Source organism: Burkholderia sp. 28_3 (assembly GCF_003253915.1).
GTDB lineage: Bacteria > Pseudomonadota > Gammaproteobacteria > Burkholderiales > Burkholderiaceae > Burkholderia > Burkholderia cenocepacia.
Map to the genome: position 1 here is coordinate 1 of NZ_QKZF01000018.1, position 57,671 is coordinate 57,671.

46 protein-coding genes and 2 pseudogenes (1 of these 48 running past the window's edge) are annotated in these 57,671 nt (G+C 68.7%); 26 read left to right on the forward strand and 22 right to left on the reverse strand.

The genetic code is table 11. The annotated features are described in order from the left end of the window. Positions 1-75 precede the first annotated feature (75 nt). A complete protein-coding gene (locus DFS13_RS28690; RefSeq protein WP_249206027.1) occupies positions 76-750 on the forward strand; it encodes a transporter substrate-binding domain-containing protein in 675 nt (224 codons plus the stop codon). Between the two features lie 45 nt (positions 751-795). Here DFS13_RS28690 and DFS13_RS28695 read toward each other — a convergent pair whose 3' ends face one another. From DFS13_RS28695 to DFS13_RS28710, 4 genes are all read right to left on the reverse strand, one after another. Next, positions 796-942, reverse strand: a complete 147-nt coding sequence (locus tag DFS13_RS28695; RefSeq protein ID WP_240465891.1) for a hypothetical protein — start codon at positions 940-942, stop codon at positions 796-798. Positions 943-989: 47 nt separating this feature from the next. Beyond that, positions 990-2,438: an aldehyde dehydrogenase family protein gene (locus tag DFS13_RS28700; protein WP_058903887.1), complete on the reverse strand. Its 1,449-nt coding sequence runs from the start codon at positions 2,436-2,438 to the stop codon at positions 990-992. A gap of 3 nt (positions 2,439-2,441) precedes the next feature. Beyond that, on the reverse strand, positions 2,442-3,545 hold the full coding sequence (locus DFS13_RS28705; protein ID WP_006493819.1) for a tartrate dehydrogenase: 1,104 nt from the start codon (positions 3,543-3,545) through the stop codon (positions 2,442-2,444). Positions 3,546-3,841: 296 nt separating this feature from the next. Continuing rightward, positions 3,842-4,762: a LysR family transcriptional regulator gene (locus tag DFS13_RS28710; protein WP_006485547.1), complete on the reverse strand. Its 921-nt coding sequence runs from the start codon at positions 4,760-4,762 to the stop codon at positions 3,842-3,844. A 365-nt stretch (positions 4,763-5,127) separates the two neighbouring features. Between DFS13_RS28710 and DFS13_RS28720 the strand changes: the two genes are divergently transcribed. From DFS13_RS28720 to DFS13_RS28730, 3 genes are all read left to right on the forward strand, one after another. Further along, on the forward strand, positions 5,128-6,456 hold the full coding sequence (locus tag DFS13_RS28720; protein ID WP_048985967.1) for an MFS transporter: 1,329 nt from the start codon (positions 5,128-5,130) through the stop codon (positions 6,454-6,456). Positions 6,457-6,512: 56 nt separating this feature from the next. Then, positions 6,513-7,415, forward strand: a complete 903-nt coding sequence (locus DFS13_RS28725; RefSeq protein ID WP_111442405.1) for an NAD(P)-dependent oxidoreductase — start codon at positions 6,513-6,515, stop codon at positions 7,413-7,415. A gap of 108 nt (positions 7,416-7,523) precedes the next feature. After that, the gene (locus tag DFS13_RS28730; RefSeq protein WP_080322797.1) at positions 7,524-7,757 is read left to right on the forward strand and encodes a hypothetical protein; all 234 of its coding nucleotides are present in this window, start codon (positions 7,524-7,526) and stop codon (positions 7,755-7,757) included. A 150-nt stretch (positions 7,758-7,907) separates the two neighbouring features. Here DFS13_RS28730 and DFS13_RS28735 read toward each other — a convergent pair whose 3' ends face one another. Further along, positions 7,908-8,801, reverse strand: coding sequence for a LysR substrate-binding domain-containing protein (locus tag DFS13_RS28735; protein ID WP_080331527.1), 894 nt, complete (start codon positions 8,799-8,801; stop codon positions 7,908-7,910). Between the two features lie 95 nt (positions 8,802-8,896). Here DFS13_RS28735 and DFS13_RS28740 point away from each other — a divergent pair, with 95 nt between their 5' ends. Then, entirely contained in the window at positions 8,897-10,093 is a 1,197-nt protein-coding gene (locus DFS13_RS28740) for an MFS transporter (protein ID WP_111442406.1), read from the forward strand. Here the strand turns inward: DFS13_RS28740 and DFS13_RS28745 are convergent. Together DFS13_RS28745 and DFS13_RS28750 are read right to left on the reverse strand one after the other, a co-directional pair. Further along, the gene (locus DFS13_RS28745) at positions 10,077-11,285 is read right to left on the reverse strand and encodes an acetyl-CoA carboxylase biotin carboxylase subunit family protein (RefSeq protein WP_060214041.1); all 1,209 of its coding nucleotides are present in this window, start codon (positions 11,283-11,285) and stop codon (positions 10,077-10,079) included. The two genes, DFS13_RS28740 and DFS13_RS28745, sit on opposite strands and share 17 nt — an antisense overlap. 37 nt (positions 11,286-11,322) lie before the next feature. Further along, complete coding sequence (locus DFS13_RS28750) at positions 11,323-12,267, reverse strand: hypothetical protein (protein ID WP_059723835.1); 945 nt, start codon at positions 12,265-12,267, stop codon at positions 11,323-11,325. A gap of 166 nt (positions 12,268-12,433) precedes the next feature. On the opposite strand from DFS13_RS28750, the gene DFS13_RS28755 reads away from it, so the two are divergent. Further along, a complete protein-coding gene (locus DFS13_RS28755; protein WP_006491158.1) occupies positions 12,434-13,309 on the forward strand; it encodes a LysR family transcriptional regulator in 876 nt (291 codons plus the stop codon). Positions 13,310-13,326: 17 nt separating this feature from the next. Here the strand turns inward: DFS13_RS28755 and DFS13_RS28760 are convergent, their stop codons facing one another. Beyond that, positions 13,327-14,595 (reverse strand): ATP-grasp domain-containing protein, encoded by a 1,269-nt coding sequence (locus tag DFS13_RS28760; RefSeq protein WP_048985972.1) that lies wholly within the window; start codon positions 14,593-14,595, stop codon positions 13,327-13,329. 51 nt (positions 14,596-14,646) lie between these two features. After that, positions 14,647-16,089, reverse strand: coding sequence for an MFS transporter (locus tag DFS13_RS28765; protein WP_111442407.1), 1,443 nt, complete (start codon positions 16,087-16,089; stop codon positions 14,647-14,649). A 405-nt stretch (positions 16,090-16,494) separates the two neighbouring features. Between DFS13_RS28765 and DFS13_RS28775 the strand changes: the two genes are divergently transcribed. Both DFS13_RS28775 and DFS13_RS28780 read left to right on the forward strand, forming a co-directional pair. Beyond that, positions 16,495-17,616, forward strand: a complete 1,122-nt coding sequence (locus tag DFS13_RS28775; protein WP_111442408.1) for a TauD/TfdA family dioxygenase — start codon at positions 16,495-16,497, stop codon at positions 17,614-17,616. 96 nt (positions 17,617-17,712) lie between these two features. Then, complete coding sequence (locus tag DFS13_RS28780) at positions 17,713-18,654, forward strand: ABC transporter substrate-binding protein (RefSeq protein ID WP_058903895.1); 942 nt, start codon at positions 17,713-17,715, stop codon at positions 18,652-18,654. Positions 18,655-18,726: 72 nt separating this feature from the next. On the opposite strand, the gene DFS13_RS28785 is transcribed toward DFS13_RS28780, so the two are convergent. From DFS13_RS28785 to DFS13_RS28810, 6 genes are all read right to left on the reverse strand, one after another. Next, on the reverse strand, positions 18,727-19,266 hold the full coding sequence (locus tag DFS13_RS28785) for an AidA/PixA family protein (RefSeq protein WP_006483188.1): 540 nt from the start codon (positions 19,264-19,266) through the stop codon (positions 18,727-18,729). A 65-nt stretch (positions 19,267-19,331) separates the two neighbouring features. Further along, entirely contained in the window at positions 19,332-19,835 is a 504-nt protein-coding gene (locus DFS13_RS28790; RefSeq protein ID WP_006483191.1) for an inclusion body family protein, read from the reverse strand. 295 nt (positions 19,836-20,130) lie between these two features. Continuing rightward, the gene (locus tag DFS13_RS28795) at positions 20,131-20,514 is read right to left on the reverse strand and encodes a GtrA family protein (protein WP_006498083.1); all 384 of its coding nucleotides are present in this window, start codon (positions 20,512-20,514) and stop codon (positions 20,131-20,133) included. Positions 20,515-20,527: 13 nt separating this feature from the next. Beyond that, complete coding sequence (locus tag DFS13_RS28800; RefSeq protein WP_111442409.1) at positions 20,528-21,571, reverse strand: glycosyltransferase family 2 protein; 1,044 nt, start codon at positions 21,569-21,571, stop codon at positions 20,528-20,530. Between the two features lie 24 nt (positions 21,572-21,595). After that, on the reverse strand, positions 21,596-22,975 hold the full coding sequence (locus DFS13_RS28805; RefSeq protein WP_111442410.1) for a glycosyltransferase family 87 protein: 1,380 nt from the start codon (positions 22,973-22,975) through the stop codon (positions 21,596-21,598). Then, complete coding sequence (locus DFS13_RS28810) at positions 22,972-24,210, reverse strand: glycosyltransferase family 87 protein (RefSeq protein WP_060267121.1); 1,239 nt, start codon at positions 24,208-24,210, stop codon at positions 22,972-22,974. The genes DFS13_RS28805 and DFS13_RS28810 overlap by 4 nt, the downstream gene beginning before the upstream one ends. A 1,052-nt stretch (positions 24,211-25,262) precedes the next feature. On the opposite strand from DFS13_RS28810, the gene DFS13_RS28815 reads away from it, so the two are divergent. From DFS13_RS28815 to DFS13_RS28885, 16 genes and pseudogenes are all read left to right on the forward strand, one after another. After that, positions 25,263-25,454 (forward strand): Flp family type IVb pilin, encoded by a 192-nt coding sequence (locus tag DFS13_RS28815; protein WP_006483618.1) that lies wholly within the window; start codon positions 25,263-25,265, stop codon positions 25,452-25,454. Positions 25,455-25,594: 140 nt separating this feature from the next. Continuing rightward, a complete protein-coding gene (locus DFS13_RS28820) occupies positions 25,595-25,786 on the forward strand; it encodes a Flp family type IVb pilin (protein ID WP_006483622.1) in 192 nt (63 codons plus the stop codon). Positions 25,787-25,868: 82 nt separating this feature from the next. Beyond that, a complete protein-coding gene (locus DFS13_RS28825; RefSeq protein ID WP_006498088.1) occupies positions 25,869-26,087 on the forward strand; it encodes a Flp family type IVb pilin in 219 nt (72 codons plus the stop codon). A 28-nt stretch (positions 26,088-26,115) separates the two neighbouring features. Next, positions 26,116-26,655: a prepilin peptidase gene (locus DFS13_RS28830; protein ID WP_059723828.1), complete on the forward strand. Its 540-nt coding sequence runs from the start codon at positions 26,116-26,118 to the stop codon at positions 26,653-26,655. A 43-nt stretch (positions 26,656-26,698) separates the two neighbouring features. Then, complete coding sequence (locus tag DFS13_RS28835) at positions 26,699-28,099, forward strand: ATP-binding protein (RefSeq protein ID WP_111442411.1); 1,401 nt, start codon at positions 26,699-26,701, stop codon at positions 28,097-28,099. A gap of 35 nt (positions 28,100-28,134) precedes the next feature. Beyond that, positions 28,135-28,974, forward strand: a complete 840-nt coding sequence (cpaB, locus tag DFS13_RS28840) for a Flp pilus assembly protein CpaB (protein ID WP_034204006.1) — start codon at positions 28,135-28,137, stop codon at positions 28,972-28,974. Between the two features lie 104 nt (positions 28,975-29,078). Continuing rightward, positions 29,079-31,013, forward strand: coding sequence for a type II and III secretion system protein family protein (locus tag DFS13_RS28845; protein ID WP_043205887.1), 1,935 nt, complete (start codon positions 29,079-29,081; stop codon positions 31,011-31,013). A gap of 20 nt (positions 31,014-31,033) precedes the next feature. Next, positions 31,034-31,330 (forward strand): hypothetical protein, encoded by a 297-nt coding sequence (locus DFS13_RS28850; RefSeq protein WP_006486293.1) that lies wholly within the window; start codon positions 31,034-31,036, stop codon positions 31,328-31,330. 25 nt (positions 31,331-31,355) lie between these two features. Beyond that, on the forward strand, positions 31,356-32,627 hold the full coding sequence (locus tag DFS13_RS28855; RefSeq protein ID WP_006498092.1) for a pilus assembly protein TadG-related protein: 1,272 nt from the start codon (positions 31,356-31,358) through the stop codon (positions 32,625-32,627). Between the two features lie 13 nt (positions 32,628-32,640). Then, positions 32,641-33,177 carry a TadE/TadG family type IV pilus assembly protein gene (locus DFS13_RS28860; protein WP_034204008.1) on the forward strand — a complete coding sequence of 179 codons (537 nt, stop codon included), beginning with the start codon at positions 32,641-32,643 and terminating at the stop codon, positions 33,175-33,177. Beyond that, on the forward strand, positions 33,174-33,617 hold the full coding sequence (locus tag DFS13_RS28865) for a TadE/TadG family type IV pilus assembly protein (protein ID WP_006498094.1): 444 nt from the start codon (positions 33,174-33,176) through the stop codon (positions 33,615-33,617). The genes DFS13_RS28860 and DFS13_RS28865 overlap by 4 nt, the downstream gene beginning before the upstream one ends. A gap of 22 nt (positions 33,618-33,639) precedes the next feature. Beyond that, the gene (locus DFS13_RS28870; RefSeq protein WP_111442412.1) at positions 33,640-34,848 is read left to right on the forward strand and encodes an AAA family ATPase; all 1,209 of its coding nucleotides are present in this window, start codon (positions 33,640-33,642) and stop codon (positions 34,846-34,848) included. A gap of 18 nt (positions 34,849-34,866) precedes the next feature. Beyond that, the gene (locus tag DFS13_RS28875; RefSeq protein ID WP_006486287.1) at positions 34,867-36,234 is read left to right on the forward strand and encodes a CpaF family protein; all 1,368 of its coding nucleotides are present in this window, start codon (positions 34,867-34,869) and stop codon (positions 36,232-36,234) included. 35 nt (positions 36,235-36,269) lie between these two features. Continuing rightward, positions 36,270-36,567: pseudogene (locus DFS13_RS41235) on the forward strand (pilus assembly protein TadB); the annotation flags it as partial. 92 nt (positions 36,568-36,659) lie between these two features. Then, positions 36,660-37,247: pseudogene (locus DFS13_RS41240) on the forward strand (type II secretion system F family protein); the annotation flags it as partial. Positions 37,248-37,283: 36 nt separating this feature from the next. Beyond that, a complete protein-coding gene (locus DFS13_RS28885) occupies positions 37,284-38,258 on the forward strand; it encodes a type II secretion system F family protein (RefSeq protein ID WP_006486292.1) in 975 nt (324 codons plus the stop codon). Between the two features lie 279 nt (positions 38,259-38,537). On the opposite strand, the gene DFS13_RS28890 is transcribed toward DFS13_RS28885, so the two are convergent. The 5 genes from DFS13_RS28890 to DFS13_RS28910 all read right to left on the reverse strand — a co-directional run bounded on the left by DFS13_RS28890 (position 38,538) and on the right by DFS13_RS28910 (position 43,440). Beyond that, positions 38,538-39,488, reverse strand: coding sequence for a transporter (locus tag DFS13_RS28890; protein ID WP_059723888.1), 951 nt, complete (start codon positions 39,486-39,488; stop codon positions 38,538-38,540). 36 nt (positions 39,489-39,524) lie between these two features. Further along, complete coding sequence (locus tag DFS13_RS28895) at positions 39,525-40,052, reverse strand: flavin reductase family protein (RefSeq protein ID WP_006486282.1); 528 nt, start codon at positions 40,050-40,052, stop codon at positions 39,525-39,527. 5 nt (positions 40,053-40,057) lie between these two features. Beyond that, positions 40,058-41,296 carry a styrene monooxygenase/indole monooxygenase family protein gene (locus DFS13_RS28900; protein ID WP_111442413.1) on the reverse strand — a complete coding sequence of 413 codons (1,239 nt, stop codon included), beginning with the start codon at positions 41,294-41,296 and terminating at the stop codon, positions 40,058-40,060. A 67-nt stretch (positions 41,297-41,363) separates the two neighbouring features. Continuing rightward, positions 41,364-42,152, reverse strand: coding sequence for an SDR family oxidoreductase (locus tag DFS13_RS28905; protein WP_080322790.1), 789 nt, complete (start codon positions 42,150-42,152; stop codon positions 41,364-41,366). Between the two features lie 40 nt (positions 42,153-42,192). Beyond that, entirely contained in the window at positions 42,193-43,440 is a 1,248-nt protein-coding gene (locus DFS13_RS28910; protein WP_062885992.1) for a dienelactone hydrolase family protein, read from the reverse strand. Between the two features lie 350 nt (positions 43,441-43,790). On the opposite strand from DFS13_RS28910, the gene DFS13_RS28915 reads away from it, so the two are divergent. After that, positions 43,791-44,816: an AraC family transcriptional regulator gene (locus DFS13_RS28915; RefSeq protein ID WP_043205889.1), complete on the forward strand. Its 1,026-nt coding sequence runs from the start codon at positions 43,791-43,793 to the stop codon at positions 44,814-44,816. 126 nt (positions 44,817-44,942) lie between these two features. Here DFS13_RS28915 and DFS13_RS28920 read toward each other — a convergent pair whose 3' ends face one another. Both DFS13_RS28920 and DFS13_RS28925 read right to left on the reverse strand, forming a co-directional pair. Further along, the gene (locus DFS13_RS28920; protein WP_111442414.1) at positions 44,943-47,435 is read right to left on the reverse strand and encodes a xanthine dehydrogenase family protein molybdopterin-binding subunit; all 2,493 of its coding nucleotides are present in this window, start codon (positions 47,433-47,435) and stop codon (positions 44,943-44,945) included. A gap of 21 nt (positions 47,436-47,456) precedes the next feature. Further along, positions 47,457-47,915, reverse strand: a complete 459-nt coding sequence (locus DFS13_RS28925) for a (2Fe-2S)-binding protein (protein ID WP_006498103.1) — start codon at positions 47,913-47,915, stop codon at positions 47,457-47,459. Between the two features lie 737 nt (positions 47,916-48,652). Between DFS13_RS28925 and DFS13_RS28930 the strand changes: the two genes are divergently transcribed. Beyond that, positions 48,653-57,671, forward strand: partial view of an autotransporter-associated beta strand repeat-containing protein gene (locus DFS13_RS28930; RefSeq protein WP_111442415.1) — the 5' portion only. It continues 3,698 nt past the right edge of the window; the window shows 9,019 of its 12,717 coding nt (coding positions 1-9,019); the start codon lies at positions 48,653-48,655; its stop codon lies beyond the right edge, outside the window.

Here is a 57,671-nt window from a genome sequence, read left to right on the forward strand (position 1 = left end):
TGAATTGAGCGCCGATTCGCTTCGTCATCCAGAAAATTTGAAGCCATCTCGCCTGCAACTTCGGAAGTTGGTCCATTGATCAGCGTTTCCCTAGAGCTCGCGGCGACAATCCTCCGGCAGATAGGCGTGACCCGGATCGAGTATTGCCCGGCGACGTTCGGCGAATTGCTGCCCGGCGTTGCATCAGGTCACTGGGACATGAACGTGCCGCTCTTCGTGACGCCGCAGCGCGCCCACACCGTCGCGTTCAGCGTGCCGGTGTGGGGGATCGAAGACGGTTTTCTGGTTCGCCCGGGAAATCCGAAGGCACTCAGGCGTTATGCGTCGATTGCCGAACGTCCTGACGCGCGCCTCGGCATCATTGCCGGACAGGTCCAGCACGATTCCGCGATCGCGGCGGGCGTGAGCCGGCGGCAAATCGTCGTCTTCGAACAGCAGGCCGACGCGATCGCGGCCGTTCTTTCCGGCGTGGTCGATGCGTATGCGAGCACCGCGTTGGGGAATCGAATCGTGGCGGGCCGGATAGGCAGCGCGCTGATCGAGGCCGTCGCGCACGAGTCGGATGTCGACGGCAGCCCGCGGACGCCTCCGCTGGGCGCGTTTTCATTCAACCGGGAAAACGGGGATCTGCTGGCGGCGTTCAATCAGCGACTTCGCTCGTATCTTGGCTCGCCGGACCATCGCGCTCGCATGGCGAGATTCGGGCTGACGGCGCGCGAGATCGATCCGGCCGTCTTGCAGACGGGATAGGTCGGCACTCGGCCGGCAAGCGTCGCGCGACGGATGATGGAACGGTCAGCCGGCGTCGACGAATTCCGCGGCGGCAGCGCGCGCGATGTCGCGATCGTGGAGCTGCAACACGTCGACGACACGGTTCGCGACGATCAGGTTGCCGAAGCGCTTGCCGACGTGGCCGGCACCCACGATGGTCAGCCGAGACATGGTGATTCCCCGGCGACGGCCCGAAGGCCGTCGCGCCGTTGTGGCCGTCAATCGTGCCTGATCGCGATGGTCTTGAGCGCGGTAAAGCCGAGCAACGCTTCAAAGCCTTTCTCGCGGCCATATCCGCTTGCCTTCACGCCGCCGAACGGCAGTTCCACGCCGCCGCCCGCGCCATAGTTGTTGATGAAGACCTGTCCGGCCTGCAGCTTGCGCGCGAGGCGCAGCGCACGTGCGCCATCCCGCGTCCAGACGCCGGCGACGAGGCCGTACTGCGTGCCGTTCGCGAGCGCGACCGCCGCGTTCTCGTCGTCGAACGGCATGGCCGCGAGCACGGGGCCGAATACCTCTTCCTGCGCGAGTTCGCTGTCGGGCGGTACGTCGCGGAACAGCACCGCTTCCTGGTAGTACCCCGAACCCGATGCGCCGGCCGCGATGGTGCCGCGCGCCGCCACCCGAATGCCGTCGGCCTGCGCACGCTCGACGATGGCCCGGACCCGCGCATGCTGCCTGGCGTTGACGAGCGGCCCCATCTCCAGATTCATCGACGGCGGCCCGGAACGCAGCCGCGCGAACTGCTGCGCGAGACGATCGAGCACGCGCTCGTAGACGGTGCGCTGGACGAGCAGGCGGCTGCCGGCCGAGCAGGTCTGGCCCGCGTTCTGCACGATTGCATTGACGATGACGGGCAGCGCCTGGTCGAGGTCGGCATCGTCGAACAGCAATTGCGGCGACTTGCCGCCCAGCTCGAGCACCGCGGGGCAGTGACGCTCGGCCGCCGCGCGCCCGACCAGCGCGCCCGTTCCGGTCGACCCGGTAAACGAGATGTGACGAATGCCGGGATGGGCCGACAATGCCGCGCCGGCTTCGCCGCCCAACCCCGTGACGACGTTGACCGCGCCGGCCGGAAAGCCGACCTCCGCCGCGATTTCGGCCAGCCGCAGAATGGACAGGCTCGCATCCTCCGCCGGCTTGACCACGCACGCATTGCCGGCGGCGAGCGACGCACCGACCGAGCGGCCGTAGATCTGCATCGGGTAATTCCACGGAACGATGTGGCCCGTCACGCCGATCGGTTCGCGCACCGTCAATACCGTGAACCCGGCGGTGTAGGGCAGTGTGTCGCCGTGCAGCTTGTCGACGCATCCGGCGTAGTACTGGAGGTAGCGCGCGAGCACCGCCGCGTCGGTACGCGCGGTGTTCAGCGCCTTGCCCGTGTCGCGCGCTTCGAGCTGCGCGAGTTCGTCCGCATGCTGCGTGACGGCCGCGGCATACGCGAACAGCAGGTTGCTGCGCTCGACCGGCGACAGCTTCGCCCACGGGCCGTCGAGCGTGTCGCCCATCGCGCGCTGGGCGGCGGAAACGGCGCGCTGCACGTCGGTCGCATCGCCGCGCGCGATCGTCGCGAACGCTTCGCCGGTGCTCGGGTCGACGACGTCGATCCGCTCGCCGGTCGTCGGCGCGACGCGGACGTTGTCGATGTAGTGATCACATTGCATGGGTCATTCCTCGATCGATGCGGGATTCGCGATGGTGTGCGCTATCGCGGCGCCCAGTTCCGCGGTGCTGGCCGTGCCGCCCATGTCGCGGGTGCGCGGGCCGGCGACGAGCACGGATTCGATCGCCGCGACGATTTCGGCGGCCGCGGCTTCGTAGCGCGATTCGCCGCGACCGAGGTGCTGGAGCAGCAACGCGGCCGACCAGATCTGCCCGATCGGATTGGCGATGCCGCGGCCGGCGATGTCGGGCGCCGAGCCGTGCACCGGCTCGAACAGCGACGGGAAGCGGCGCTCGGGGTTCAGGTTCGCGGACGGCGCGATGCCGATCGTGCCGGTACAGGCGGGGCCGAGGTCGGACAGGATGTCGCCGAACAGGTTGGAGGCGACGACGACGTCGAAGCGATCGGGATTCTGGACGAAGTGTGCGCACAGTATGTCGATGTGATATTTGCGCGTTTCGATGTCCGGGAACGACCGCGCGATTTCCGCGAGGCGCTCGTCCCAGAACGGCATGGTGATCGAGATGCCGTTGGATTTCGTCGCGGCCGTCAGCTGCTTGCGCGGGCGCGAGCGGGCGAGCTCGAACGCGAACCGGAGCACGCGGTCGACGCCGACACGCGAGAAAACCGACTGCTGCACGGCGATTTCGCGGTCGGTCCCGGTGAACATCCGGCCGCCCACCGACGAATACTCGCCTTCCGTGTTCTCGCGCACGACGATGAAATCGATGTCGCCGGGCCGGCGTCCGGCGAGCGGCGCGGGCACGCCCGGCATCAGGCGCACCGGACGCAGGTTCACGTATTGATCGAACTCGCGCCGGATCTTGATCAGCGATTCCCATACCGCGACGTGATCCGGCACGATGTCGGGCGCGCCGACCGCGCCGAAGAAGATCGCGTCGTGCGCGCCGATCTGCCGCGCCCAGTCGGCCGGCATCATCGTGCCGTGGCGAACGTAGTGATCGGTACACCAGTCGCCGAACTCGTCGAACGCGAGCGGAATGTCGAAACGGTCGGCGGCAGCGCGCAACACGCGCATGCCTTCGGGCATCACTTCCTTGCCGATGCCGTCGCCGGCGATGACGGCGATGCGGTGCGGGTTCTTCATATGGCGGGAAGCCTCCATGACGAAGCTGGCGTCCCGCACGGGAGGGGCTGACACGGGGAGCGGCGTGAACCGCGCAGCGTCGAACGGCCGCGCGACCTGCGATACGCGACGCTGCACCGCTCACGTCGGATCGCGTCGCCGTGTCTCCTGCGTCTCTTCCGTTGCGGTAACCGGCGGACTGTTGAATCGGTCCGTCGAATCTACTTCGTCACAGGCGCGGGCGGGAAGTGCGGATCCGCGAACGGGACCTTCGAAAATCTGCAACACGCCGGCGAGCGCGGGCGCGGGGCGGCGTATCAGTCGCCCGCCTGCCCGGCTTCGCCGGACACGAGCGAAGGCGGCGCGAAGGACGCGAGGAACTCGAACAGCTTGCGCGTCGGCAGCGGCACGGCGCCCGCGCGGATGCCGACCGACATGACGCGGTTGGCCCACGGATCGTTCAGGCGAATGAAACGCAGGCGCATCGGTTCGCGAAACAGCGCGACCGCGCGCTCGGGCAGGATGCCGATGCCTTGCCCCGCGGCGATCAACCGGCACATCGCCTCGAAGCTCTGCACCTGCACGCGGAAGCGGACCGACTTGCCGAGCAGCGCCGCTTCCCTGACGAGCGAGCGCGTCAGTTCCGAGCGGTCGTCGAGTGCGACCAGATCGTGGTCGAGCAACGCGCTGAAATCGATCGACTCGCCGGTCAGCGGGTAGTCGTCGGGCACGACCACGCTGGCCCGGTCCATGCAGTAGGGCGCGAGATGGATCCCTTCGGTCGCGGTGCGCGACGTGACGATCCCGACGTCCGCGCGGCCTTCGCGCAGCGCCTGCAGGATGTCGGCGCTTCTCAGTTCGCTGATCTGCAGCTTGATGTCGCGATAGCGCTGCGAGAACGCGCGCAACTGATCGGGAAGATCCTGGCTGATCGCCGAGATGTTCGCGAAGACGCGGACGCGGCCGACCGCGCCTTTCGTATAGTCGGACAACTCGCTGTAGATCGCATCGGTGCGCAGCAGCAGGTCGGTCGCGTGACGCAACAGCGCTTCGCCGGCCGGCGTGAGTTCGACGCCCGCCACCGTGCGGTTCAGCAGCACCACGCGAAAGTGATGCTCGAGCAGCGCGATGCGGCGGCTCGCGGTGGAAAGCGACATGTGCGACTGCTGCGCGGCGCGCGACAGGCTGCCCAGCTCGGATGCACGGACGAACAGGGCGAGGGACGTGAGATCGAACAAGCGCGGACTCCGGTTGAAACTGCGGCCAGTATGTCATCCATCGATGCGCTCCATGGTGCCGGGCGAAGTGGTGCTAACCCTGAGCGGTCGCGAATGGTGCGCCGCACACCGCGACGCCGCGATCATCCCGCGGCTGCCCGTGTCGCGCGGGCAATCGGCGCTAGAATCCGTTTTTCCGGTGGCTTGTGCATTGCACCGTACGATGGCCGGCGCGGGCATGCGTTCGAGATATTCGAAGTGCCGCTTGAAGGATTTCGCATATCGGGCGGCCGGGGCAGCCGGTAGATTCGAACGGTCCCCTGTCGCACACACTTATCTCGACAGCGACTGCACGCGGGGCCATCCATGAACTTTCGGAGACAAACGTGGAAATCGACGCGACCTGCGATCCGGGCGACCTCGCCGCCCCGGCATCGGCGCACGACCTCGCGCAGGAGGACCGGATCTTTCGTCGGCTGGCCGTGCAGATCCTGCCCATCCTGATGTTCGCGTACGTCACTTCGTACATCGACCGCGTGAACGTCAGCTTCGCCAAGCTGCAGATGAGCCAGCACCTGGGCTTTTCGGATGCGGTGTTCGGCTTCGGCGCCGGAATATTCTTTCTGGGCTACGTGATCTTCGAGGTGCCGAGCAACATGCTGCTGGTGCGGGTCGGGCCGCGGCGCTGGATCACGCGGATCGTCGTGTCGTGGGGCATCGTGTCGGGATTGACCGCGTTCGTGTCCACGCCGATGCAGTTCTACGTGATGCGCTTCCTGCTCGGCGTCGCCGAGGCCGGCTTCATCCCGGCCATCGTGCTGTACATGGCGCGTTCGTTCCCGGGGCGGCGGCGCGCGCGGATCCTGTCGATGTTCTACGCGGCGCTGGCGCTGGCCGGCCTGATCGGATCGCCGTTGACCGGCTTCATCCTGCAGTATTTCGACGGGGCGATGCAGATACCGGGCTGGAAATGGATCTTCATTCTCGAGGCGCTGCCGGCATTCCTGGCCGCGCTGTACGTATGGAAAGGCCTCGACGACGACGTCACGCGCAGCGCGCGCTTCTCGCACGCGGAGCGCGCCGTCCTCGCACGCGTACTGGCGGAAGACCGCGCGACGACCGAGTCCGTCGCGCACCGCGGCCTGTTCTCGAGCTGGCTCGTGTGGGCGTTCTGCGTGATCTACTTTCTCGACGTCTTCGCGATTTACGGCTATACGTTCTGGGCGCCGACGATGATCAAGCAGATGGGCATCGGCAGCGATTTCGTGATCGGCCTGCTCGCCGCGCTGCCGAACGCGGTGGCCGTGGTCGTGATGGTCCTGTTCGGGCGCAGCGCGGACCGGCGCGGCGGACGGCGGCTGCACGTCGCCGCGCTTTTGCTGATGGGCGCGACGGGGCTCGGGCTGTCGGTCGTCTGGCACGATCGGCTGTGGCTCGGGATGTTCGCGCTTTGCATTGCGAACGCGGGGCTCATCTCGTTTCCGCCGCTGTTCTGGAGCATGCCGACCGCGGCGCTCGGCGCCGCATCGGTATCGATGGGCATCGCGGTGATCAGCTCGTTCGGCAACCTCGGCGGTTTCTTCGGCCCCTATGCGGTCGGCTACCTGAAGCAGCTGTCCGGCAATCTCGCCGTGCCGCTGTTCCTGATGGTCGGGTGCCTGTTGCTGGGCCTCGTCCTCACGATGCTGCTGCCGGCGCGGCTGGTCGAGCGGTAACGACAATCCGGTTCGCCGCGGCGCAGCGCCGCGGCGCCTTTTTTGACGGGAATGACATGAAACAGCAGATTGGCCTGATCGGCGTGGGTTTGATGGGGCATGGTATTGCGCGCAACGTGCTGAAGCACGGTTATCCGCTCACGGTCGTCGAGCATCCGGGCAACCAGCCGCTCGACGAACTGCTGCAGGGCGGCGTCCGGACCGTGCGGACCGCGCGCGAACTGGCCGCGCAAGCGGACGTCGTCATCCTCTGCGTGACGGGTTCCCCCGAAGTGGAAGCGGTGCTCACCGGCGAGGACGGTGTGTTGGCCGGCCTGAAGGACAACGCGATCGTCGTCGATTGTTCGACCGCGGTTCCCGAGTCGACCGTCCGGATGGCGCGGCTCGTCGAAGCGGCAGGCGGGCGCTTCGTCGATGCGCCGATGACGCGCGGCGCCAGGGAGGCTCACGAGGGCCGGCTGAACCTGCTGGTCGGCTCGACGCCCGGGTTGTTCGCGGAGATCCGGCCGGTGCTCGCGTGCTTCGCCGAGAACATCACGCGCGTCGGCGATGTCGGGGCCGGCCACAGCATGAAGCTTTTGCACAACTATGTTTCGCTCGGGACCATCGCGCTGCTGTCGGAAGCCGTCGCGTGCGCGAAGCGCGCGGGCGTGGACGTCGCGGTGCTCGCCGACGTGCTCGCCAACGGCGGTGGCGGCGGCGCCGCGCTGAACCGGCTGCGTCCGTTCCTGGAGTCCGGCGACACGTCCGCGCTGCCGTTCCATATGGCGAATGCGCTGAAGGATCTGTCGTACTACTCGGCGATGGCCGAAGGCGTCGATGCAGCCCATGCGATCGCGGCGGCCGTCACGGATACGTACCGCGATGCCGTTGCCGGGGCCGGCGCGCATTGTCCGGTGCTGAAACTGACCGATGTGCTGATGGCGGGGCCCACGCGCGACGACGGCGCGTCGCTTTGAGGAGGCGGGCGGTCGTGCGTGCGGGGCAGGATCGCCGGAAAAGATCCGGGAACCCGTTTGTAGCGGGTGCGACGACCGATGACAAAAAGAACGAAATCGATTGCTGCCGTGGTAGCCGTACTGATCTGCGTCGGCCTGTTCCTCATGACCAAGGTGCACCTCGGGTACTACTCGCATGACAAGGCCATTGCAGACGATGCCGAAAAGATCGCGATTCAGCGCTTCAACAGCAAGCAGTTCGATGCGATCTACGACAGCTTCGCCGAGAACGTGAAGCAGGCTATTCCGAGGAAACGGGCCCTGGAAGCCATGCACGCCACCTTTGATCGTTTCGGGACATAGCCCGGTCGATCCGGAAATCGTCCGTGCGCACGCATGCTCCGGCCGCGCGTATGGTGCACCGCTTAGTCGGGTCTCGTAGCGTATGCACATACGTACGACGTCAACGTATGCGTCTCGGATATCGTGGTACGTGCAGCAGGAGCGGGAAGCCTAGTCCGGCGCGACCGACCGGGCGAACTCGACGAATTGCTCGACGCAGGTCGACGAAAACGGTTCGGACCACGTGACGACCAGCTCGAGCACGTGCGGCCTCGCCAGCGGCACGTAAGCGACGCCCGGGCGGTGCAACGTCGACGTGAAGCCGGGCACGATGGCGACGCCGCGTTCCGCCGCCACCAGCGACACCAGTGTCGTGATCTGCGACGCGGTCGGTCCTATCCGCGGCGTCACGCCTTCATGCGCGCACAGATCCTCGAGCGCGGCGTTCAGCGCGGAACCGTACCCGGAAGGGAACGTGACGAAGTTCTCCATCGCGAGTTCGCGGAACGCGATCGTCGCGTTGCCTGCGTATCGGCTCCGGGCCGGCACCGCGGCGACGAGCGGTTCCCGCGACACGACGAGGGAGCGGATGCGCTCGCCGGACGTCGTCGCCGTTGACCAGCCGAAGCCGATGTCCAGCGTGCCGTCGGCGATCTGCTGGCGCTGACTGGCGGTCGATACCTCCCGAAACGCCAACTCGACTTCCGGCATGCTGCGGCTCACGTTGCGGATGATGTCCGAAAACGCGTCGGACATCGGGATGGAGCTTGCATAGCCGATCACGACACGGCCGACCATACCCTGCGCCATCTTGCGCGCGGTCGCCTCCGCCTCGTCGACCGCATGAACGACGGTTCTCGCCTGTTCGAGAAACAGCGCGCCGGCCGGCGTGAGCTGCACCGCGCGCGTGGACCGCTCGAACAGCCGGATGCCGAGGTCGGCTTCCAGCGCGGCGATATGGCGCGTCAAAGGCGGCTGGGCGATACGCAAACGCAACGCCGCGCGTCCGAAGTGCAATTCGTCGGCGACGGTCACGAAATAGCGGAGGCGGCGTAGGTCGAGCATTTTTGTCGTTTCGGTATCAGTGGCCACGAAAACAGTATTGGCACGCGTGCCGCCCGCTCGTCAGACTGTCACCCACATCAGAGAGGGCATCACCCGTGGGCAACAGAACCATCCGATTCGCATTTTTCCTGTGCGGGTTCGCGGCATTTATCAATCTTTATTCGACGCAGGGCATCCTGCACGAACTCGCCGCGGCCTTCAACGTGAGCGCCGAACAGGCCGGCCAGGGCATCAGCGCCACTACCTTGGCGGTTGCCATTATCGCTCCGTTCGTCGGTACGCTGGCCGCCCGTTTCGATCGCCGGACGGTCATTTCGTGCGCCGCCGTGGCGTGTGCGCTTCCCGTCCTGTGGTCGGGGCACGCGGCGCACTTTTCATCGTTTCTCGCCGCCCGCTTTGCCGCGGGCATGCTGATGCCGTTCATCTTCGCGATCTCGATCGCCTGTATCGGCGAGATCTTCAGCCACGACGCGGCGACGGAGGTCAGCGCACTGTTCGTCGCCGGTACGACGCTCGGCGGATTCGCCGGGCGCTTCGTGACCAATATCCTGACGTCCGCGTTCGGCTGGCGTCACGCGCTCGATTTCATCGCGTTCCTGTGTCTCGCGACGGGCCTCGCGATCCACGCGTGCCTGCCGAGGTCCGACGTCGCGCGTCCGGATGGCGATGGCGTGGCGACGCCGCGCCGGAAGCTCTTGACACGCGGCCCGCTGCTGGCGTCGTTTCTGGTCGGCGCATGCGTGCTCGCATCGCAGGTCGCGACGTTCACGTGTGTCGGACTGCGGCTGGCCGGTGCGCCATTTGGCTTCGATACGGTCGAGATCGGCGCGATCTATGCGGTATTTCTCGTCGCGGTGGTCGTCACACCGCTCGCGGGCCGCGTCGCGGCGCAACGCGGCCCGCGCGATCTCGCGCTTGCGGCGACCGGGCTCGCGATCGTCGGTGCATTGCTCACGCTGTCGAGCAGCGTCAGTGCGATCTTGACCGGTCTCGCGCTCAGTTCAACCGCGGTGTTCGTCGAGCAGGCGTCGGCCAATGCGTTCATCTCGCGGGTGGCACGCGGGGCACGATCGACGGCGATCGGCATCTACCTTTCCTTCTATTACCTTGGCGGAAGTCTCGGCTCGGTCCTGCCTGTTCCCGCATGGAATCGCTGGGGCTGGGCGGGCTGCGTCGCGTTCGTCGTCGGCGCACAGGCGATCGCGGGCGCGCTCGTGTTTTTCTTCTGGCGCGGGACGCCGCCTGCCGGCGCAAGCAAATCTCGCTCGCCCGAAGTCAGGCCGACTCGGTAGTCGATTTCAACTCGCCGCGCGCGCCCGCCGCCCCCACGCTGTCCGCCGGATCATACCCGGCCGGCAACGCCACCCGCACATAAAGAAACGCACGCCGTTCCCGATCGGGCAGCACTTGCGGTCCGTAGCTGATCCTGACCGCTCCGTCGTCGATCTCCCCGGCCTGCGCGAAGCGCCACGCGCCGGGATCGCTGTCGAGCAGGAATTCGGCGCGCGCATACGCGTGCGGCTCGAACAGCTCGGGAATCGTCACCGTCCTGCCGTCGAGCTTGTCGAGCAACGCTTCGACCACGTTGAAGCCGTACCCGTCGCGCACGATGTCGCAGATGAAGCTGCCCGCGATACGCGGGTTCAGTTCGATCACGTGCGGCACGCGATCATGCACGATGCAGTCGAGATGCACGGGCCCCCACGTGAGCCCGGCGGCGGCCGTCGCACGCGTGCCGACGTCGATCAGCGCGCGCAGCGTGTCGGCGTCGAGATCGAGTTCGGACGTATAGCCGCGTTCGAGAAAGCCGGCGCCATGCCGCTTCAGCTTGCGCAGCGCGCCGACATAGCGGCCGTCGAAATACTCGACGCAGTATTCGCTGCCGTCCAGGAACTCCTCGATGACGACGCGTTCGGTCGCAAGCGACGGGGCATCGGCCCGCACGGCAGCGAGTGCGTCGAGCTGCGCGCGCACGGCGGCGATGTCCTCGCAGCGGCGCACGCCGTCGCTCGCGGAGCCTTCCGCTGGCTTGACGACGACCGGAAAGCGCAACGGCGCGGCCGCGGCCGCGAGCGCCGCCGGCGCGGCCAGCGTGCCCGCGACGAACTGCGCGGCCGGGATGCCGTGCGCGGCGAGCAGCGCCTTCTGGTTGGACTTCGACACCGCGTGCGCGACGTGCCGTGCATCGGGGCCGGGCAGCCCGAGCGCATCGGCGACCCACGCGGCGGTGCGCGCATAGGTGTCGTGCGCGGTCGTCACGCGCAGCGTGTCGAGTTCGTCCGGATAGCGCGCGCGCAGCCAGCCGGCGAGCTGGCCGGCGTCGGGCGCGAGGTTGACCGTCTCGACGCCGTCCGGAAACACGCCGTCGAGACGATGGCCGGGCGCGGTGACGACGGTCACGGCCACCTGGCGTGCGAGGGCGCCGCGCACCAGCGCGATGCTGCTGCCGGTGGCGCGTGCGCCGATCACGATGAGTCGCTTCATGAGGAATCCTTGATCGAGGGCGAAAGAGGAAAGCCGGCTAGCGTGCGCGCCTGCGCAGGCGCTGGGCTTCGAGGCGCGGCAGCAGATGCTGGACGACGCGCGGCAGCGTATAGATCGGCAACTGCGCGCACGCGAACACGAGCGCCATGGTCGGCGTGGCGGCCAGCCCGAGCGCGGCCCACATCAGCCCGACGTTGCGGTTGGCGACGATCAGCGCGACGTTCAGGCGCGTGCGGACGTCGCCGGGCGTGAGCCCGTACGCGACGATCTGGAAACCCGCGTTGACGGCGAACGCAACGGCGATCGCGGCCAGTGCGCGGTGCGGTGCGTCGATGATCGACTGCTGCATGCCGGCCATCGTGCCGAGCGCGAATATCAGCAGCGCGACGACGACGATTGCGTCGATCGGCGTCGCATGGCGTGCGAGCCGCGCGCCGGCAAAGCGGCGCACGAGCAGCGCGACGCCCTCGGCGCTGCCGATCAGCAGCGCGAGCCGCAGCGCGAGGCTCGACGGCGAGATCGACACGGCCGCGTCGTGGCTGAACCACGCGGTCAACAGCGGTGCGGTCAGCGGCACGAACACCATCGACGCGAGGGTCGCGACGAGCGCGACGCTTGCGTCGAGCGACAGCATCCGTGCGATCGTCGACGTACCGCTCGACGGCGGCGCGCAGTATGCGATCACCAGCGCGACGACCCAGTCGTACGGCAGGCCGGCGAGCCGCGCGGCGATGCCGAGCGCGACCGGGCACGCGATCATCGTCACGGCGGGCAGCAGCAGCGACACGGCCGGCCGCCGCGCGACCGCGCGCACCGCGCTCGGCTCGACCCGCAGCAGCGTGCCGAGCACGAACAGGAACACGGTAACGGGCATCAACGGCCGCGCGAGCGCCGCGAGCGGCGGCACCAGCAGCCCGAGGCCGACGCCGCACGCGAGCACGGTCGGGCCACGCCGCACCAGCGCGGCGATCAGTGCGCGCACGGACGAACCTCGAGCCGGCGGCGAACGGGGGTAAAGCCGAAGCAGGCAGCGAATGGCATGCGGATTCCTTGAAAAGGGCCGGCCGGCAGGGAATACCCGCTAGGCTAATCCGGATGATTGGCGAAGTAAAATGATATAAACTGAATCGGTAACAAGAGAAACCGATATGAACATCCCTCTGCTCGAAACTTTCCGGGCCGTCGTGCAGGAAGGCAGCGCGCTGCGCGCGGCCGAACGGCTCGGCTGCACGCAATCGAACGTCACGGCGCGGCTGCGCCAGCTCGAAGAGTCGCTCGACGCGCCGCTGTTCGACCGGCACGGCAAGCGGCTGGTGCTGAACGACGCCGGGCGCCGGCTGATGCCGTATTGCGACCGCATCCTGCGCCTCGTCGACGAAGCGACGCAGGTGGTGCGCGAAACGCCGGTCGCCCGCAGCTTCCGGCTGGGATCGATGGAGAGCACCGCCGCCACGCGGCTGCCGGCGCTGGCCGCCGCGCTGAAGGAGCGCGACCCGGCGCTCGGCCTCGCGGTGCAGATCGGCAGCGAGCCCGATCTGGCCGAGGCGCTGTTGCGCGGCCGGATCGACGCGGCGTTGACCGCTCGCGCGGTTGTCCGGCCCGGGCTGCGTTACGAGCCCGCATTCGCGGAAGACATGGTGCTGGTGAGCGCGGCGACCGTCACGCGCCGGCAGTTGCTGGCCGACAACACGGTGCGCTTGCTCGCGTTTCACGACGGCTGTCCGTATCGCGCGGTCGCGGAACACTGGCTGAAGGCGCGCGGCGTCGCGATCGAGTCGGTGTCGTCGTTCGGCACGTTCGGCGCGATTCTCGGCTGCGTGGCGGCCGGGATGGGCGTCGCGATCCTGCCGAAACGGATCACGACCGAGCACGTGGCGCGCAAGGAACTGCGCACGCACGCGTTCGACGATCTCGACAGCGTGACGACCTATCTCGTCACGCCCGACGAAGCGCCCGCGCTGCCCGAACTCGACGCGTTGCGCGCGGTGCTCGGCCGGCAGGCGGGTGCGCTGCTCGCGCGCTGACGCGAGACGATCCGGCCCTAGGCCGGCGCGACCGCGCGTTCGTCCGCGAAGAAGTCGGCCTCGATTTCGCGAATCCGCCGGCAATCCTCGAGCAGCCGCTCGAAGGTCGGGCTGTACAGGCCGACCGTGCCGAGGGCGGTCTGCAGGTCGGTGGTCACGCGCAGCGTGTCGCCGACCTTGATCCACTGCTTGAGCCCGACGAACGACGGCAGCGCCTGGATCGCCTGCCACGTGAAATCCTGCCGCAGCACGCCGTTGCGCGACGACAGCAGCAGCACGTGCCCGCAGTAGCCGCGAAAATCCGTCGGTGCGGTGATCTCGCCGAACAGCCGTTCCGGATGCAGCACCGCTTCGACGGCGGCCGACACGTGATTCTCGCCGCTGACCGCGCTCGTCAGCCGTGGATCGAGACTGCCGTGCAGCCGCGCGTTCAGCTCGACGATCGTCGGACCGTCGGCCGTATCGAACAGCTCCAGATGGGTCGGCCCGAAGCGCACGTCCAGCGCGTCGAGCACGTCGGCCGCGTAGTCGAGCAGCGGTGCGTAGCGCGGGTCGGCATGGTTCAGCACCAGCATCTTGTCGAGCCGCGGCGCGTGCGTGCGGTCGCGATGCACCTCCCACAGGCTGACCACGCGATGGCGGCCCTCGAACGACACCGAGTCGACGATGTATTCCTGCCCTTCGGAATAGCTCTGGATCACGATGTCGTCGTTCGGCTGGTTGTACAGCGAACGGGTCGCCAGCACGTCGCGCGCGGCGGCCTCGACCTGCGCGAGCGTCCGGCAGATCTTCACGCCGGTCACGCCCGCGCTGCGCGCCGGCTTCACGACGAGCGGCAGCGTGCCCTGCGCGCGCGCCCAAGCGAGCGCTTCGTCGACCGACGTGCTGTGGAAGTGCGCCGGCGCACGCAACCCGGCCGCGCGAATGCGCTCGTTCATCGCGAACTTGTCGCGTCGTGCGGCGGAGGTCGCGAGCGGGTTGCGATAGGGCACGTCGAGCCGCTCGGCGAGCGTGTCGGCCAGCTCGAGCGCCGCGTCGAGGCCGTGCAGCACCGCGCCGATCCGCAGGTCGGCCAGTTGCGCGAGCGTCGCGTCGATGTCGCCGCGATGCTGGACCTGGCGGACGTAGTCGGACGGCACGAACTGGTTCCGGTAGATTGCGGGCAGATCGGGGTCGCTGATCACATGCGCGCAACGGATGCCGTATGCGCGAAACGCGGGGGCCAGATAGGCGGCGGTCGACGCGCCGTCGACGATCAGGACGGTATCGATGAAGCGATGCTGCATGGATTCCTCGCTCGGATGGGGGCGGTTGAAGGACGTCGTGCGGCAGCGCGCTCAGGCCCGCGTGCCGGTAACGGGAGTGTCGCGGGGCCAGCGCACGGCCAGCACGACACAGATCGCGACGAGCACGGCCGCGACGGCGAACGCATGCGCGGCGCCGGCCACGATGGCCGCGCCCTGGCCGGCGACCAGCGCGCCGAGTGCCGCGACGCCGATCGCGGCGCCGACCTGGCGCGCGGTATTGAGAATCGCGGACGCGGTGCCCGAGCGGCCGGCCTCGACGCTGCCGAGCAGCGTCGACGTCAGCGCGGGAATCGCGATGCCGCCGCCGACCGCCATCGCCGCGAGCCCGGGCGCCAGCAGCGCATACGGCGTGTGCGCGGCGAGCGTTTGCCACAGCCACACGTAGCCGGCGAGCGACACGGCGAGCCCGACGATCACGGTCGCGCGAAACCCGTAGCGGACCGCGAGCCGTGCGCTCGCGATATTGGCGAGCATGATGACCGTGAGCGGCGCGAGCGCGAGCCCCGATTCGGTCGCCGTGAAGCCGCGCGCGTTCTGGAAATAGAGGCTGAGCGAGAAGATCAGCCCGTAGAACGCCGCATTCGTGATCGCGCCGATCGCGAGCACGCCCGGCACGCGGGCGATCCGGAAGAACGCGAGCTGCAGCATCGGCGCGGCCACGCGCCGTTCGATCGCGACGAACAGCGCACCGAGTGCGACCGACGCGAGCAGCGCACCGGCCGCATACGGGTCGCTGATCCCGTGCGCACCGGCGCGGATGATCCCGCCCGTCAGCAACCCGAGCACGAGTACCGCAACGATCTGGCCGGCCGGATCGAACAGCCGGGTGCGCGCGGCGGCCGAATCCCGCACGTGGCGCAGCGTGAGCCACAGCCCGAGCGCGCAGATCGGCAGGTTGATGAAGAAGATCGCGCGCCAGCCGAGCGAATCGATCAGCAGGCCACCGAGCGTCGGCCCGGCCGCGCTGATCGCGCCGCCCGTCGCGCTCCACCACGCGACGGCTTTCACGCGCGCGGCGGCGTCGTTGGCGCACGCATGCGTGATGAGCGCGAGCGACGTGGGCAGGATCATCGCGGCGCCGACGCCTTGCGCGACCCGCGCGGCGACCAGCGCCGCCAGCGACGGCGCGAGCGCGCAGCCGAGCGACGCGAGCAGGAACAGCGCAAGACCGTACGCGAACAGCCGGCGGCTGCCGAAGCGGTCGGCCAGCGTGCCCGACGTCAGCAGCAGCGCGGCGAACGACAGCGTGTACGCATCGACGATCCACTGCAGCCCATGAACGCTCGATCCGAACGCCTGACCGAGGCTCGGAATCGCGACGTTGACGACGGTCACGTCGAGCTGGACGATCGCGAAGCCCAGGCTCGCGGCCGCGACGGTCGGGAAGATGGCGCGCAGCGACGTATGCGGCGCAGCCGCAGCGGCGGCCGGTGGATGGTCGACGCGGTCGAGCGCCGGGGCGTGATCGTTCATCGCGGCTCCCGGTGCGGGCCGGACGTGTGCGACGTCGGGTGCGGCAGGCGGTATCGATTCATCTGGCGGGTTCCCGTAGGGCGGATAGAGGAAGCCGGCTGCCCGTCGGACGCCGGCTGAATCGTCGAATCCGACAGAAAACTAGCATCGACCCGTTGGCGAATACAAATAATAACCAGCGATTTTTTAACAAGTATTCGTGTTAAGGGCAGGTGCAAACGACGTGAACCGGTTCCGCCCGCATTGCTGAACTTATATCGATAATTTTCGTTTGCAATCGAATTAATATCATTTCGCAATGCAATGACGGTCTCCTAGTCTTGTCGAGCGCTTCGCCCCGAGGACGGTGGAGCGCGGCGGTGATGCCACGCCGCTCTTCGAACCAGATCTTTATACGAGAGACCTATGACCTATCTCGCAGATGAACGCATCGCTTTGACGGCAGTGGAATCCGCTCATATCCGCACGGCGCTCGGCGCGCTCGACTACGACCCGGCCGGCGGCGCCGGTTATATCAGCGCGGTCCGCAAGCTCGCCTACAACGCGTTTCCCGACCGGGTCGTCGACGCATTCGATCGGGCGAAGGCGCCGACCGCCGACGCGCACGGCTCGATCGAGATCGACAACCTGCCGATCGACGACGGCGTGACGGGCAGCCCGCGGTTCGAGGAAACCGGCCGCTCGTTCAAGGCCGGCGTGTTGAGCGAGAACGTGCTGGTCGCGTTGAGCACGCTGGCCGGCGAGCCGTACTCGATCGCGCACGAAGGCCGCGAGCTGGTGAACAACCTGACCCCGCACAAGGCGACCGCGCGCGACTACACGGGCCTGGGGTCCGAGGTCGAGCTCGACTTCCACATCGAGAACGCCGCGCAGGCGCACATGCCGGAAGGCGACACGTCGCCGTTCGCGCTGCTGCTGCTCGGCGTGCGCAGCGAGGCGGGCGGCGGCCCGTACACGCGGCTCGCCGATGCGCGTCGCGCGCTGCAACTGCTGTCGCCGGACGACATTGCGCAACTCTACGGCGAGCACTACATCATCCGCGTGCCGTACCGGTGGCGCGGCGCGGCGCCGACGCCGCGCGACAACACCGACCTGAGCGCCGTGCTGTCGGGGCCGCTCGATGCGCCGCGCGTGACGGTCGCGTTCTATCCGGACATGGTGCTGGCGGTCAACCCGCGCGCGCAGGAAGCGCTGGCCAACCTGTATCGCGCGGTGCGCGAGGTGTCGTTCGGCGTGCAGGTGTCGCCGGGCAAGCTGGTGCTGATCAACAACCACTTCACGCTGCATTCGCGCGACCGCTTCGACCCGCAGTACGACGAGAACGATCGCGCGTTCCGCTGGGTGCAGCGTGTGTTCGTCGCGCGCAGCCTGTGGAATTTCCGTGCGTTCACGCCGCTGCAGGCGCGCGTGTTCGACCCGAAGGCACTGTATGCGGGCGAGTCGGCGCAGGCGAGGCAGCCGGCGCCCGTCGTGCAACCGGCGCCGCGGCGTGCGGCCGCGGTCGAACTCGAAGCGACGCCTGCATAAAGGAGCCGGGCCGGGCGGCAAGGTACGCGCAACGTCACCGAACCGCCGCCCGCGCGTGCGCCACGCATCATCGAATAAAAAGGGATTCCACCAGACATGAGAAGCCGCGCTTTTCCCGTGACACACGTTGCCCGCTTGCTGGCCGCCGCGCTGATCGCCGGCAGCGCCTTCGCCGCGCAGGCCGCGTCGTTCGACCTGAGCCCCGAGCAGCCGGCCCGGCAGCGCGGCGCCGTGAACCCGGCGGTCGAGCAGGCGTTGCCGGCCGGTTTCCGGTTTGCCGAAGCGAATACGCTGACGATCGGCATCGCGCCGAACCTGCCGCCGCTCAGTACCTATGCGACCGACGCGCGCACGGTGGTCGGCTTCGATCCCGATCTCGCGCAACTGATCGCGGACAGCCTCGGCCGCAAGCTGAAGATCGTGCCGCTCGCGTGGGCCGACTGGCCGCTCGCGCTGCAGTCCGGCAAGGTCGACGCGGTGATCTCGAACGTGACGGTCACCGAGCAGCGCAAGGAGAAGTTCGACTTCTCGACCTACCGCAAGGACCAACTCGGCTTTTACGTGAAAACCGGCAGCAGGCTGGCCGCGATCCGCGAGCCGAAGGATGTCGCCGGGCTGCGCGTCGTGACCGATTCGGGCACGAACCAGGAAAAGATCCTGCTCGAATGGAACCGGCAGAACGTCGCGCGCGGCCTCGCGCCGGTCGAGATCCAGTATTACGCGGATGCGGCCGAGCGGTGGGTCGCGCTGCAGTCGGGCCGGGTCGACACGATCTTCAGCGTGAACTCGATGCTCGCGTACCAGGCGTCGCTGCGCGGCGATGCGAAGCTGATCGGCACCGTCAGCGGCGGCTGGCCGCGCACCGCGGACATCGCGATCACGACCCGCAAGGGCAGCGGCCTGGCCGAGCCGCTGACGCTCGCGATCAATGCGCTGATCGCGAACGGCAGCTACCGGAAAGCGCTCGATCACTGGCGGCTGGATGCCGAGGCGATCGACCGGTCGCAGACCAATCCGCCGGGGTTGCCGCGCACCTGAACACGGCACGCGGCGGTGCTTGCGTGATCGGCCGCCGTTCGGCTGCATCGTGAAACGGCGGTTGCGATCCGGCTACGGTTCGACGCCGGGCTGTTTCGTGTCCGGCCGGCTGCCGGCGATCTCGATCGCCGTTTCCCAGCGGAAGTAGCCCGATACGGCGCCGTCGCGATCGAGCACGGCGAAATCGGCCGTGCACGTGGTGATGCCCGGGGCCAGCACCTCGCTGCGCCAGAAATGGTCTTTCATCGGCCGGCACGACGGATGCAGCAGGTCGTCGCCGTCCGGCACCGGGGTGGCGGCGTCGCGGATTTCCGCTTCGATCGGCGCGACGATGCCGGCGTCCTTCAGCGCGAACCGGATGAACAGCACGGTCACTTCCGCACGCAGCGCCAGCGCGGTTTCGCGCAAATGCAGCTGGTCGCCGGGCGACAGGCCGGCAAAGAGCCGGTTGTCGTTGTGGCCGACCTGCCCGGCGTCGCCGGGGCGCAACACGTAGATGTGCCGGCCGTCGATCACGGTCGGCGCGTCGGCGTCCCGGCTCGCATCGGGGTAGGCCGACAGCAGCGTGACGGCGTCGACGATCGCGAGACCATCGCAACGAACACCAGACATGAGCACGTCCTCCGCAACAAGGGAGCGGCACGGGCGGCCGTCGTGCGGCCGCCCGCGTGCCGCGATCAGTTATGGATCGAGATGAACGGATCCCACGAGAAGCAGCCCTGGCTCTGGCAGTTGCGATCGATGATCTGGAACTGGAAGTGGTAGGTCACGCGGCCGACCTTCAGGCATTCCGACGACCAGTAGTAGTTCGCGACCTTCTGGCACGTCGGCACTTCGGGCTTGCTGGTGTTCGGCACCGGGATCGACGCTTCCGCGACGCGCGGCGTCGGCGTCGAGATCAGGTCGTTGCCGACGTTGCCGATGAACTTGTAGAACACCACCTGGTTTTCGAAGCCCAGCGACAGGCTCGTTTCGCGCCAGCGGATCAGGTCGCCGACCTGCGCCTTCAGGTCGAGCTCGCCGCCCGCCTGCCCGGAAATGACGTTGTCTTGGTTGGTCACCATATAGACATAGCGCCAGTCGATCAGTGTCGGCGCCGCCGGATTCTTGCTGGGATTCGGATATTTTTTGAGAATGGTTTCGGTATCGAACGAAACGAGCACATCGGTAACGCGTGACATAGAAGCTCCCGTTTGAAGTAATGGGAATCATCGTTGCGCGAATTGCTTCGTGCAGCCGCCATCGCCTTGTGAGGCAAGGGTTTGAGCCGGTATCGGCACGTGCGGAGGCGACGGCTAATGCAGATTAGTCCGTTTGGTTAATCATGGAAGCTGTAAAAGTAAACAGGTCGGGAAAATGATTTTTCGAGTTAATTTTAAAATCGGAATCAATCGGGTCGATGCGTGACATAAATATCGCGACATTGAATCTGTTAATCGATCGACCGATTATCGGCGGGGGCGGGAAGGCGGCTGTTTACCGGTAGGTCCAGAGCCGGTGCAGCACGAACGTCGTCGGCGGGATCAGCAGTGCGATCGCGACGACGCCCATCGCGCGCGACGCACCCAGCGCCTCGGCGGCACGCGCGAGCAGCATCGTCTCGACGAAGCCGGCCAGCGTGACCGCGAGAAAGCGCAGCGCGTTGCGGGGGCGCACCGTCGACGAGAAGCTCCATAGCGTATTCGCCAGATACGAGAACGCGGTCGCGCAGAGGAACGCGATGGCATTCGCGGTCACCGGCGTCGCGTCGCGCAGTGCGAACAGCGCCGTCGCGACCAGCGTGTGGAGCGCGGTCGAGCCGAGCCCGGACACGCCGAAGCGCACGAGCCGCGTGCGCTCGGCCTGCAGCAGCCCGATCATGGCGAGCGCGCGTTCAGCGCGCGCCGATGCGCGCCCGGACCGGCTGCACGCGCCGGCGGGCCGGCTGGCGGCGGGCGTCGCGCGCGACCGGCAGTTCGATCACCTTGCCGTGCGCCTGGTAGCGGCGGCGGATCAGGTAGACGGGCCGTTGCTTCGATTCGTCGTAGATCCGCCCGACGTATTCACCGACCACGCCGATCCCGATCAGCTCGATGCCGCCGATGAACAGCGTGACCGAGATCAGCGACGCGTAGCCGAGCACCGGATTGCCGAACAGCAGCGTGCGCAGGATGATGAACGAACCGTACACGAACGCGAGCGCCGCGATGCCGACGCCGATGTAGGTCCAGCTGCGCAGCGGCACGGTGCTGAAGCTGGTGATGCCTTCCAGCGCGAAATTCCACAGCTTCCAGCCGGAGAATTTCGAGTGCCCGGCGCTGCGCGGATCGCGCTGGTACTCGACGATCACGGTCTTGTAGCCGACCCACGCGAACAGCCCCTTCATGAAGCGGTGCCGCTCGGGCAGGTTGCGCAGCGCGTTCACGACCTTGCGGTCCATCAGCCGGAAATCGCCGACGTTCTCCGGCAGCTTCACGTCCGACAGCAGGTTGTGCACGCGGTAGTAGATCGCGGCGGCGGTGCGCTTCGCGAACGAATCGCACGCGCGGTTGCTGCGCTTGGCCGCGACGACCTCCGCGCCGTCGCGCCAGTGGTCGATCATCACCGGGATCAGGCTCGGCGGGTCCTGCAGGTCCGCGTCGAGCGGGATCACCGCATCGCCCGCGGCTTCGTCGAGGCCGGCCGTCAGCGCGGCTTCCTTGCCGAAGTTGCGGGTCAGGTCGATGACGCGCACGCGCCGTTCGGCCGCGCCGATCCGGACCAGGCGTTCCAGCGTGTCGTCGCGGCTGCCGTCGTTTACGCAGACGATCTCGAAGCGGATCGCGTCGATCGCGCTCAGCAACGGAATCACGACGTCGAAGAAGCGTTCGACGGCTTCGCCTTCGTTGTAGAACGGCGCGACCAGCGAAACGAGCGGCGTGTAGATGGGTTCCCGCATGATGATTCCCCTTGTGATGGCGCTTTACCGGCCGGCGCCGAGCGTCGGGCGGCCGGTGCGGCGCATGCCGTGCGCCGGGCGGTGGTGCGGTCGGAGCGGGTGGGTGAACCCGGTCTCGGTCGAGGTGTCGCGCGCGTCGGGCAGCGACGGCACGTCGCGTCTTTCCCGGGCGATGCGGCTGACGAGCAGCGCGAGCGATGCGAGCGTCACGAGCGGCATGAACTGGAACGACAGGTGCGGCACGATCGCGAGGCCCGCGAGCGGCATCGGCCACAGCAGCATCAGCCATTCGCGATCGAAGTGCCGCCAGCCGTGCGTCCATGCATAGCGCGCGTACCACGCGATCACGATGCCGTACCACGTGAGGTCGTAGTCGTACAGATACGGGCTGACGAGCAGGCACGCGCACGCGAGGGTCGCGGCGCGCAGCGCGTACGAACACGCGCCGCGCCACGCGTAGACGACGGCGCTCGCGGCGGCCGCGGCCGACAGCAGCTGAACGCCGCGTGCGACCAGCGCGGGCCAGCCGGCCATCGTCGCGAGCGCGAACACGGTCGGCATGCGGGCGAGCTTCGCGTGGCCCGCATCGACGATCGCGTAGACGTTGCCGATCACGTGCATGAACGTGAGCCACGGGCCGATCCCGAACGCGAGCGTCGCGAGCGCGACGCTGACGGCGATCGTCGCGGCCCACGCGGCCAGCGCGCGCCATTGGCCCGCGCACAGCAGCGCGAGCGGGAACAGCACCGCGAGCTGCGGCTTCATCGTCAGCAACCCGAAGCAGATTCCGGCGCAGACGGGCCGCCGGTTCAACGCGAGCAGGCCGAGTGCGGCGAGCGTCGCGGTGAAGAGGCTCGTCTGCCCGACGATCACCGTGAGGAACGCACCGGGAAACGCGAGCGCGCACAGCCACGCGGCGTCGCGCTGCACCGTGGCGCGCATCGTCGCCGCGAACAGCGCGATCGTGATGCCGAGCCACAGCACGACCGCCAGCGTGTACGGCAGCCAGCCGAGCGGCAGCACGAACAGCAGCATCGTCGGCGGATAGAGCCACGGCAGCGTGCCGTCCGCGAGCGTCATCGTCGGGACCGCGAGCTTCTGGACCGCAAACAGCGCGGGGAAATGCCACGCGTCCGCGCCGTGACCGTGCGCGGCGAGCCACGCGGCGCTCCAGACCGGCGAGAAGTCCTGCGACAGCGGTTCCAGCGCGCCGTGGCGCGACAGGAGGACGCGGGTCAGGTAGATCGCGATGAACAGCAGCTCGGTCAGCAGCACGGCGGCCGCGTAGAGGCGCACGCGATCGCGGTTGAGCCAGTGCGGATGGCGGCGCGGGCCGGCGATCGGGAGTTCCGGATGCACGTCGGCGGCCGAATGCGCGTGGCGGGCGAACGACGGCGCTTTCATCGTGCGCTCCGGGATGCGAGCGCCGTGCGGCGCACGACGACGAACAGCACCGCGAGCAGCACGACCGGCCCGATCTGCGGCAGCTTCATCAGCCGGTTCAGCATTTCGAAGATCGGCAGCAGCCACGCCACCACGAGAATGCCCTGGTCGCCGGGCAGCCAGCCTTCGTCGAGGCCGTGTGCGATCAGGCAGAAGATCGCGATGCCGAGCCACGTCAGTTCGTAGTTCCACAGATATGGCGTCGTCAGCAGGGTGGCGACCGCCAGTACCGCCCCGCGCAGCCGCATGTCACGCGTGCGGCGCCAGACGTCGACGGCCGCGGCGAGCGCGACGAGCGCGACCGCCGCCTGGGCGGCCAGCGCGGCCGCCACCGGCGCGCCGGCGAGCCGCAACGCGGCGAACGGCGTCGGCGACGCGAGCCAGTACGACGCGAGCATGAAGTGCTGCGCGCGTACCGTCGACAGTGCGTGACTCAAGCCGTGCAGCGCGGCGGGGCCGGCCAGCGCCACGCCGGCCGCCGCGAACAGCGTCGCGCTGATCGCCGCCGCCGCGAAGGTGCGCCACGCACGCGTCGCGATCAGCACGAACGGGAACACGACGGCGAGTTGCGGCTTGATCGCGAGCAGCCCGATCAGCACGCCCGCCAGGACCGGACGCTTGCCGAGCAGATGCAGCGCGAGCGCGGCGAGGCCGGCGGTCAGGATGCTGTTCTGGCCGAACAGCGCGGACAGGCACACGGCCGAATACGCAGCGACGACGAACGCTGCGGCGCGTGGCACGGGAAGATGCGCGCGCAATCCCGACAACCGCGAGACAGCGAACGCGTAGCATAAAAGACTGCCCGCGGAAAAGAGGAGATATGCGGGCAGGAAAGGCACAAGGGCAACCGGCGCGACGAACAGCAACATCGTCGGCGGATAGAGCCAGGGAAGCGGCCGGTTTTGCAGATACGCACCGAAGTGCGCGAACTCGGCCTGCAGGAATGAGGACGTGTCGTAAGCCGCTGCGGCATGGCCTTGCAACACGAGATGCGATGCGGTCCAGAAGACCGAGAAGTCGGTGCCGGGGCGGGCGGTGGCGTTCGACGTGAAGCCGTCGGTCACGACCGCCCAGACGATCAGCAGCGCAGCGAAGAGCATCAGCATGATGCAGCTGTACGGAATGATCCGGTCGGCCGTCAGCCATTGAGCACAGCGTATTGCGCGATCGCGCGTTCCACGATTGGCTGTGTACATGATGCCCCGTCTGTCGTGTGGCCGCGTGGTCTGTCGCGGCCGTTTGATGTTGTGGTGCCTGCGGATCGAATCGCTCTGAAATGGCGTTGTCCGGTGAATTCATTGTTGAAGAAAAAATCGCGTGATGCAAACCACGCACGGCCGGCCGGCATTTAATGTGTTCAGCGATTCGGGTGAAAACCGCCATTTCTGGTATGAGAAAACGCCACCGCCGGGATTCATGTTTCTGGCCTGAAACATTCCGCGATTTTTACCGGCTGTGCGTGCCGCCGAACCCGCAGCGCGCGGGCGGTCTGCTGCGTTCGGGAAAATCCCGAGAAAATTTTTTAGGTCCTTCGTGCAGCGCCACGACGGGCTTTCGTGCCGGCCGCATGCGCCCGAACCGCATATATCAAAGTTGAAACATTTCGGCGGTCGGGCGTTTGGCGGAGGTTTGCATATATCGCTGAAACCCTTGATGCGTCTCGATTCCGACCGGGATGGTCCGCTCTTTGCGTAAGCGTTGGCACGGCAGTCGACGACGTGACGACCGGGCGGTTCCGGCAGGCAGCAGAGGAACCGGCTCACGAATCACCTGCGGAACAGACAGTCCGGAGCGCGTCGGGGAACACGCAGCTCCAGTCCGATCAACCGCGGCAACCGTCGTCGAACGACCCAAGAGACCCGGTGGATTCAGGGCAATAAGAAATCGGCATGGCAGTACATGGGGAATAAAAATGAAAGACCACAGCACGTCGCGGATCGCAAGCCGCGTTAAAGACACACTGCAGCTTTGCCGGGAGTTCATCTCCCGTTCAACTGGATTCCATGCGTCGAACGGCCGTCGCGCCGTTCCGGTCGATCGACTCGTCCGGTTCATCCGGCCGGTCGAACCGTACACGCGTCTCTCATGCTCCGCCTCGCCGATACCCGTTCGCACGGACAACGCTGGTCCACCCCGTTGCCGCGACTGATCGTCGGCTTCCGATTTTTCGAGTAGTGCCGGTGGTGCCCACCCCCCGACGTCCTGACCGACGAAGGGTATTTCATAGCAGTCCGAAAGGAGAATGCTCATGTCAAGAATCATCGAAAAGATCGCGTGGTTCGTCCAGGATCAGGACGGCGTGACGGCCATCGAGTACGGCCTGATCGCCGCGCTGATCGCGATCGGCATCGTCGCCGCGCTGGCGACGGTCGGTACGGATCTGAAGACCGTGTTCAGCACGATCGCCGCGGATCTGGACTCGGCGGTAGCAGGCATCTGATGGACGGTACGACGAACGGCTCGTTCGAATCGTTCGTCGGCGCCACACGGCATCAACGACATTCCTCGACGTATCGAAGCACGGTCATCCGACCAGCCGGTGCGCGAGGATTTTGAAAGTCACCACGCAAGGAGATCACCATGTCCAAGCTCATTCAACAAGCCAGCCGTTTCGTTCGCGATGAAGATGGCGTGACCGCCATCGAATACGGCCTGATCGCCGCGCTGATCGCAGTCGGCATCATCCTCGCGCTGTCGACCATCGGGAAGGACCTCAAGACCGTGTTCAGCACGATCGCGGCCGACCTCGATTCGGCGGTGGCAGGCATCTGATGGAGCGTGCCGCGGACGGCTCGGCTGGTGCAGCGTTCGAGCCGTCCCCGGCCATCCGACCAACCGGAAACCGGAGACCATCATGCAAGCCATCATGCGTGTCGCACGTTGCTGGATCGCCGACGAACGAGGCGTGACGTCGATCGAATATGCGCTGCTCGCGTCGATGTTCGCCATCGCGGTACTGGGTAGCGTCGTCACGCTGAAGGGCTCGCTCGGCGCTGCGTACGAGATGATCGCCGCGGCCGTGACGGCTGCCGTGACCACCGCCGTGACCACCGCGCTGTCCATGGTTTCCTGATCCACCGATTCGATTCGCGAGGTTCGCCATGTTTCCCGTTGCGCCGCCTTACCCGGTTCCGTTGTGCGTGACGCTGCTCGCGGTCGCCGCGGCCAGCACGGACATCGCGACCCGTCGTATTCCGAATCGTCTCGTCTTGCTCGGCCTGGTCGGCGCATTGATCGCCCAGTGCCTGTTGCACGGCGTGCCGACGGGCGTGCTCGGCTGGCTTGCCGGGGCGGCAACCGGCTTCGGCCTGCTGCTGCCGTTCTATCTGTTGCGCGGAATGGCGGCGGGCGACGTGAAGCTGATGCTCGCGATCGGCGCGTGGGTCGGCGCGGAAATGACCTTTTACATCGTGCTGGCCACGTTCCTGGCCGGCGGGATCGGCGCCATCGCCTACGCGCTGCTGCGCGGGCGGATGCGCCAGATGTGGGCGAACGTGCGCACGCTGATCGTGCGGCGCTCGCCAGCGGCGCGCGCCGAGGCCGACGACGGCCCCGCCGGGATCACATCGGTCGGCACGCTGCCGTACGGTGTGGCGATCGCGGCCGGCACGCTGGGCATGCTGTTCGCGTCGTGCGCATAGCGCGGCGGTTCCGTCACGAAGACGCAACGAGGACGCAACGATCATGAACACGAACCACACCGAACCGAGACGCGACGCGCAGGTGGCACACCTGCCCGATCCGCTGCCGTCGCGGGAGGTCCATACGAAGCTGGGCGCGCAGCTGCCGTTGGCGCCGCGCTCGCTCGCGGAAACCGGGCTGAGCATGGCGTTCGTCGGCGGCCTCGTGCTGAAGTCGACGCTGGTGCTCGGCCGCCCGTCGTACGGCGATCTGGTCGAGCGGCACTGCCTGCCGCTCGCGGTGCTCGACGAAGTCTTCGCGTTCCTGGTGCGCGAGCATCTGGTCGAGTTGACCCATCGCGGCGCGACCGATCTCGACGTGACGTTCCGCCTGACCGATGCGGGCCGCGTGCTCGCGCTCGAGGAACGGGAACGCAGCGGCTACAGCGGGCCCGCGCCGGTGACGCTGGATGCGTACCTCGCGAGCGTGGCCGCGCATTCGGTGCGCAAGCTGCACATCGGCCAGAGCGACGTGTGGGCCGCATTCGAAGGCGTCGTGATCGACACGGCGGTGCTCGATGCGGCGGCCGCCGCGCTGAACGCGGGACGGCCGCTGCTGATCTACGGCCCGGCCGGCAGCGGCAAGACCTTTCTCGCCGAACGGCTCGGCGCGCTGATGCACGGCCGCGTGCCGGTGCCGTACGCGATCTGCGCGGCCGGCGAAGTGATCCAGGTCTACGACCCGCTCGTGCACGTCGACGCGGAAGCCGCGGGCGCCGGCCAGTCGGTCGATCGCCGGTGGCGCCTGTGCGAACGGCCGGTCGTGATGTCGGGCGGCGAGCTGACGCTCGACGAGCTCGACCTGCGGCGCGACGAAGCGGCCGGCTTCTACCAGGCGCCACCGCACATGAAGGCGAACATGGGCATGTACGTCGTCGACGATCTCGGTCGCCAGCGCGTCGAGCCGCGCGACCTGCTCAATCGCTGGCTGCGTCCGCTCGATCGCGGCGTCGATTTCATGACGCTCGAATCCGGCAACCGCTTCGTGCTGCCGTTCGACGTGTGGCCGGTGTTCTCGAGCAACCTCGCGCCGGAGCAGTTCTGCGACGACGCGTTCATGCGCCGCCTCGGCTCGAAGCTGCACGTCGGCGCGATGTCGATCGACGACTACCGCGCGGTGTACGACGCCGCTTGCGCAGCGCTCGGGCTCGTGTCGGCGAGCGATGCGTTCGAGTTCCTGCTGCATCGGCTGCATCTGCCGACCGGCAAGGCGTTTCTCGCGTGCTTTCCGGCGGACCTGCTGCGCCTCGTGGCCGCCGGCGCGCGTTACCGCGGCGATCCGCCCGAGGTGACGCACGACGCGCTGTACGACGCGTGGGCGAGTTACTTCGGCGCGGCGCCTGAACGGGACGGCGGCCATCCGCCGCCCGTCGAGCGCGGAGGCCGGACGTTCGTCACCGGTTGAGCGGTTTCTTTCACGATTCGTCGAGGAGCATTGCCATGAAAAACAGTCGAGCGGTCATGATGCTGGTCGTCGCGATGATCGCGGGTCTTGCCGCGGTCGTATTCGCTTCCCACTGGCTGATGCAGACATCCACGAGCTCGGTCACGTCCGTCGCGGTGGCCACCACCGACCTGAACCTGGGCGAGCCGCTCGGGCCGAACCAGATCCACATGGTGAGCTGGCCGTCCGGCAGCGTGCCGACCGGCGCGTTCACCGACACGAAGGCGCTCGAAGGGCGGGTCGTGCGCACCAGCCTGTCGCGCGGCGAGCCGGTGATCGAATCGAAGCTCGCGCCGGTCGGCACGAAGGGCGGGCTGTCCGCGGTGATCGCCGACGGCAGCCGCGCGATCACGGTGCGCGTGAACGACGTGGTCGGCGTCGCGGGCTTCGCGCTGCCGGGCAACTACGTCGACGTGATCGTCAACACGCAGGAACAGCAGGGCAAGACCGACGGGCAGAGCATCTCGAAGATCGTGCTCGAGCACATCCTCGTGCTCGCCGTCGCGCAGCAGGTCAGCCGCGACGACACGGCGCCGAAGGTGGTCAACGCGGTGACGCTGGAAGTCACGCCCGACCAGGCCGAACGGCTCGACCTCGCGCGCAGCGTCGGCACGCTGTCGCTCGTGCTGCGCAACCAGGTCGACCAGAAGACGCTGAACACCGACGGTGCGACCAAGCTCACGCTGCTCGGCAAGGAGCCCGCACCGGCAGCGCCGCCGGCGCCCGTCCACGTACGGCCGGTCCGCGTGCACGTCGCCTCGCACGCGGCGCCGGAAGTGCGGCGCGACTGCGTCGGCGTGCTGACCGGCGTGAAGGGCAGCGTCGAATGTTTCTGAAGCAGATCGAACCAGCCAGACCAACAAACCGGCCGCCGGCAACGCGCGGCGGCCTTGGAAGTCGATAACCGGCACGGCGCCGGTCTCTCGGGGGATCAGACGAAATGAAGATCAAACCGCAACGCACAGGTACCGGCCCACTGCGCACACGCGTCGCACGGGGCACGATGATGACCGCGATCCTCTGTTCGGGATGGCTGACCGTGTATGGCGCGCTCGCGCAGGAAGGCATCGAATCGGCGGTGCTGACGAAGGGCGGCGCCAGCGCGCCGGCCGCGGTCGGCAAGGGGCCGATGCAGATGACGATCAGCATGGCGCCGGTGCCGGCCGCCGCGCCCGCCGCATCGGCGGGGCCGCTGCGCGGGCCGAACTGCGTGGGCGCCGTGCGCGAATCGACCAGCGTCGCCGTGCCGCTCGGCAAGTCGCTGCTGGTGCCGATGCCGGAGCCGGTGCGCAACCGGACGATCGGCAATCCGGCCGTCGCGCAGGCGACGATGGTGTCGCCGCAGACGCTGTACATCCTCGGGCTTGCGGTCGGCACGACCAACATGATCGTGCAGGGCAAGAGCGGTGCGTGCCGCGTGATCGACGTCGCGGTCGGCGCGGATGCCGGCGGCCTGCAGGCGTCGCTGCTGCAGCTGATGCCGAACGAGCGCGACATCCACGTGTCGACCGCGGCCGGCACGATCGTGCTGGCCGGCACCGTGTCGAGCTCGCAGGCCGCGCAGCAGGCCGTGCAGATCGCCCATGCGTACGGCGACAGCGCGGGCGATGCGGCGGGCGGCGGCAAGCAGGGCGGCGGCGTGCTCAACATGCTGAACGTCACGTCGCCGCAGCAGGTGATGCTCGAGGTGAAGGTGGCCGAGGTGTCGAAGACGCTGATCAACCAGATGGGCAGCGCATTCAACATCCAGGGCGGCTTCGGTTCGTGGAGCGGTGCGCTGGTCAGCAACCTGCTCGCGGGCGTCGCGAGCGGCGCGGTGTTCAACAAGGCGAACAACCGGCCGTTCAGCATCGCGGCCGACGCGCAGAACACCGACAACCTCGTCAAGATCCTCGCGGAGCCGAATCTCGTGACGATCAGCGGCCAGGAAGCGACGTTCCTCGCCGGCGGCAAGATCTTCATCCCGATCCCGCAGAGCAGCGGCAACGGCACGTCGTCGATCACGCTGCAGGAAGAGGAATTCGGCGTCGCGCTGAAGTTCACGCCGACCGTGCTGGCCAACGGCCGGATCAGCCTGAAGGTCGCGCCGGAAGTGTCGGAGCTGTCGCAGACGGGCGTCACGCTGAGCGCGACCAACATCGGCGGCACGTCGATCCTGCCGCTGATCACGACACGGCGCGCATCGACGACGGTGCAGATGAGCGACGGCGAATCGTTCGCGATCGGCGGGCTGATCAAGGACAACGCGACCGGCGCGCTGAAGGCGATCCCGGGTGTCGGCGAAGTGCCGGTGCTCGGCGCGCTGTTCCGCAGCACGTCGTTCCAGCAGGATCGCACCGAGCTGATCTTCCTGATCACGCCGCACCTGGTGAAGCCGCTGCAGACCGCGGACGTCGCGCTGCCGACCGACAGCTTCTCGAAGCCGAACGAAGTCGACGTGTATGCGACCGGCAACATGGAAGGCCGTGGCGGCGTGCGCAAGGCAGGCGCGCAGCCGATGCAACCCGCGAATGGCGCGGCCGCCGCCCCGCAGACCCCGGCCCAGGCCCCGGCGCCCGCGCCGGCGCCGCAATCGGAAGCCCCGGTCGCACCGGCCGCGCTGCCCGCGCCGCGTGCTCCGCAAGACGCCGACGTGCAGCCGCCGGTGCCGGCCGAGCCGCCGAAGGCGCCGGCGCCGGTCGCGGCCGCCGGCCCGCAGCCCGACCCGGCCACCGCGGCGCGTGTCGCGCGCATCGAAGCCGCCGCCGCGCGCCTCGCGGCAGCGGGCGCCGAACCGTCGGCCCAGCCGGCGGCGCGCCCGAAGCACCGGATCGCGGCGGCGCCCAAGGCGCAGATCGCGCGCGCCGGCGCGGAACCCCAGTCCACCGATCGTTGAAGCCATCCAAGGGGAAGCTCATGAAATCCGCCTACCTCGTATTCGTGCGCCGCGCGGCGCTCGCCGTTCCGCTCGCGTTCGCGCTTGCCGGCTGCATGTCGTCGACCCCGGTGTGGGACAGCCGCTTCGGCGACTCGGTCCGCACCGTGATGCAGGCCCAGATCATCGATCCGCATGCCGGCGAGCATCCGGCGTCGGCATCGGGGATCGACGGCAGTGCCGCCGCGGCCGCACTCGACAACTACGACAAGTCGTTCAAGCAGACCGTGCCGCCCGCCAATGCGTTCGTGATCGGCATCGGCAAGGCTACCCAGTAACGACACCACGCTCAGGGAGAACGCCATGAACAGCGCAGCCCGCCATCCGAAAGTCACGCGTCGCGGCCTGCATCGCCAGCGCGGTGCCGTCGCGATCATCGTCGGCCTTTCGCTGGCGGTGATGATCGGATTCGTTGGGCTCGCGCTGGATCTTGGCAAGCTGTACGTCACGCGCAGCGAACTGCAGAACAGCGCCGATGCCTGCGCGCTGTCCGCCGCGCGCGACCTGACTTCGGCGATCAGCCTGTCGGTGGCCGAGGCCGACGGCATCGCCGCCGGTCACCTGAATTTCGTGTTTTTCCAGAAAACGTCGGTGCAGATGTCGACGAATGCGAACGTCACGTTCAGCGATTCGCTGACCAACCCGTTCCTGACCAAGAGCGCGGTCACGAAGCCGGCGAGCATCAAGTACGTGCAGTGCACCGCGACGCTGAGCAACATCGCGCACTGGTTCATCGAGGTGCTGAACGTGCTGCCGGGCACGAAGCTCGCGAATGCGGCGGAAGTGTCGGCGAGCGCGATCGCGACCGTCGGCGGCGGGCAGACGACCTGCGCGATTCCCGTGTTCGTGTGCCGCGGTCCGTCCGATCCGGCCTACAAGGTCGGCGACTGGATCTCGTCGCCGTCCGGGTCGTCGTCGACCTACGGGCCCGGCAACTTCGGCTGGGCGGCGCTCGACGGCTCGACGAACGAGACGACGCTCGCGAGCGAGCTGTCGGGCAATACCTGCAACATCACGAGCCCGCCGGACCTGAGCACCACCGGCTTGAAGTCGGCGTCGCAGCGGGCCTGGAACACGCGCTTCGGGATCTATACGAACGGCGCGAACGGCTCGAGCGGCCAGCCCGACTTCACCGGCTACGCGTACGTCGGGCCGAACTACGGGCCGCCGGGAACGCCGGGCATCAAGGGTGACGCGTACACGCAGTTCGTGGCCGACCGCGCGAGCTTCAAGCCTTACCAGGGCGACGGCGCACCGCCGTCGGGCAGCGGCATCGCGACCAACGGCACGGCGACGGCGAGCAACTACACGACCTACGGCAGCGATCGGCGCCTCGCGCTCGCGCCGGAAGGCGACTGTTCGACGCTGAAGGGCAACAGCGGCAAGGTGCACGTCACGCAATGGGATTGCGTGCTGATGCTCGATCCGCTGCCGTTCAGCGCCGGCAGCGGCCCCGTGGTGGCGCACCTCGAATACCTCGGCTCGTCGGTTTCCGGCAACAACCCGTGCGCGACGCACGGCTTGCCCGGCAGCGGCAGCGCGTCCGGAACCCAGGTTCCGATGCTCGTTCAATAGCGGAGAGACGATCATGAAGAAGCCGTCGATTCGTCGTTCGCGCACCCGCGGCGCCGTCGCCGTCGAGTTCGCGCTCGTGCTGATGCCGATGATCATGCTGGCGACCGGCGTGGCCGAGTTCGGCCGCGCGATCTACCAGTACGAGACGCTGACCAAGGCGACCCGCGACGCGGCGCGCTACCTGTCGGTCTGGCTGCCGACCGACAGCGCGTATCCGGTGGCGCAGGCGCAGTGCCTGGTCGTGTACGGCAGCACGACGTGCGGCTCGGCCGGCAGCGAGCTGGTGCCCGGGCTCAAGACGTCGATGGTCACGATCTGCGACGCACAGCACACGACCGGCTGCAGCGACGCGTCCGACCCGTCGCAGTTCGCGAACCTGCCGACCTACGACGCGAACAACAACAGTTCGTCGAGCGGCTCGGCGGCGGGCGCGATCAACGTCGTCGAAGTGAAGATCAGCGGCTACAAGTACCAGCCGATTCCCGCGTACCCGGGACTGCCGTCGATCACCTTCGGCAACATCGTCACCGTGATGAGGCAAGTGTCATGAACGCACGCCGCTTTCCGCCATCACGCCGGCGCGCCCAGCGCGGCGTCGCGATCGTCGAGTTCGCCCTCATCGCGTCGGTGCTGATCATGCTGCTGATCGGCATCTTCGAATTCGGTCGCGTGCTGTTCTACTGGAATACCGCGAGCGAGGCCGTGCGTCTCGGCGCGCGCACGGCGGTCGTCTGCGACGTGAACGCCGCCGGCGTCGTGAAGCGCGTGCGGTCGCTGCTGCCGCTGCTGTCGGACGCGAACGTGTCGGTCAGCTACACGCCGACGAGTTGCGACATCAACACGTGCTCGTTCGTGACGGTGAGCGTCACGAACGTCACCGTCAAGACCATGATCCCGTTCGTGAACGTCACGGTCAGGATGCCGCCGTTCACGACGACGCTGCCGCGCGAAAGCCTGAGCTCCGCGACGGGCGGCTCCGCCTGCAACTAATCGAACACACGAGGCACACGACATGATCAACATCCTCGTAGCTTCCGACGATACCGCGCGGCTCACGCAGATCGCGCGTCTCGTGGCCGACTGCGGACGCTATCGCACGACCCGTGCGACCGGCCGCCCGTCGCAGATCGAGCATCGCACCGACGGACTCGACGCGTTCGACATCCTGCTGGTCGACGGCACGTCGCTCGAGCCGTCCGAGCTGCCGGCGATCGAGCGCATCTGCCGCGCGCACGCGGGCCTGACCTGCATCCTCGTGACGGCCGACGCGTCGCCGCACGTGCTGCTCGACGCGATGCGCGCGGGCGCACGCGACGTGCTGCAGTGGCCGCTCGACCCGCAGGCGCTCGGCCACGCGCTCGGACGGGCGGCCGTGCAAAGCACGCGGCGTGATACCGACGACACGCGGATCGTGTCGTTCATGTCGTGCAAGGGCGGGGCCGGCACGAGCTTCGCGGCCGGCAACGTCGCGTTCGAGATCGCCGAGGGCTTCAAGCGCCGCGTACTGCTGATCGACGTGAACCAGCAGTTCGCCGACGCGGCGTTCCTCGTCAGCGACGAAACCCCGCCGTCGACGCTGCCGCAGCTGTGCGCGCAGATCGAGCGGCTCGACAGCGCGTTTCTTGACGCGAGCGTCGCGCACGTGACGGAAAACTTCCACGTGCTCGCGGGCGCCGGCGACCCGGTCAAGGCCGCCGAGATGCGCGAGGACGCGCTCGAGTGGATTCTCGGCGTCGCCGCGCCGCGCTACGACTTCGTGATCTTCGACGTCGGCGTCGGCATCAACCCGCTGTCGATGGTCGCGCTCGATCGCAGCGACCAGATCCAGATCGTGCTGCAGCCCGCGATGCCGCACGTGCGCGCCGGCCGCCGGCTGCTGGAGATCCTCGTGTCGCTCGGCTACTCGACCGACCAGCTGCGGCTGATCGTGAACCGCGCGACGCGCGCGAGCGAGCGGACCCGCACCGCGCTCGAGGAAGTGCTCGGCCTGCAGGCGGCCTGCACGATTCCCGACGACGCCGAGACCGTGCTCGAAGCGATCAACCAGGGCCATCCGGTGTCGCGGCTCGCGCGCGGCTCGGCGGTCGCGCGTGCGTTGCAGGGCTGCGCGAAGCAACTCGTCGACGGCGACGTGCGCGCGGGACGCAGCGCGACGCACAGCGAACCGTTGATGTCCCGGCTGTTCGGCCGCAAGGCCACGCCGAAGCTCAAGTCGATGTAATTCTTTCGGGGAATCATCATGTCATTGCGCGAACAGATGTCCTTGCACCGGGCCCAGCCGCTGGCGGCAGGCAACGAACCGGCCGGCCCGGCGCATTCGTCGGTGCGCGACGCATACCAGAAGCTGCGTCGCGAAATCCACCTGGCCGTGCTCGAGCGCGTCGAGCTCGAGCGCCTGTCGCGGCTGCACCAGGATCAGGTCCGCATGGAGATCGGCGCGCTGATCGCGCGCATCCTCGACGAGGAGCGGCTGCCGGCGAACGACATCGAGCGGCGCCAGCTCGCGATCGACGTGTACGACGAGATGTTCGGCTTCGGCCCGCTCGAGGCGCTGCTGCGCGACCCCGGCATTTCCGACATCCTCGTGAACACTTACCGGCAGGTCTACGTCGAGCGCTGCGGCCAGCTCGAACTGACCGACGTGACGTTCTACGACGACGCGCACCTGATGAAGGTGATCGAGAAGATCGTGTCGCGCGTCGGGCGCCGCATCGACGAATCGAGCCCGATGGTCGACGCGCGGCTGCCGGACGGTTCGCGCGTGAACGCGATCATCCCGCCGTCCGCGATCGACGGGCCGCTGATGTCGATCCGGCGTTTCGCGGTCAATCCGCTGAAGATGGACGACCTGGTGCGCTTCCACAGCCTGACGCCGCCGATGGCCGAGCTGCTCGACGCGCTGTCGCGCGCGAAGGTGAACGTGCTGGTGTCGGGCGGCACCGGCAGCGGCAAGACGACGCTGCTCAACATCCTGTCCGGCTTCATTCCGCGCAACGAGCGGATCGTGACGATCGAGGACGCCGCCGAGCTGCAACTGCAGCAGCCGCACGTGCTGCGGCTCGAAACGCGCCCGCCGAACATCGAGGGCAAGGGCGAGATCACGCAGCGCACGCTGGTGCGCAACGCGCTGCGGATGCGCCCGGACCGGATCATCCTCGGCGAAGTGCGCGGCGCCGAAGCGCTCGACATGCTCAACGCGATGAACACCGGTCACGAAGGCTCGCTCGCGACGATTCACGCGAACACGCCGCGCGACGCGCTGACGCGGCTCGAGAACATGGTCAGCGTCTCCGGCCTCACGCTGCCGCCGAAGACGATGCGCCAGCAGATCGCGTCGGCGATCTCGGTGGTCGTGCAGGCGGCGCGGCTGACCGACGGCAAGCGCAAGATCATCAGCATCCAGGAGCTGACCGGAATGGAAGGCGACATCATCAACATGCAGGAGATCTTCACGTTCAAGCGCACCGGCGTGGACCGCGACGGCTCGGTGCGCGGCCACTTCTGCGCGACGGGCGTGCGGCCGAAGTTCGTCGAGCGGCTGCAGGCGTTCGGCATCAACCTGCCTGATTCGCTGTACGACCCGTCCGTGCGTTACGAGACGGATTGACGCCAGGGCGCCGTGTGCTGCCGGGGAGAGGCCTCATGAATGCGATCTTTTACGGTTTTGTGATTCTCACCTTCGTCGCGGTCGTGCTGTCGATCGAAGGCATCTATCAATGGTGGAACGCGCGGCACGGCACCGCCGCGCGCCGGATCGAATCGCGCATTCGCGCGATGTCGGCCGGCGGCAACGTCCAGCAGGAGCGGCTGTCGATCCTGAAGAAGCGGATGCTCGACGAGTCGAAGCCGTTCGACCGGCTGCTGCTGCGCCTGCCGCGCGTGCATACGCTCGATCTCGTGATCCAGCAGTCGGGCCTCGACTGGACGCTGCCGAAGCTGATCACGCTCAGCGCGACGTTCGCGGCGCTCACGTGGTTCGTGGCGAGTTTCATGCGGTTGCCGCAGCTCGCCGCGGTGCCGCTCGCGCTGTTCGCCGGCTGGCTGCCGATGCTGTACGTGCTGCGCTGCCGCGCCCGGCGGATGCGCAAGCTCGAGCGGCAATTGCCGGACATCTGCGACATGATCGCGCGCGCGCTGCGTTCCGGTCATTCGTTCACGAGCACGCTCGGGATGGTCGGCGACGAGTTTTCCGAGCCGATGGGCGGCGAATTCCGCGTCACGTTCGACGAGGTCAACTACGGCGTGTCGTTGCACGACGCACTGATGAACCTCGCGACGCGCGTGCCGGTGCAGGATCTGCGCTACTTCGTGATCGCGGTGCTGATCCAGCGCGAGACGGGCGGCAACCTGGCCGAGTTGCTCGACAGCATCGCCGGACTCATTCGCGAGCGCTTCAAGCTGTTCGACAAGGTGCGCGTGCTGTCGGCGGAAGGGCGGCTGTCCGCGTGGATTCTCGGGCTGCTGCCGTTCGGCACCGCGGCGGTGATGGCGCTGCTGAACCGCGAATTCCTGTCGGTGCTCTGGGAGGATCCGGCCGGGATCCGGATGGTCGGCACGATGCTGGTGTCGATGCTGTTCGGCCTGTTCTGGATCCGCCGTATCGTCCGCATTCGCGTCTGACGCGCGAGCCGAATAACGAACCGTTGCGAGGTTGTCATGCAAAACCTGAGCGTGGTCCAGGCCGTGATGCTGGGCGGCTTGTTCATCTTCGTGGCCGGCGGCGTGCTCGTCGCGATGCTGCTGTTCGCGCCGCGCAGCATCCAGCGCCGGATCGAGCAGGCGGGCGGCGCCGGGGCGGGCGCCATCGCCGGCCCGGGCGACGGCGACGACCTGGCGTCGCGCTGGGTCGCGAAGCTGGTCGAGTTGTCCACCCCGATCTCGAAGCTGTCGGTGCCGAAGGAGGGCTGGGAGAATTCGCCGCTTCGCATCCGGCTGATGAATGCCGGCTGGCGCAACCCGAGCGCGGCCGCGCTGTACTTCACCGCGAAGACGATGCTCGCGCTCGGCCTGCCGTGCGCGGCGCTGCTGGTGCTGATCACGACGTCGCTCGGCGACGAGCGCGCGCTGCTGTCGGTGATCCTCGTGGCGCTCGCGGGGATCGGCTACTACATCCCGAACGTCGTGCTGTCGCAGCGGGTCAAGGTGCGCCAGCAGAAGATCTTCGAGGATTTCCCGGACGCGCTCGACCTGCTGACGGTGTGCGTCGAAGCGGGGCTCGGGCTCGACGCGGCGCTGATGAAGGTGAGCGAGGAGCTGCGGTTTCGCAGCGAGGTGGTCGCGAGCGAACTCGACCTGCTGCTGCTCGAGATGCGCTCCGGCTTCACGAAGGAGACGGCGCTGCGCAATCTCGCGCTGCGCACCGGCGTGGAGGACATCGAGTCGTTCTGCGCGATGCTGATCCAGGCCGACCGGTTCGGCACGAGCATCAGCGAATCGCTGCGCGTGCTGTCCGACATGCTGCGCACGCGGCGCCGGATGCGCGCGGAGGAACGGGCGGCGAAGATCGCGCTGAAGCTGCTGTTCCCGCTGATCTTCTGCATCTTTCCCGCGCTGATGGTGGTGCTGCTCGGCCCGGCGATGATTCACGTCTATCGCGTGCTGCTGCCGACGTTCGTTGGCATCGCGCAGTGAGCGGCGCGCGGATGCGGCTTCGCGCGCATCGATAAAGGCTGGATGTGCCGGCCCCCGGGCCACCCGCTGGCCATCCGGCGGCCGGCACGGCAACAGGCTTCATGGAGGCTCCCTCCCCAGGCGGCGCCGCGAGACAGGTCGACCATAGCGGCGTCAATGCATCCTGGACCCATGGTCGGCCATGGAACAAGCCGTAGTCCACCGCCTTCACGGCTGCCCCCTACTGCTAACCCGTTGAAGCGGCGGCGCCACGTAGCGGGGCAGCCGGCGCGCCGCGCGTCACTGGAAGTGATGCACGTAGCGCAGCACCATCCGCGTGCCCTGCGGCCGGTTGCGCGCATAGGTCTCGAAGTACGCGTTGAACAGCAGGTGATCGTGCGGCGAGAAGCTGACCATCGCCCCCGGCCCGATCGCGAATACTGCTTCGCGCGTGCCCGGCACGTCCTGTCCGTTGGCCTTCATGTCGGTGGTCTGGCGCAGCCAGTAGCCGTTGAGCCCCAGCCGCAGGCCGGGCCGCACTTCGTACTCGGTCGCGAAGTTCACGTGGAGCGCCTGGCCGGCCTGCGTCGACGTCACGTCCGGGCCGAGTGCCGTGGCCGGCTGATGGTTGGTCGCGTTCCACAGATAGTGCAGCCGCCACGACACGGTCCATTTCGGCGTGAGCCACAGCGTCGCCGCCCAGTACGGATCGAACGACCAGAAATGGCTGCCGGGATTGATCGCGCGCGACGGATCGTACGCGCCGGTCGGCACGATGAACTGGAATTCGACGCGCTGTGCGAAGCGCGGGCCCTGCGCGCCCATCACCGGGTCGAACTGGATGAACGGGCCGATCAGCAGATCGCCGAAGCCGGCGCGCGCATTCAGCGCGACGTTGCCGATGCCGTCGTCGGTGCGCGCGGACGCAATCCATGGCAGGATCACGTCGAGGCCCGGATGCATGCCCGCGAACGTCAGCGGCGACTGATAGACGAGCTGGCTCAATCCGGCGAACAGGTCGATGTCCTGCTTCGGCAACCCGACCTTGTTGCCCGCATTGTCGTTGACGCGGCCGGCCGTGTAGTACTGCAGATACTGCGTGCCGTACCAGCCGGCGCCGGCCGGCGGCATCCCGTCGAGGAAACTGGTCATGCCGAGGTTGACCGCGGGCAGGTCGGCCGCCCGCGCGGGGCCGGCGAGGCCGGCGATCGCGAAGCCTGCGGCGACGAGCAGGCGAGAGCCGATTTTCATGTTCACCACCTTCTGGTTATTCGTTTGTATGACTAATTAAAAGGAACGTAAAAGATCGGGATGGTCGGTGATCGCGCGATACTGGCCGGCATGGAACACGAGCGGCGCCTTGCCGAATGCGTCGAACCGTTCGATCTCGCCGATGAAGAGCAGGTGGTCGCCGCCTGCGTAGTGGCCGACGTTGCGGCACACGAAGCGCGCGCTCGCGCCGGCGAGGCACGGCACGCCGCCGCTCTCCGATGCGACGTGCGGCACGCCGTCGAACTTGTCGGCGCTGGGTGTCGCGAAGCGCCGCGACAGGTCGATCTGGTCGTGCGCGAGGATGTTGATCGCGAAGTGCGTGGCCGCGACGAAATCCGGGCGGCTCGGCGCGACCTTGCGCAGGCTCCACAGCACGAGCGGCGGATCGAGCGACAGCGACGAGAACGAATTCGCGGTGAGGCCCACCTTGCGCCCGTCGGCCGCGCACGTGGTGATCACGGTGACGCCGGTCGGGAACTGCCCGAATGCGGCGCGCAACTGCATCGGGTCGAGGGCCGCGCGGTCGGTAACGGTCGTTTCCATGGCGGTTACTCCGCACGCACGCTGTGTTCGCGGATCAGCGCCGCGCAGGCCGACGGTTCGAACCACCACGGCGCGAACTGGCGCGGGTCGTCGAAGCCGTCGACGATCGTTTTCGCGAGCGACGGCGACTGGCCGGCCGCGCCGAGCAGTTCGAGAATGTGCGGCGGCGGCGGGGTGAGCAGCGAGTTGGTCCAGCGCACGACATGCTGCGCATAGGCCCAATAGCCTTCGAAGGTCTGCTGCATCCAGTCTTCGCCGAACGGCGCGGCGCCGCGCGCGACGATCGCGTCGAAATACGCGTTCGCGCATTTCGCGGCGTTGTTCGAGCCCTGGCCGGTGATCGGATCGTTCACCACCACCGCATCGGCCATCCCGAACACGGTGCGGCCCGACGGCAAGCGGAAGAACGGCTTGCGCACGGTCGGCGCGAAACGTCCGGCCAACGTGCCGTTCGGATCGGTGAGTTCGACGTCGCGGCAGCGTTCGAATTCCCACGGCACGTACTGCTGCAGGAACGACAGGCTGCGGTCCAGATGCTGCTCGGGCGTCTTCACGTCGGCCCAGCAGTCGAGCGGGCCGCCCGGGATGCCTTCGAACACCATGATTTCGCACGGGCCCGTGGTGGTCAGCGCGGGAAACACGAAGTACTCGCCGATGCCCGGCAGCAGGTTGAAGCGTACGCGCGAATACGGCTCGCTCGGCGTCATCCCTTTTACGTAGGTGAGGGCCAGCGCGCGCTGCGGGCGGTCGAACGGGCTGCGTGCGTCGTCGCGTCCGAGCAGGCCGACGATGTCGCCCTTGCCGGCCGCGAGCAGCACGAGGTCGTGGTTGCGCGCGAGTGCCTCGAGTTCGGGCACGCCGATGTCGGCGATGCGCACGTCCGCGCCGCGGCGGCGCACGCCGTCGAGCCAGTCGGCCATCTTCACGCGCTGGTCGACCGACTGCGCGTAGCGGGTGAGGCGCGACGACCAGTCGATCGCCTTGCGGCAGTGGCCGTCCGGGTGCGGCACCGCGATGCCGATGCCTTCGACGGCCGGGCACGCTTCCTCCCACGTATTCAGGCCGAGATCGCGCTCGATCTGCAACGACGTGTGGAACATGCACTGGCTCGACATGACCTTGCCCGTGCGAATCTGCTCCGCATCGCGGTTGGTCGCGAGCGTGACGTGGTAGCCCTGGTCGAGCAGGGCGAAGGCGAGTTGCAGGCCGGACTGGCCGGCGCCGACGATAGCGATGCGTCTCATGGGAATGTCCTCGGTTGGCCGCGTGACGGCCGGAATGGTTGCGGGAAGCAGCGGCGACGCGGCACGGTCACTCCGCGAGCCGCGGAATCGCCGGCACCGCCTGTTCGGGGCCCATCGCGGCATAGCCGCCGTCCACCGCGTAGTCGGCGCCCGTCACGAAGCTCGCCGCGTCGCTGCACAGGAACGTGACGACCTGCGCGACTTCCGACGGATCGCCGACGCGCCCGAGCAGGTGGAACGGCGCGGCGACGCGATCGGTCTTCGCGCGGTCGCCGTGCGTCATCTCGTCCATCACGCGCGACCAGGTCCAGCCCGGCGATACCGAGTTGACGCGGATGCGATCGGGTGCGAGATCCATCGCCATGCTGCGCGTGAGCTGGCGGATCGCGGCCTTCGAGGTCGGATACAGCCAGCGGCCGGTTTGCGCGCACTGCGCGGAGATCGAGCTGAAGTTCACGATCGCGCCGCCGCCGCGCCGGGCCATGTGCGGATGCACGGCCTTCGCGAGCATCGCGGCCGACACGACGTTGACGTCCATCGCGGCAAGCCAGTCGTTGCGGGTCGCGTGGATGCCGTTGTCGACATAGCTGCACGCGAGGTTGACGAGCACGTCGATCGCGCCGAACCGCTCGACGATCGCCGCGACCGCGCGCTCGATCGCACGGTCGTCGGTGATGTCGAGCGCGAGGAACAGCGCCCGTTCGCCGAGCGACGCGGCCACGCGTGCGCCGTTGTCCGCATCGAGATCGAGGATCGCGACGCATGCACCGGCGCGGCTCAGGTCCTGCGCGACCGCGGCGCCGATCAGCGTGGCGCCGCCGGTGACGAGCGCGACTTTGCCAGCAAGGGCATTCATGGAGTGTCTCCGGGAATCGTGGGGGGAGGGAAAGGGCGCGTCAGTGCGTATCCGTCGATGGCGTGCTGTCGTGCCAGCGGCGCATCAGGCCGTTCGACGGGACGGTTTCGTCGAGCAGCTTGCGGGCCGTGTCGACGCCCGCCACCGGCAGGCCGGCCGGGTCGAGCAGGCCGATCTGCACGAGCACGCTCGCCTGGTCCCAGTAGATGTGCTCGTGATAGAGCTTGTCGCCGCGAAACTTGACGATCGCGACGAGCGGAATCTCGACGCGCTTGCCGGTCGGCGCGACGCCCGGCAGCATCCAGTCGATCTCGGTGGTGTGCGTGAAGCGGAACAGCAGCTCGTCGACGATCTGGCTCGCGCCGATCGTGCGCGAGATCGGCGTGATCGTCGTGTCGGGCGGGTTTGCATGCACGAAGTGATGCGTGTAGAAGCGCTTGAGCTCGTCGTGGCCGACGCCGCCCGTCAGCGTCGGAATATGGTTGACGTACGGCTCGGCGACCATCGTGGCCATCGTCGCGTCGACGTTGCGCGTGTCGAACTCGTGCTTCAGGTGCGTTTCCCACAGCGCGGACAGGTCGTAGCGCGGGCCGAGCGCGGCGCGGAACGCGGCGATCGCGCGCTGGTGGGCCATGACCGCGGCGGCCTTGTCGAAATGATCGCCGCCGGCGCGGGCGAATGCATGATCGACGCCGGGGTAGACGTAGACTTCGACGCCGTCGCGGCCCGCCAGCGCAGCCGCGATGCGCTGCTGCGCGTCGGGCGGGCAGAAGCGGTCCAGCTCCGCGATCTGCAGCACCAGCCGCCCGTGCAGGTGCGCGGCTTCGTCCAGCGCGTGCTCGATGCCCACGCCGTAGTAGCTGACCGCCGCGGCCACGTCCGGCAGCCGGCACGCGGCGAGATACGCGAGCTTGCCGCCGAGGCAGTAGCCGAGCACGCCGGCCTCACCCGTGCATTCCGGCCGGCGGCGGAGCACGGCCAGCGCGGCGCCGATGTCCTCGACGCCCTTGTTTTCGTCGTATTCGCGGTAAAGGGCCATCGCGCGCTCGAAATCGGCCGCCGTATCATCGAGCTCGATGCCCGGGGCCTGGCGCCAGAACAGGTCCGGCACGAGCACCGTATAGCCTTCCTCGGCGTAATAGTCGGCCACGTCGCGCATCGTCGCGTTCGCGCCGAAGATCTCGTGACAGAGCACGATGCCCGGCCCGGTGCCGCCGGCCGGCGTGCTCAGGTACGCGCGGAACGCGCCGCCGTTCGGCGATGGAATCTCGATGTGACGTCCGTTCATGGGTCCCTCCATGCGGTTGGTTTCGGTGACGGCCCAGTATTGGCGGCCGAAATGGGCGTTTCTATCCGCTTTCTTCGGCCGGTATCCGCGAATTCCGGAAACCTGCGGCAGCGGCTGCCGCAGGCCGGCGGGCCGGGGCCGAGTGCGGGTATGTGCGGATGCGGAAGGCCCGCACAGTTTTCTACGATGCGCGAACGGTCCGCTTCTTGCGTGGCTTGCGCGGGACTTGCGTGTTTCGTAGGACGGACTGTCCGGATACTCCGGGCGCTGTCCGGATCGTGCGACGCATTCCCCGATAGCGGGAATGCATGCACGGCGCGAGTGCGATCGAGCACGACGGGAGAACTTCGATGGCGCAATTTTTCGAAACCGGCTGGCTGGCCGATGCCGCCTGTTTCAATCACGACACGCTGCTGCTGCAGTCGAACGACGTCGACGAGGTGCGCGCACGCGTGGCCGATGTGTTCAAGCCGCACCGGCTCACGCCGACCGGCGAATCGCGCGCGCTGCACAGCTGCATGCACCATGCGCGCTGGGGCAACCTGTCGTTGAACCTGCTCGATTACGGTGGCGGCGTCAGCATCGAGCCGGGGCCGCTCGAACATTTCTTCCTGCTGCAGATTCCGCTGCGCGGCGACGCCGAGATCGAATGCGGCGCGACGCGCTTCGTGTCGTCACCGGGCACCGCGTCACTGCTTTCGCCGACGCTGCCGTTGAAGATGCGCTGGGGCGACGCGTGCCCGCAGGTAATCCTGCGCATTGAGCGCGAAGTGATGGAGCGTCACGCGCAGCGGCATTTCGGCGACGACCGGCGTGCGAGCGTCGAATTCGAACCGGAATTCAGCCTGTCGTCGCCGCAGGGCGCCTGTCTCGCGCAACTACTGCCGGTGCTCGCCGGCGCGATCGCGACGGACGCGCATCCGTTGCGCCATCCGCTCGCGTTCGAGCAGCTCGAATCGACGCTGCTCAACCTGCTGCTGCACGGCCACCCGAACAGCGCACGCGACGGTGCGCGGCCTCGGCCGACTGCGCTCGCGCCGTTCTATGTGCGGCGCGTCGAGGAATACATTCGCGCGCATCTCGACGAGCCGCTGACGATCGAACGGCTCGCCGATCTCGCCGGCGTCAGCCCGAGCACGCTGTTCGCCGGCTTTCGCAATCGCCACGGGATCACGCCGATGGGCTTCGTGCGGCAGTTGCGGCTGCAACATGTCCGCGAGGAACTGCTGGCCGACGACACGCCGGGGCTCGCGTCGGTCACCGATATCGCGCTGAAATGGGGTTTCGCGCACCTCGGGCGCTTCGCGATCGAGTACAAGCGGGTGTTCGGCGAATCGCCGTCGGCGACGCTCAGGATGCGGCGCGTGCGGGGGTGAACGCGACGGCGGGCGCGCTGTCCCGCCGTGGCGAAGGGCGAAGGGCGAAGGGCGAAGGGCGAAGGGCAATGCGGCCGGCGGCCCGGCGGGGTGCGCCGGGCGCGGCCGCTTGCCGGAACGTCTACGTCACACCGTGCCTTTCTTCAGATCCTCGATACACGGAATGCCCGCGCGCCGTTTCGGCCGCAGGAATTTCGGCACCGTGGGCGCCTGGCCGACGCCCGCGTGGCTTTGATCGGCCTTGGGCTTCAACGCGGCCGGCTTGACCTTGTGCGGCAACCGGCAGCCGCCGGCCGGCAGGTCGCCGTACGGATCCTCGTCGGCCGCCGCCGCGGGGGCCGCCGGCATCGCGGGCGCGGCCGCCGCGACCAGCATCGGCGCGAACGGCAACGCATGCACCCGCTCGCCGGTCAGCACGAACGCCCCGTTGGCCACCGCCGGCGCGATCGGCGGCACGCCGGCGTCGCTCAGCCCGGTCGGCTGAGCGTCCGACGGAACGAAGAAGACATCCACCGGCGGCGCTTCCTGCATGCGTATCGGCGAATAGTCGGCGAACCCGGCGTTGCGGACCGCGCCATGGTCGACGTCGATCGCGAAGCCCGGCTTCGTCGTCGCGAGACCGAACAGCGCGCCGCCCTGGATCTGCGCTTCCGCACCGGTCGGGTTGACGATGCGCCCCGCATACACGCCGGCCGTCACGCGATGCACGTGCGGTTGTTGCGCTTCGATCGACACTTCCGTCACGTACGCGACGACCGAGCCGGCCGTTTCGTGCATCGCGACCCCCCACGCGTGCCCGGCCGGCAGCGTGCGGATGCCGTAGCCGGACTTGTCGACGGCCAGCGCGAGCGCCTGGCGATGCGCGGTGTGCTCGGGGCCGGCCAGCCGCGCCATCCGGTACGCGACCGGATCCTGCCGCGCCGAGTGCGCGAGCTCGTCGACCAGCGTTTCCATCACGAACGCCGTATGCGTGTTGCCGCCCGAGCGCCAGGTCTGGACCGGCACGTCGGCGTCGGTCTGATGGACCGATACCTGCATCGGGAAGCCGTACGGGCTGTTCGCGACGCCTTCGGTCAGGTTGGGATCGGTGCCGCGCTTGAGCATCGTCGTGCGCTCGAGCGGCGAGCCCTTCAGCACCGACTGGCCGACGACCACATGCTGCCAGTCGCGCACCGCGCCGCTGCCGTCCACGCCGATGTCGACGCGATGCAGCACCATCGGGCGGTAATAGCCGCCGCGCAGATCGTCCTCGCGCGTCCAGATCGTCTTGACCGGGCCGAGATGGCCGGCCGCGAGGTACGCGGCGGACACGTGGGCGGCTTCGACCACGTAGTCCGACGTCGGCGTCGAGCGCCGGCCATAGTCGCCGCCCGACGTCAGCGTGAAGATCTGGACTTTCTCCGGCGCGACGCCGAGCGCCTTCGCGACCGCCGCGCGGTCGCTCGTCTGCAGCGACGAGCCGCCCCAGATCTTGATCCCGCACGCGCAGCTCGCCGGCCCGACGTCGACCGTGCAGCTGAGCGGCTCCATCGCCGCATGCGCGAGATACGGAAATTCGTAATCCTTCCGAATGCGCGTGGCCGCCGGCGGCGCGCTGCCCGCGTCGGCCGTGCGCACCACGGTGCCCGGCGTGCCGGCGAGCTGCTTGTACGCCTGCATCTGTTCGGATGACGTGACGGTCGAGCCGGCGTCCTTCCACGTGATCTTCAGCGCATCGCGGCCGAGCTTGGCCGGCCAGTAGCCGTTCGCGATCACGGCCACGCCGGTGCCGCCGCGATCGGTCGGAATCTCGACGACCTCGACCACGCCCTTGACGGCGCGGGCCGCGGCCGCATCGTAGCTCGCGACCTTGCCGCCGAAGCGCGGCGGGCGCGCGACCACGGCCACCATCGTGTCCGGCAGACGCCAATCCATCCCGTACTTGAGCGTGCCGTCGAGCATCCCGCGCGCGTCGATGCGCGGCGTCGGCTTGCCGATGATGCGGAACTGGTCCGGCGACTTCAACGACACCCGCTGCGGTACCGGCATCGCCATCGCGGCCGGTGCGAGTTCGCCGTAGGTCGCGCGGTAGTTGCCGGACGTCACGACACCGTTCGCCGTCCGGCAGGTGGCGGGATCGACGTTCCAGCGCTGCGCGGCCGCGGCGACGAGCATCGCGCGAGCGGAGGCGCCGAGTTCGCGGTACTGCGCGAACGAGTGATTGACCGACGTCGAGCCGGCCGTCATCTGGATACCCGTCACCGGGTCCTTGTACGGCTCGCCCGCCGGCGCGAGCACGGTGCGCACGTTGCGCCAGTCGGCATCGAGTTCGTCGGCCAGCGCCATCGGCAGCGCGGTGCTGACGCCCTGGCCGGACTCGGTGCGGTTGACGGCAACGGTCACGGTGTTGTCCGGCGCAATGATCAGGAATGCTTGAGGTGGCGAAGGCTGAACGGTTCTGCCGGCTTCGGCCCGCGCCCGCGTCGGCGCGATGCCGAGCGCGAGGCAGCCGCTCGCCGCCATCGTCAGCTTCAGGAAGCCGCGCCGGCCGGGCATCGGAGCATCGGCTCCGGTGACGGAGGATGCATCGCGGTGGGGGGCGTTGGCGCTTGCCGGACGCCCGAAAGTGCGGATACGCATGGTCAAAGTCTCCCGGCAGGCTCAGGCAAGCGCGCGAGCCGCATCGTGAATCGCGGCACGGATGCGCTGGTAAGTCGCGCAACGGCACAGGTTGCCGGCCATCGCGCGGTCGATGTCGGCGTCGGTCGGCGCCTTGTTGCCGCGTAGCAGGCCGGCCGCGCTCATCATCTGGCCGCTCTGGCAGTAGCCGCATTGCGCGACGTCGTGCCGGAGCCACGCGTCGAGGACGGCCTTGCCGACCGCATCGTCGGCGAGATGTTCGGACGTCGTGATGCGCGCATTCCCGACCGCCGACAGCGCCAGCGTGCAGCTTCGGGCCGGGCGGCCGTCGACATGCACGGTGCAGGCGCCGCAGTCGCCGGTGCCGCATCCGAACTTGGTGCCGGTCAACCCGAGGTTGTCGCGCAGCACCCAGAGCACCGGCGTCGACGGATCGGCGTCGATCTCGGCCGGCCGGTCGTTGATATTCAACGTCACCATCGTGAAGTTCTCCCTTGGACACCTCGTTATCGCCCGCGGACCAAAAACACAATGCGGCGGATCTGAATCAATTAAAGCAGATCCGGTAAAAAGTCGGCATCCGGGAATTTGAGTTTTTTGCCTTTCTTAATAATTTGCGTGATTAATTTAATAAGAATCGCTTTCATCCTGAATGCAAAATGGTTAATGAAGATGAAAGAGTGTTGAGTTTTGCCAAAAAAATGTCGGCCCCATGGAAAACGTTTGCGAGTCGAGCCTATATTTGACTCGCGATCACTCCTGGAGACACGTGGATCGGACGGCAGGCACCGACCAAACGATAGGCGGGGCAAGGGACGCACGGTTGTTCGACGGCACCGGGGCGGCGTTTGATTGTCGGGCGGGAGGCCCCGTCGCTGCAGGATTTCGGCGTGGAGGCCTCGTTGGCCTGTATAGACAGAGGTGCGAGGAAAGCCGCTCGCCGGGGCAATGCCCTGGTTTGATGAAAAACAATCGTTTCTAATTAGTGGAAAATTTACCGGGTGACGAAGGGGGCTTAAAAGTAAAATATGCCGATTCAATAATTCTCGCCGATTGATTCTCGTTTGTTTTTAATCCAGCCATCCGCTTCGGACTGGTGACGGGACGGTGTTTTTCCAAAAAACATCGAATAGCGTATTCCGGTATTTACCTCCGGCATTTTGAATGCGGCGAGGGAATGCCCGGTGTCGTCGATTCTCTTATGGGAAGGTGTGATTATGCGTATGCGCATGGGCTCGAACAAAAAGCGCGCGGAAGCACGTCCGAAACTCCTCGTGCCGACCGGCATGCTGGTCGCGCTGGTCGGCGCCGGGATCGTTCCCGCCGATGCACTGGCCGCCTGCGTCGGAACCACGACCGTCAGTTGTACCGGAGCCACCACCACCTATTCGAACGGCGCGAACAATCTCAACCTGACCGTCGGGTCCGGCGCGACCGTCTCCGTGGTGCCGCTGATCGGCGGCACCGCGCTGTCGCTGACGGGCAGCGGCGTCACGCTGACCAACAACGGCAGGATCGACCCCGCGTTGTCCGGCTTGAGCCTCGTGTCGAACGGCACGGTCGTCGGCAATATCGCGTCGGCGAGCACGGTCAACGTCACGAACGCCAGCACGGGCGTGATGATGGGCTCGACGAGCTCGCTGCTCAACGGGCCCGCGCTGACGGTCTACAACGGTATCGGCGGCACGACGAACATCACGAACGCCGGCACGATCGGAACGACCGGCCTGCTCGGCTTCAGCGCGGGGCCCACCGCGCAGGTCGTGACCACGTCGGGCGGTGCACAGGTCAACTTCACCAACGCGAGCGGCGGCGCGATCAACGGTTCGGTGGTGCTCGCACCCAGCGGGACGCCGGGCGCGGGGAACACGTTCACCAACGCCGGCACCGTCACGGGCAACGTGTCGCTGGGTGCGGCGCTCGGCACGTCGAACACGTTCAATGCGCAGACCGGGTCGTCGGTCGGGCTCGGCGTCGATGCCGGGCTGGGCGGCAACAACACGCTGAACCTGCAACTGAACCCGGCCGCCGGCAGCTCCGCGAGCGGCACCCTGGCGGTCGATACGTACGGCAATTTCACGCATCTCGCGGTGCAGGGCGGGACATGGAACATCACCGGCGCGTCGAGCGCGGCAGACGCGTCGCTGGCGGGCGGCACCGCGATCATCAACAACAGCGCGGGACTGGGTCTCGGGACGATCGCGGCCGGCGGCGGCACGCTGGAAGCCGGCACGGCCGGTCTCAACCTGCTCAACAACGTGACGCTCGGCGCGGACCTGACGGTGGATGGCGCGACAGGGCTCGCGTTGTCGGGCACGATCGCCGGCGGCGGCGCGCTGAAAGCGAGCGGCACCGGCACGCTGACGCTGAACGGCGCCAATTCGTTCACGGGCGGAACGAACCTGACGGGCGGCGGCGGGCTCGTGGTCGGCACCGACACGGCGCTCGGCGGCGGCGCGCTGAACGTGTCGGGCGCGGGCGGCACGCTCGGCACGAGCGTCGGCGGCACGCTGCTCGGCAACGCGGTCAATATCGATACCGGCGTCACGCTGGGCCTGAACGGCTCGGCCGGTCTCGGGCTGAGCGGCGCGATCGCCGGCAACGGCGGGCTGGCGCAAACCGGCCCGGGCATCACGACGCTGCTCGGCCCGAACACGTTCGCGGGCGGCACGACGCTGAGCGGCGGCGGGATCGTCGCCGGCACGGGCGCGGCGCTCGGCACGGGCGCGCTGCATGTGACCGGTACGGGCGGCTCGCTCGCGACGAACGTCGGCGGCACGCTGCTCGGCAATGCGGTCAATCTCGATGCAGGCGCCACGCTCGGCCTGAACGGGGCGAACGGCCTGAGCCTCGGCGGCACGATCGCCGGTAACGGCGGCCTTGCGCAAAGCGGCACGGGCACGACGACGCTGCTCGGCGCGAACACGTTCTCGGGCGGCACGGCGCTGAGCGGTGGCGGGTTGATCGCCGGCAACGGCGCGGCGCTCGGCACAGGCGCGCTGAACGTATCCGGGACGGGCGGCACGCTCGCCACGAACGTCGGCGGCACCGTGCTCGGCAATGCGGTGAATCTTGGCGCAGGCGCGACGCTCGGCCTGAACGGCGCGGCCGACCTGAGCCTCGGCGGCGTGATCGGCGGGAGCGGCCAACTGGCGCAAACCGGTGCCGGCACGACCACGCTGCTCGGGACGAACACCTTCACGGGCGGCACGACGCTGAGCGGCGGCGGCCTCGTCGCCGGCAACGGCGCGGCGCTCGGCACGGGCGCGCTGAACGTATCCGGCACGGGCGGCACGCTCGCGACGAACGTCGGCGGCACCGTGCTCGGCAATGCGGTCAACCTGGGCGCGGGCGCGACGCTCGGCCTGAACGGCGCGGCCGATCTCGGCCTGAGCGGCGCGATCTCGGGCGCGGGCGGCCTGGCGCTCGGCGGCACCGGCGCCACGACGCTGTCCGGCGCGAACACGTTCACGGGCGGCGCGAGCCTGACGGGCGGCGGCAGCCTGATCGTCGAAGGCGGCAGTGCGCTCGGTATCGGCGGCGCGTTGAACGTGAGCGGCCTCGGCGGTTCGCTGAGCGCGGATCTGGCCGCCGGCGCGGCACTCGCGAACGGCATCAACCTGAACGGCGCATCGCTGACGCTGAACGGCGCGAACGACCTCGGCCTGAGCGGCGCGATCGGCGGCACCGGCGGTCTCGTGCTGAGCGGCACGGGGACGACGACGCTGTCCGGCGCGAACACCTTCGGCGGCGGCACGACGCTGAGCGCCGGCACGCTGCTCGCCGGCAGCAATACGGCGCTCGGCAGCGGCGCGCTGAACGTCGCCGGTACGGGCGGTGCGCTCGGCGCGAGCGTGAACGGCACCGCGCTGGGCAACGCGGTGAATCTCGGCGCAGGCGCGACGCTCGCGTTGACCGGCGCGAACGATCTGGGCCTGAACGGCGTGATCGCCGGGAGTGGCGGTCTCGCGCAAATCGGTTCGGGCATCACGACGTTGAGCGGCGCGAACACGTTCTCGGGCGGCACGACGCTGAGCGGCGGCGGACTCCTCGCCGGCAACGGCGCCGCACTGGGCACGGGGGCGTTGAACGTGACGGGCACGGGCGGCTCGCTCGGCACGACCGTCGGCGGCACCGTGCTCGGCAACGCGATCCAGCTCGGCGCGGGCGCGGCGCTGACGGTTGGCGGCCCGAACGATCTCGGCCTGAGCGGGCTCATCTCCGGTGCCGGCGGCCTGTCCGTGAACGGCCCGGGCACGACGACGCTCACCGCGGCCGAGACGTTCACCGGCGGCACCACGATCGGCAGCGGCACGCTCGCGATCGGCGCGGGCGGCAGTCTCGCCGCGTCGAGTCCCGTCAACCTGACGGGCGCCGGTGCGCACTTCAACATCGGCGGCGCGACCACGCCGCAGTCGATCGGCACGCTGTCGGGTGTCGCGGGTTCGACGATCGATCTCGGGGCGAACAACCTGACGCTGGCCGGCAGCGGCAGCGGCGTCTTCGCGGGCGACATCGGCGGGGCGGGCGGGCTGACGCTTGCCGGCACCGGCTCGCAGGCGCTCACCGGCAACAACACGTATGCGGGCGGCACCGCGCTGACGGGCGGCAGCCTGGTGGTCGGAAGCGGGACTGCGCTCGGCCTCGGCGCACTCGACGTCAACGGCTCGGCTTCGCTCGGCGCGAGCGTGCCGGGCGTGACGCTCGGCAACGCGGTGAACCTCGGCACCGGCGTCACGCTGGGGCTGAACGGCGCGAACGATCTCGGCCTGAGCGGCACGATCGCCGGGAACGGCGGCCTCGCGCAAACCGGCACGGGCACGACGACGCTGCTCGGCGCGAACACGTTCTTGGGCGGCACCACGCTCACCGGCGGCGGGCTGATCGCCGGCAACGGCGCGGCGCTCGGCACGGGCGCGCTGACGGTCGCGGGCACGGGCGGCACGCTCGCCACGAACGTCGCCGGTACCTTGCTCGGCAACGCGGTGAATCTCGGCGCGGGCGCGACGCTCGGCCTGAACGGCGCGGCCGACCTGAGCCTGGGCGGCGTGATCGCCGGCGACGGCGGGCTCGCGCAAACCGGCAGCGGCACGACGACGCTGCTCGGCGCGAACACGTTCACCGGCGGCACGACGCTGAGCGGCGGCGGGCTCATCGCCGGCAACGGCTCGGCGCTCGGCACGGGCGCGTTGAACGTCGCCGGCGCGGGCGGCTCGCTCGGCACGAGCGTCGGCGGCACGGTGCTCGGCAACGCGGTGAATCTGGGCGCGGGCGCGACGCTGACGGTGGGCGGTGCGAACAATCTGGGCCTCGGCGGCGCGATTTCGGGCGGCGGCAATCTGGCGGTGACCGGCCCGTCGATCACGACGCTCACGGGCGCGGGCAGCTACACCGGCAACACGACGATCGGCAACGGCAGCACGCTCGCGGTCGGCGCGGGCGGCGCGCTGTCGGGCGGCAGTGTGTTCGATCTGGCCGGCGCGGGCGCGACGCTCGACCTGAGCGCGGCCACGTCGCCGCAGACGACGGGCGGGCTGGTCGGCGCGGCCGGCTCGGCGGTGAATCTCGGCGGCAACACCCTGACGCTCGGCGGTTCCGGCAACGGCACGTTCGGCGGCACGATCGGCGGTGCCGGCGGGCTGACGATGGCCGGCACCGGCACGGAGACGCTGACCGGCGCGAACACGTACGGCGGCGGCACGACGATCAACAGCGGCACGCTCGCGATCGGCGCGGGCGGCAGCCTGGCCGCGGGCGGTGCAGTGAATCTGGGCGGCGCCGGCGCAACCTTCGACCTGAGCGGCGCAGGGCTGCCGCAGGCGATCGGCGCGCTGTCGGGCGTAGCCGGTTCGACGGTGAATCTCGGCGGCAACGGCCTGACGCTGGGCGGCGCCGGCAGCGGCACGTTCGGCGGCACGATCGCGGGGGCAGGCGGCAGCCTGACGCTGTCGGGCACGGGCAGCGAAACGCTGACCGGCATCAACACGTACACGGGTGGCACGAACCTGACGGGCGGCGGCACGCTGGTCGCCGGCAACGGCGCGGCGCTCGGTACCGGCGCGTTGAACCTCGCCGGCGCAGGCGGCACGCTGGCCGCGAGCGTCGCCGGCACGACGCTGAACAATGCCGTCAATCTCGGCACGGGTTCGGCGCTGACGCTCGGCGGCACGAACGACCTGGGCCTCGGCGGCATCATCGCCGGCGGCGGCAGCCTCGCGCAAACCGGCAGCGGCACGACCACGCTCACCGGCGCGAACCTCTACACGGGCGGCACGACGCTCGGTGCCGGCGGCTTGTCGGTCGGCAACAACACGGCGCTCGGCACGGGCACGCTCAACGTCACCGGCAGCGGTGGCGCGCTCAGCGCAAGCACGGCGAACCTGCTGCTGGCGAACGCCGTCGATCTGGGCATCGGTTCGACGCTGAATCTCGGCGGCGCGTTCGACTTCGGCCTGGGCGGCACGATCTCCGGCGCAGGCGGCGTCGTGCAGTCCGGCTCGGGCACGACCACGCTCGGCGGCGCGAACACCTACGGCGGCGGGACGACGTTGAGCAGCGGCGGACTGAGCGTGGGCAGCAATACGGCGCTCGGGTCCGGCGCGTTGAACGTGACCGGCAACGGCACACTGAGCGCGAGCGTAAACGGCACGACGCTCGGCAACGCGGTCACGCTCGGCGCGGGCGCGACGCTCGGGCTGAACGGCGCGAACGATCTCGGCCTGAGCGGCACGATTTCCGGCAGCGGCGGCCTCGCGCAAACCGGTGCGGGCACCACGACGCTCACCGGCACGAACACCTATGACGGCGGCACCACGTTGAGCGGCGGCGGGCTCGTCGCCGGCAACGGCAGCGCGCTGGGTACCGGCGCGCTGAACGTCACGGGCGCGGGCGGCTCGCTCGGCACGAGCGTCGGCGGCACGACGCTCGGCAATGCAGTGAATCTCGGCGCGGGGGCGACGCTGACCGTTGGGGGTGCGAACGACCTCGGGCTCGGCGGCGGGATCTCGGGCAGCGGCGGCCTGTCGGTCAGCGGCCCGTCGACGACCACGCTCACCGGCGTGAACACCTATACCGGCAACACGACGATCGGCGGCGGCAGCACGCTGGCGGTCGGCGCGGGCGGCAGCCTGTCGGCAGGCAGCGCGCTCGATCTCGCGGGCACGGGCGCGGCGCTCGACATCAGCGCGGCGACCACGCCGCAAACGAGCGGGATGCTGTCCGGCGTGGCGGGCACGAACGTGAATCTCGGCGGCAACACGCTGACGCTGGCCGGTACCGGCAACGGTAACTATGCAGGCACGATCGGCGGCACTGGCGGGTTGACGATGGCAGGCACCGGCACGGAAACGCTGACCGGCACCAACACGTACACGGGCGCGACGACGATCAACAGCGGCACGCTCGCGATCGGCGCGGGCGGCGGCCTGTCCGCGAGCAGCCCGGTAAATCTGGCCGGTGCGGGCGCAACCTTCGACGTCAGCGGCGCGACCACGCCGCAGACGACGGGCACGCTGTCGGGTGTCGCGGGTTCGACGGTGAACCTCGGCGGCAACAACCTGACGCTCGGCGGCGCGGGCAACGGCACGTATGGCGGCACGATCGCGGGTGCGGGCGGCAGCCTGACGCTGTCGGGCACCGGCACCGAAACGCTGACGGGCAACAACACGTACACGGGCGGCACGACCCTGAACGGCGGCGGCACGTTGATCGCGGGCAGCGGTTCGGCGCTCGGCACGGGCGCGCTGAACACGAGCGGCGCAGGCGGCACGCTCGGCACCAGCGTGGCCGGCACGACGCTCGGCAACGCGGTGAATCTCGGCGCGGGGTCGACACTGACGGTTGGCGGTGCGAACAATCTCGGCCTCGGCGGCGCGATCAGCGGCAGCGGCAATCTCGCGGTGAACGGCCCGTCGACGACGACGCTCACCGGCGCCAGCTCGTACACCGGCAACACGACGATCGGCGGCGGCAGCACACTGGCGGTCGGCGCGGGCGGCAGCCTGTCATCGGGCAGTGCGATCGATCTGGCCGGCGCGGGCTCGACGCTGGACGTGAGCGCGGCCACGTCGCCGCAGACGACCGGCACGCTGTCGGGCGCGGCGGGTTCGGCGGTGAACCTCGGCGGCAACACGCTGACGCTCGGCGGGTCGGGCAACGGCACGTTCGGCGGAACGGTCGGCGGCACGGGCGGGTTGACGCTGTCCGGCACCGGCACCGAAACGCTGACGGGGACCAACACGTACACCGGCGCGACGACGATCAACAGCGGCACGCTCGCGATCGGCGCGGGCGGCAGCCTGTCCGCGAGCAGCCCGGTGAACCTGACCGGTACGGGCGCAACCTTCGACGTCAGCGGCGCGACCACGCCGCAGACCACGGGCACGCTGTCGGGCGTGGCCGGTTCGACGGTGAACCTCGGCGGCAACAACCTGACGCTCGGCGGCACGGGCAACGGCACGTATGGCGGCACGATCGCCGGCGCGGGCGGCAGCCTCACGTTGTCGGGCACCGGCACCGAGACGTTGACCGGCAACAACACGTACACGGGCGGCACGACCCTGAGCGGCGGCGGCACGTTGATCGCGGGCAGCGGCTCGGCGCTCGGCACCGGTGCGCTGAACACGACCGGTGCAGGCGGCACGCTGGCCGCGAGCACGCCGGGCACGACGCTCGGCAACGCGGTGAATCTCGGCGCGGGGTCGACGCTGACGGTCGGCGGTGCGAACGATCTCGGCCTCGGCGGCGCGATCTCGGGCGGCGGCAACCTCGCGGTGAACGGTCCGTCGACGACGACGCTGTCGGGCGCGAACACCTACACCGGCAGCACGACGATCGGCGGCGGCAGCACGCTGGCGGTCGGCGCGGGCGGCAGCCTGTCGTCGGGCAGCGCGATCGACCTGTCCGGCACCGGCGCCACGCTCGACCTGAGCGCGGCCACGTCGCCGCAGACGAGCGGCGCGCTGTCCGGCGGCACGGGCACGAACGTCAACCTGGGCGGCAATACGTTGACGCTCGGCGGCGCAGGCAGCGGCACGTATGGCGGCGTGATCGGCGGCACGGGCGGGTTGACGCTGTCGGGCACCGGCACCGAAACGCTGACGGGCAACAACACGTACACCGGTGCGACCACGATCAACAGCGGCACGCTCGCGATCGGCGGCAACGGCAGCCTGTCGTCGAGCAGCCCGGTCAGCCTGACGGCGGCCGGCGCGACGCTCGACCTGAGCGGCGCCGCCTCGCCGCAATCGACCGGCGCGATCTCGGGCGTGGCCGGCTCGACGGTGAACCTGGGCAACAACAACCTGACGCTTGGCGGGTCGGCCAGCGGCACCTACGCGGGCAACATCGCCGGCACCGGTGGCGTGACGATGTCGGGTACCGGCACCGAAACGCTGACGGGCAGCAATACGTACACCGGCGCGACCACGATCAACAGCGGCACGCTGGCGATCGGCGCGGGCGGCAGCCTGTCGGGGACGACGCCGGTGAGCCTGACGGGTGCGGGCGCAACCTTCGATCTGAGCGGCGCGACCACGCCGCAGACGACGGGCACGCTGTCGGGTGTCGCCGGTTCGACGGTGAACCTCGGCGGCAACAACCTGACGCTCGGCGGTTCGGGTAGTGGTACTTACGACGGCACGATCGCGGGTGCGGGCGGCAGCCTGACACTGGGCGGCACGGGCACCGAGACGCTGAACGGGACGAACACGTATACGGGCGGCACGAGCCTGACGGGCGGCGGCACGCTGATCGCGGGCAACGGTTCGGCGCTTGGCTCGGGCGCGCTGAACACGAGCGGCGCGGGCGGCACGCTCGGCACGAGCGTGGCCGGCACGACGCTCGGCAACGCGGTGAATCTTGGCGCGGGTTCGACGCTGACGGTGGGCGGCGCCAACAACCTCGGCCTGAGCGGCCCGATCTCCGGTGGCGGCAACCTGGCGGTGAGCGGCCCGTCGACGACGACCCTCAGCGGCGCCAGCTCGTACACCGGCAACACGACGATCGGCAACGGCAGCACGCTGGCGGTTGGCGCGAGCGGCAGCCTGTCGGGCGGCAGTGCGGTCGATCTGGCCGGTGCAGGGGCGACGCTCGATCTGAGCGCCGCCACGACGCCGCAGTCGACTGGCGCGTTGTCGGGCGTAGCGGGCTCGACGGTGAACCTCGGCGGCAATGCACTGACGCTCGGCGGTTCCGCCAACGGGACGTTCGGCGGCACGATCGCCGGCACGGGCGGCA

Bases quoted from the DNA above. Each gene is read 5' to 3' on its own strand.
- DFS13_RS28805 (WP_111442410.1), bottom strand. From the start codon at position 22,975: ATGAAAGCGCCGTCGTTCGCCCGCCACGCGCATTCGGCCGCCGACGTG.
- DFS13_RS28745 (WP_060214041.1), bottom strand. From the start codon at position 11,285: ATGAAGCGACTCATCGTGATCGGCGCACGCGCCACCGGCAGCAGCATC.
- DFS13_RS28895 (WP_006486282.1), bottom strand. From the start codon at position 40,052: ATGGAAACGACCGTTACCGACCGCGCGGCCCTCGACCCGATGCAGTTG.
- DFS13_RS28865 (WP_006498094.1), top strand. From the start codon at position 33,174: ATGAACGCACGCCGCTTTCCGCCATCACGCCGGCGCGCCCAGCGCGGC.
- DFS13_RS28850 (WP_006486293.1), top strand. From the start codon at position 31,034: ATGAAATCCGCCTACCTCGTATTCGTGCGCCGCGCGGCGCTCGCCGTT.
- DFS13_RS28885 (WP_006486292.1), top strand. From the start codon at position 37,284: ATGCAAAACCTGAGCGTGGTCCAGGCCGTGATGCTGGGCGGCTTGTTC.
- DFS13_RS28915 (WP_043205889.1), top strand. From the start codon at position 43,791: ATGGCGCAATTTTTCGAAACCGGCTGGCTGGCCGATGCCGCCTGTTTC.
- DFS13_RS28735 (WP_080331527.1), bottom strand. From the start codon at position 8,801: ATGCTCGACCTACGCCGCCTCCGCTATTTCGTGACCGTCGCCGACGAA.
- DFS13_RS28800 (WP_111442409.1), bottom strand. From the start codon at position 21,571: ATGCGGGAACCCATCTACACGCCGCTCGTTTCGCTGGTCGCGCCGTTC.
- DFS13_RS28890 (WP_059723888.1), bottom strand. From the start codon at position 39,488: ATGAAAATCGGCTCTCGCCTGCTCGTCGCCGCAGGCTTCGCGATCGCC.
- DFS13_RS28775 (WP_111442408.1), top strand. From the start codon at position 16,495: ATGACCTATCTCGCAGATGAACGCATCGCTTTGACGGCAGTGGAATCC.
- DFS13_RS28905 (WP_080322790.1), bottom strand. From the start codon at position 42,152: ATGAATGCCCTTGCTGGCAAAGTCGCGCTCGTCACCGGCGGCGCCACG.
- DFS13_RS28700 (WP_058903887.1), bottom strand. From the start codon at position 2,438: ATGCAATGTGATCACTACATCGACAACGTCCGCGTCGCGCCGACGACC.
- DFS13_RS28830 (WP_059723828.1), top strand. From the start codon at position 26,116: ATGTTTCCCGTTGCGCCGCCTTACCCGGTTCCGTTGTGCGTGACGCTG.
- DFS13_RS28820 (WP_006483622.1), top strand. From the start codon at position 25,595: ATGTCCAAGCTCATTCAACAAGCCAGCCGTTTCGTTCGCGATGAAGAT.
- DFS13_RS28765 (WP_111442407.1), bottom strand. From the start codon at position 16,089: ATGAACGATCACGCCCCGGCGCTCGACCGCGTCGACCATCCACCGGCC.
- DFS13_RS28755 (WP_006491158.1), top strand. From the start codon at position 12,434: ATGAACATCCCTCTGCTCGAAACTTTCCGGGCCGTCGTGCAGGAAGGC.
- DFS13_RS28705 (WP_006493819.1), bottom strand. From the start codon at position 3,545: ATGAAGAACCCGCACCGCATCGCCGTCATCGCCGGCGACGGCATCGGC.
- DFS13_RS28695 (WP_240465891.1), bottom strand. From the start codon at position 942: ATGTCTCGGCTGACCATCGTGGGTGCCGGCCACGTCGGCAAGCGCTTC.
- DFS13_RS28875 (WP_006486287.1), top strand. From the start codon at position 34,867: ATGTCATTGCGCGAACAGATGTCCTTGCACCGGGCCCAGCCGCTGGCG.
- DFS13_RS28725 (WP_111442405.1), top strand. From the start codon at position 6,513: ATGAAACAGCAGATTGGCCTGATCGGCGTGGGTTTGATGGGGCATGGT.
- DFS13_RS28825 (WP_006498088.1), top strand. From the start codon at position 25,869: ATGCAAGCCATCATGCGTGTCGCACGTTGCTGGATCGCCGACGAACGA.
- DFS13_RS28920 (WP_111442414.1), bottom strand. From the start codon at position 47,435: ATGCGTATCCGCACTTTCGGGCGTCCGGCAAGCGCCAACGCCCCCCAC.
- DFS13_RS28780 (WP_058903895.1), top strand. From the start codon at position 17,713: ATGAGAAGCCGCGCTTTTCCCGTGACACACGTTGCCCGCTTGCTGGCC.
- DFS13_RS28795 (WP_006498083.1), bottom strand. From the start codon at position 20,514: ATGATCGGGCTGCTGCAGGCCGAGCGCACGCGGCTCGTGCGCTTCGGC.
- DFS13_RS28910 (WP_062885992.1), bottom strand. From the start codon at position 43,440: ATGAACGGACGTCACATCGAGATTCCATCGCCGAACGGCGGCGCGTTC.
- DFS13_RS28925 (WP_006498103.1), bottom strand. From the start codon at position 47,915: ATGGTGACGTTGAATATCAACGACCGGCCGGCCGAGATCGACGCCGAT.
- cpaB (WP_034204006.1), top strand. From the start codon at position 28,135: ATGAAAAACAGTCGAGCGGTCATGATGCTGGTCGTCGCGATGATCGCG.
- DFS13_RS28845 (WP_043205887.1), top strand. From the start codon at position 29,079: ATGAAGATCAAACCGCAACGCACAGGTACCGGCCCACTGCGCACACGC.
- DFS13_RS28835 (WP_111442411.1), top strand. From the start codon at position 26,699: ATGAACACGAACCACACCGAACCGAGACGCGACGCGCAGGTGGCACAC.
- DFS13_RS28870 (WP_111442412.1), top strand. From the start codon at position 33,640: ATGATCAACATCCTCGTAGCTTCCGACGATACCGCGCGGCTCACGCAG.
- DFS13_RS28785 (WP_006483188.1), bottom strand. From the start codon at position 19,266: ATGTCTGGTGTTCGTTGCGATGGTCTCGCGATCGTCGACGCCGTCACG.
- DFS13_RS28900 (WP_111442413.1), bottom strand. From the start codon at position 41,296: ATGAGACGCATCGCTATCGTCGGCGCCGGCCAGTCCGGCCTGCAACTC.
- DFS13_RS28855 (WP_006498092.1), top strand. From the start codon at position 31,356: ATGAACAGCGCAGCCCGCCATCCGAAAGTCACGCGTCGCGGCCTGCAT.
- DFS13_RS28760 (WP_048985972.1), bottom strand. From the start codon at position 14,595: ATGCAGCATCGCTTCATCGATACCGTCCTGATCGTCGACGGCGCGTCG.
- DFS13_RS28815 (WP_006483618.1), top strand. From the start codon at position 25,263: ATGTCAAGAATCATCGAAAAGATCGCGTGGTTCGTCCAGGATCAGGAC.
- DFS13_RS28790 (WP_006483191.1), bottom strand. From the start codon at position 19,835: ATGTCACGCGTTACCGATGTGCTCGTTTCGTTCGATACCGAAACCATT.
- DFS13_RS28860 (WP_034204008.1), top strand. From the start codon at position 32,641: ATGAAGAAGCCGTCGATTCGTCGTTCGCGCACCCGCGGCGCCGTCGCC.
- DFS13_RS28810 (WP_060267121.1), bottom strand. From the start codon at position 24,210: ATGTACACAGCCAATCGTGGAACGCGCGATCGCGCAATACGCTGTGCT.